Source organism: Citrobacter sp. GW821-FHT07H02 (assembly GCF_059418505.1).
This window is the reverse complement of sequence record NZ_JBWKPZ010000004.1, coordinates 57,672-115,342: the sequence shown is the minus strand read 5'-3', so window position 1 is coordinate 115,342 and position 57,671 is coordinate 57,672. Positions and strand designations below refer to the sequence as shown.

The following is a 57,671-nucleotide window of genomic DNA, read 5'->3' as shown; positions in this document are numbered from 1 at the left end:
AGGGTCGATATCAATATGTAAAACGGTCGCATTCGGACAATATTTTGCCAGGTTATTGGTTGTGCGATCGTCGAACCGTACCCCCACAGCAAAAATCACATCCGCGTTATGCATGGTCATATTCGCTTCATACGTGCCATGCATGCCCAACATCCCTAAGGACTGTTGATGCGTTGCCGGGAATGCGCCAAGCCCCATTAATGAAGAGACAACCGGGAGATTAAGCGTCTCAACCGTCTGGCGGAGTTCCTCGTGGCAGGCTGAATTTATCGCCCCGCCGCCCACGTAGACCACCGGTTTTTTCGCTGCCACCAGGGTTTGCAACGCGCGCTTAATTTGCCCTTTATGCCCTGTCGTTGTCGGATTATACGAACGCATACTGACGGCATCCGGCCAGACATAAGGCAGTTTTTTCGCCGGGCTTAGAATATCTTTGGGTAAATCCACCACTACCGGGCCGGGCCGCCCGCTCGCCGCCAGCCAAAACGCCTTTTTGAGCACCTGAGGGATATCTTCCGTCTGCTTGACCAGGAAACTGTGTTTTACCACCGGGCGGGAGATCCCCACCATGTCACATTCCTGAAACGCATCGTAGCCAATCAACGAGGTCGCCACCTGGCCGGAAAGGATCACCAGCGGAATAGAATCCATGTAGGCCGTAGCGATGCCCGTAATGGCGTTTGTCGCTCCGGGACCTGAAGTCACCAGCACCACGCCTACCTCACCGGTCGCCCGCGCTAACCCATCCGCCATATGCACGGCAGCCTGTTCATGACGTACCAGGACGTGATCGATCCCCCCCACCGTATGCAGTGCATCATAAATATCGAGAACTGCGCCCCCGGGATATCCGAAAACCTGTTTCACGCCCTGATCGATGAGCGATCGCACGACCATCTCGGCTCCAGACAACATCTCCATGGCTTGCCTCACTGTATGATGATTAACATTTGCTAAACACATTAACCGCTCGTCCTGATGCAGGCAATTCGGGTAGACGCCGGTAAACAGAGTGAGATTAGAATAAATGAGAGGAATGAAAGGATTTAATGGCGGATTACACCATGATACGTATTCGTGGTGACAATTAATCGCTTAAAAATGAGGAGTTACAGCAATTCCTCTATTTTTCAGGATGTCCAACATGAAGCTCAACAGTGAATTCAGTATAAAATTTCACACTTATTAAAAAATGCAGAATAAACCAGAAGTCGCACCCTGATTTATTCTGCCCGTTTTATCGCTTGCAGACAGAAACCAATAACTCTTCCATCCACTGATGTCCTTTATCGCGACCCGCTGCTTCATGCCAGGAGAGATAACACGTCCGGTTATTCAGTTTTAAAGGTAAAGGCAATATTTGTAATTCTAATGAGCCCGCAAATTCTTCTGCCAGCCAGCGAGGGGCAATAGAAACCAGGTGCGTTTGCGAAACAACATTAAGCACGCTAATCATCGCCATACCTTGATAGGCGACACAGGCTTGTTTATCCGCTGAGTCATACCAGGGTTGGCTAAAAGAAGCAAAACGATCCAGTGATACAACAGCGTGTTGTTCATTATACACATCGCTTTCCAGCAATGGGCCATTGATATGCGGATGTTTTTTGCTGGCAACTAATACCATTTCATCATTAAACAACGGAATGCTGGTGAACTCGGGACGACGAAATTCCTCATAACTAATAACAAATTCCGTTTCCTGATAACGTAATTGATGTTCTGTGTTCTGATTTAATGACGATTTAAAAACAACATGTATATTTGGGGCAATTTGTTCTACACGATTATAAATAAGAGACGTCAGAATATTATCCAACGGACTGCAGACACAAAGATTGAACACGCGTTCGCTGCTGGTCGGTTCAAAGCCCGAACCCGGTAACTCATTCTGCACCAGTTGCAGCGCCTGCCGAACGGAACCGAATAGCTGAAATGCACGCGCTGTCGGCTGAATACCACGCCCGTAACGCACAAATAACTCGTCATTAAACATGACTTTCAAACGCGCAACTGCGTTACTTACCGCAGGTTGTGACATCCCCAGAGAATGTGCCGCTCGCGTGATATTCTGTTCCTGCATTACCGCATCAAAAACGGTTAATAAATTGAGATCAACCATTCGAAGTTGCGGTTTCCCCATCTCTAAAAGATGCGGTTTAGTTTTTACCTCTGGCATATTTAACTCCACTGTCACACTACACTTCCTTTTCCTTGGGGGGAATGCAGAAATAAACTCAGAAAATATGATTTACCATGCATATAGAATAAGAAAAAGAAAAATAAAAAAATTAGGAAAACATAAAGGCATCGTTTAGAAAACGGTGAAAGATATGACAAACATAACGTGATAAATGTCACACCCAATAATTCATAATGTTCAAATTACGGAAGTAATATAACCATAAGCGCGACGAATACACAATCATACGTTTAGTGAATGATTATTTAAGTTTTAATTAAATATTTATATTAACAGAACCCTTACTCTTAACATTAATTTATCAATAAGGTGCTGGCGAGGATAAAAACTCATTCACTGAAAATATAAAAACAATGTAAATCATAAAGATAAACAACGCCTTTACAAGACCTTCCAAAGACCTTTCTTCACAGGCAAATGAAAAAAAGTATGCTTAAGTATTTCAAATGATGAAAAGTGTGAACGACAAACAACTAATTTGTCTTTTATTGGACTGGTTGCCCAGCACAATTAGCTAAAGTAAAAGACAGAATCCCCTGCGTAACAGCGTTATTTTACAGGAGACAGGGTTGACTTCAGACAACGTATCCAGTACCACTAAAAGCATATCGCTTTCGCCTGGAGTTTGATTAATGATTCGTAACGTTCGCTTCCTCAGCCTACTACTACTAAACGCATCCTCGTTGCGCGGTAGACTGGTGAGCGACATTCAGCATTAAGTCATCTTCCAGTAAGACAAAAAACCCGCGCCGTTGCGCGGGTTTTTTTATGCCTGATGCAAGGCGCTCTCAGAGACAAGGACCTAAACCATGAGCCAGCAAGTCATTATTTTCGATACGACCTTACGCGACGGTGAACAGGCGTTACAGGCAAGCCTGAGTGTGAAAGAAAAACTGCAGATTGCTCTGGCGCTTGAGCGTATGGGCGTTGACGTAATGGAAGTCGGTTTCCCTGTCTCTTCCCCTGGCGATTTTGAGTCCGTACAGACCATTGCGCGCCAGGTTAAAAATAGCCGTGTGTGTGCTCTGGCCCGCTGTGTAGAAAAAGATATCGATGTGGCGGCTGAGTCGCTGAAAGTCGCTGAGGCATTCCGTATCCATACGTTTATCGCTACATCGCCGATGCATATCGCCACCAAATTGCGCAGCACGCTGGACGAGGTCATTGAACGCGCGGTTTACATGGTCAAACGTGCACGCAATTACACGGATGACGTGGAATTCTCATGCGAAGATGCAGGCCGCACCCCAATTGCCGACCTGGCTCGCGTAGTAGAAGCCGCCATCAACGCAGGGGCAAGAACCATCAATATCCCTGATACCGTGGGTTACACCATGCCTTTCGAGTTTGCAGGTATCATTTCCGGGCTGTATGAGCGAGTTCCGAACATCGATAAAGCCATCATCTCTGTTCACACCCACGATGACTTAGGTTTGGGCGTGGGTAACGCACTGGCAGCAGTGCATGCGGGCGCGCGTCAGGTAGAAGGCGCGATGAACGGTATCGGCGAACGTGCCGGTAACTGCTCGCTGGAAGAGGTGATCATGGCGATTAAAGTGCGTAAAGATATCCTGAACGTACAGACCCGCATTCATCACCAGGAAATCTGGCGTACCAGCCAGTTAGTCAGCCAAATCTGTAACATGCCGATTCCGGCGAACAAAGCGATTGTTGGCAGCGGCGCCTTTGCCCACTCTTCCGGCATCCATCAGGATGGCGTGCTGAAAAATCGTGAAAACTACGAAATCATGACACCAGAATCGATCGGCCTGAATCAAGTTCAGTTGAACCTGACGTCACGCTCAGGCCGCGCGGCGGTAAAACACCGTATGGATGAGATGGGTTATAAAGAGGACGAATACAGCCTGGACAATCTGTATGACGCGTTCCTGAAACTGGCGGATAAAAAAGGTCAGGTATTCGACTACGACCTGGAAGCGCTGGCCTTCATTAACAAACAGCAGGAAGAGCCGGAGCATTTCCGTCTGGATTATTTCAACGTGCAGTCCGGCTCGAACGATATCGCCACGGCGTCCGTCAAACTGGCCTGCGGCAACGAAGTGAAGGCAGAAGCGGCCAACGGCAACGGTCCCGTCGATGCTATCTATCAGGCCATCAACCGTATCACTGATTACAACGTCGAGCTGGTGAAATACAGCTTAACGGCAAAAGGCCACGGCAAAGATGCGCTGGGCCAGGTGGATATCGTCGCCAACTATAACGGTCGCCGTTTCCACGGCGTCGGCCTGACGACGGATATCGTCGAATCCTCCGCCAAAGCGATGGTGCATGTCCTGAACAACATCTGGCGTGCGGCTGAAGTCGAAAAAGAGTTGCAACGCAAAGCTCAGAACAACGAAAACAACAAGGAAACCGTGTGATGTCGAAGAATTACCATATTGCTGTGTTGCCGGGCGACGGTATTGGCCCGGAAGTCATGGCGCAAGCCCTGAAAGTACTGGATGCCGTTCGCAACCGCTTTGCCATGCGTATTACCACCAGCCATTACGACGTAGGCGGCGCTGCCATCGACAATCACGGTCAACCGCTGCCGCAGGCCACGGTTGAAGGCTGTGAGCAAGCGGATGCCATTTTGTTTGGCTCGGTCGGCGGTCCAAAATGGGAAAAACTGCCGCCTGACCAGCAGCCCGAGCGCGGCGCCTTACTGCCGCTGCGTAAGCATTTCAAATTGTTCAGCAACCTGCGTCCAGCCAAACTGTACCAGGGGCTGGAGGCCTTCTGCCCGTTACGTGCGGATATTGCCGCCAACGGTTTCGATATCCTGTGCGTGCGCGAGTTGACCGGCGGGATCTATTTCGGTCAGCCAAAAGGCCGTGAAGGTCACGGTCAGTATGAAAAAGCCTTTGATACCGAGGTCTATCACCGTTTTGAAATCGAGCGTATCGCACGCATTGCTTTTGAGTCAGCCCGTAAACGCCGCCATAAAGTGACGTCAATTGATAAAGCGAACGTACTGCAAACGTCCATTCTGTGGCGTGAGATCGTCAATGAAATCGCGAAAGAGTATCCGGACGTTGAACTGGCGCACATGTACATCGACAACGCCACCATGCAGTTGATCAAAGATCCGTCTCAGTTCGACGTGCTGCTGTGCTCCAACCTGTTTGGCGACATCCTGTCTGACGAATGCGCCATGATTACCGGTTCCATGGGCATGTTGCCTTCCGCCAGCCTGAATGAACAAGGTTTCGGCCTGTATGAACCTGCGGGCGGCTCGGCGCCAGATATCGCCGGGAAAAATATTGCCAATCCGATTGCGCAAATCCTCTCTCTGGCGCTGCTGTTGCGCTACAGCCTGGAGGCAAACGACGCCGCAACCGCGATAGAAAGCGCCATTAATCGCGCGTTAGAAGAAGGTATCCGCACCGGTGATTTAGCCCGTGGCGCTGCCGCAGTCAGTACCGATGAGATGGGCGATATCATCGCCCGCTACGTCGCAGAAGGGGTGTAATCATGGCTAAAACATTGTATGAAAAATTGTTCGATGCGCACGTCGTCTATGAGGCGCCGAACGAAACCCCGCTGTTATATATCGACCGTCATCTGGTGCATGAAGTGACCTCTCCGCAGGCATTTGATGGTCTGCGCGCGCATGGCCGTCCGGTTCGCCAGCCGGGTAAAACCTTCGCGACGATGGATCACAACGTCTCCACGCAAACCAAAGACATCAACGCATCCGGCGAGATGGCCCGCATTCAGATGCAGGAGTTGATTAAAAACTGCAACGCGTTCGGCGTCGAGCTGTACGACCTGAATCACCCGTATCAGGGCATCGTCCACGTGATGGGCCCTGAACAGGGTATCACCTTACCGGGCATGACCATTGTCTGCGGCGACTCCCACACGGCGACCCACGGCGCATTTGGCGCACTGGCGTTCGGAATCGGAACCTCTGAAGTTGAGCACGTTCTGGCGACGCAGACCCTGAAACAGGGCCGCGCTAAAACCATGAAAATCGAAGTTAATGGCACTGCGGCGCCGGGGATTACGGCAAAAGATATCGTGCTGGCGATCATTGGGAAAACCGGCAGCGCTGGCGGTACCGGACATGTGGTTGAATTTTGCGGTGACGCGATCCAGGCCCTGAGCATGGAAGGCCGTATGACGCTGTGCAACATGGCCATCGAAATGGGCGCGAAAGCCGGTCTGGTCGCGCCGGATGACACCACCTTCAACTATGTACAGGGTCGTCTGCACGCGCCGAAGGGGAAAGATTTTACCGATGCCGTAGCATACTGGAAAACCCTGAAGACCGACGATGGCGCCAAATTTGATACCGTCGTTACCCTGCAGGCGGAAGAGATCGCGCCGCAGGTCACCTGGGGCACCAACCCAGGCCAGGTCATCTCCGTGACGGAGAATATTCCCGATCCCGCATCATTTGCCGACCCGGTCGAACGCGCCTCCGCCGAAAAAGCGCTGGCCTATATGGGACTGAAACCCGGTATTCCGTTAACGGAAGTGGCTATTGATAAAGTATTTATCGGCTCCTGCACCAACTCGCGTATTGAAGATTTGCGTGCGGCGGCAGAAATCGCCAAAGGCCGCAAAGTGGCTCCGGGTGTACAGGCGCTGGTCGTGCCAGGCTCTGGCCCGGTGAAAGCCCAGGCGGAAGCGGAAGGTCTGGACAAGATCTTCATTGAAGCCGGTTTTGAGTGGCGTTTACCCGGTTGTTCCATGTGTCTGGCAATGAACAACGATCGCCTGAATCCGGGTGAACGTTGCGCTTCCACCAGCAACCGTAACTTTGAAGGTCGTCAGGGACGCGGTGGACGCACACACTTAGTCAGCCCGGCCATGGCCGCCGCCGCCGCCGTTACCGGTTATTTTGCCGACATTCGCAGCATCAAATAAGGAAACCACCATGGCAGAGAAATTTATCCAACATACAGGCCTGGTTGTCCCGCTGGATGCCGCCAACGTCGACACCGACGCCATTATTCCTAAGCAGTTTTTGCAGAAAGTCACCCGTACCGGCTTTGGCGCACACCTGTTTAACGACTGGCGATTCCTGGATGAACAGGGCCAGCAGCCCAACCCGGAGTTCGTACTGAACTTCCCGCAATATAAAGGGGCCTCCATTCTTCTGGCGCGGGAAAACTTTGGCTGCGGTTCTTCACGCGAGCACGCGCCATGGGCGCTGACGGATTACGGGTTCAAAGTGGTCATCGCCCCCAGCTTCGCGGATATTTTCTACGGCAACAGCTTCAACAATCAGTTGTTGCCAGTAAAGTTAAGCGATGCGGAAGTGGATGAACTGTTTACCCTGGTGCAGGCGAATCCGGGCATCACATTCGACGTGGACCTGGAGGCTCAGGTGGTAAAAGCGGGAGATAAATCCTACCCCTTTGCGCTCGACGCATTTCGCCGCCACTGCATGATGAACGGTCTGGACAGCATCGGGCTGACACTGCAACACGAAGATGCCATTACGGCATATGAAGAGAAGCAACCGGTGTTTATGCGCTAACCCCAGGTGCCGCCTGGGAGAATTGCCCGGCGGCACTTCGTTTGCACGGGCCTACAAAGTCCGTGTAGGCCGGGTAAGGCGAAGCCGCCACCCGGCAAAATTAAACATCTTTTACTCGTCCGGTCATCGCCAGCGTCACCACAGAGATCGCCGCAATCACCCAATAGACGGCAAAATGCCCGTAACTTTGCGCTACCGCGCCCTGGATAACTCCGGCCAGGATCACTCCCGTTGAAATACTGTTGGTGAACAACGTTGTTGCCGACCCCGCCCGCCCCGGCATCAGATCCTGAAACCACAACATCCCGATACCCGCGATAATGCCAATAAACACCGCATTAAACAGTTGCAACACCAGCAACGCCGCATGGCTGTGAAAAAAGATAAGTCCAAGATAGAAAAGGACGCCTGCCGCGACCGCCGTGATCATCATGCGCCGCTTTCCGAAGCGCTTCACATAATAGCCCGCGAGGATCATCGCCGGAATTTCCAGCCCTGCTGCCGTCCCCATCAGGATCCCCGCCAGTTTATCCGGCAGCCCAAGATCGCTGCTAATCCAGAGCGGCATATCAATGATGTACATGGTGTTGCAGGTCCACATTAAGGTGGAGGCAATAAACAACATCCGCACATTTTTATCCTGCCAGCCGCCGGTCGGCGTTTCAGGCGCATCAACGGGTTGCTCAACGCGCGCCACCGAAGGCAGTATCAACGCAATCAGCACGAGGCTGATAGCAAAGATCCCGGCCGCAATAGCAAACATCGTGGTGAAGCCATAATTCAGCGCCAGCATAAACGCCAGCGGCGGGCCAATCACCCACGCCAGCGAGAGCTGGGCACGCATCACCGAGCTGAACATCACCACTTCCCGCGCCGAACTGTCTGCATACTCCCGCGCCAGCGCAAACAGCTGCGGCATGGCGCTATTCGCCAGCGATGCCAGCAGTACGCCACAGGTAATCAACGTGAGGTAATGGCGATTAAACGCAAACAACAGCGCGTTACCGATGGCCATCAGACAGCAAAACATGATCAGTCGACGGCGGTCGCCCCGGCTATCCGAACGTTTTGCCAGCCCCAGACTCACCGCGATCCCGGCAATGGCGTTTACCGTATAAAACAGCCCGACCCAAAACGGTTGCGCCCCCACTTCACGGCTCAAAAACAGGCTCAACGTCGGTGCCTGAAGCGCGCCTGCCACGCCCATCATAAAAGCCACCAGCATGAACGCCGCGTAAACGCCGTTAAGACGCCGCCCCATCGTCATAATCCAGAGCATACAGTTCCTTAATTGTGCTGCTGAAACGAAAAAAGCCAGCAGGTATTATCTGCTGGCGGGTGATTTTAGGCCAGAGCCTACACCAATACTCAGTCACACATGATGTCTGCAATTTGGACCTCAGAGGTCAGGCTGTCACCTCCCATTGCATCAGTTCTTCGAGCACCTTTAAGCGCTGCGGCGCGCTCAGGCAAGCCAACCAGGACAACCCTTCTGTCGCGGTAAAGTAGTGCAGAAAAAACGGACGCATAGTCGACCTCTCCATATTGCTTCATCGGAATCCATTATTGGCCTAATATGGGGATTATAAAATTGCTGAGTTTTTCGCAGGAGTTCCTCTTTTATGTCTTCAGGTCGTCTGCAACAACAGTTCATCCGTCTGTGGCAATGCTGTGATGGAAAAACGCAAGACACCACGCTGAATGAGCTGGCGGAACTGTTAAGTTGCTCCCGCCGCCATATGCGTACGCTGCTGAACACCATGCAGGCGCGCGGCTGGCTGACCTGGGAAGCCGAAGTCGGACGCGGTAAACGCTCACGCCTGACCTTCCTCTACACCGGACTTGCGCTACAGCAACAGCGGGCGGAGGACCTGCTGGAGCAGGACCGCATAGACCAGCTGGTGCAATTAGTCGGTGACAAAACGGCCGTACGGCAAATGCTGGTTTCACATCTGGGGCGCAGCTTCCGTCAGGGCCGACATATCCTGCGTGTGCTTTACTATCGACCGATGCACAACCTGCTGCCGGGCAGCGCATTACGCCGTTCTGAAACCCACATCGCCCGGCAAATCTTCAGCGCGCTAACCCGCGTAAATGAGGAAAATGGGGAACTGGAAGCCGATATTGCCCATCACTGGCAGCAAATTTCTCCTTTGCAATGGCGATTCTTTCTGCGACCGGGGATTCACTTTCACCACGGGCGAGAGCTGGAAATGGAAGATGTGGTGGCGTCTCTCACGCGCATCAACGCCCTTCCGCTCTACTCGCACATCACGCAGATTGTCTCTCCGACAACCTGGACGCTGGATGTCCATCTCTCACAACCCGATCGCTGGCTTCCGTGGTTGTTAGGCCAGGTTCCGGCGATGATCCTGCCGCGAGAATGGGAAACCCTGAACAATTTCTCCAGCCATCCAATAGGTACTGGCCCTTATGCCGTGATGCGCAATACGCGTAATCAGCTGAAGATCCACGCCTTTGACGATTACTTTGGCTATCGGGCACTCATTGATGAAGTGAATGTTTGGGTGTTGCCGGACATTAGCGAAGAACCGACGTGCGGCCTGATGCTCGAAGGCACTGTAGAAAGTGAAAAGGCCATTGAGAGTCGTCTTGAGGAAGGCTGTTACTATTTACTCTTTGATGCGCGAACCCATCGCGGTGCCAATCAGCACGTCAGAGAGTGGGTAAGCCACGTGCTTTCCCCTACCCATTTGCTTTACCACGCCGATGAGCAGTACCAGCGCCTGTGGTTCCCCGCCTATGGATTACTGCCCCGCTGGCACCATGCCCGGCCGGGGCGCGGTGAAAAACCTGCGGGTCTGGAAACCCTGACGCTGACGTACTATCGCGAACACATTGAACATCGGGTTATCGCCCAGATCATGAGCGACCTGCTGGCAGAACATCAGGTTCACCTGAATATTCAGGAGATCGACTACGATCAGTGGCACGCAGGCGAGATCGAAAGCGACATCTGGCTAAATAGCGCCAACTTTACGTTGCCGCTCGATTTCTCACTATTCGCTCACTTATGCGAAGTGCCTTTGCTACAAAACTGTATCCCACGAGACTGGAAGGAAGATGCCGCGCAATGGCACGCAGGCGAGATGAATCTGGCCGCGTGGTGCCAACAGTTGCTCGCCAGCAAAGCGATTGTGCCGCTCATTCACCACTGGCTGATCATTCAGGGACAGCGCAGTATGCGCGGCTTGCGGATGAATACGCTCGGCTGGTTCGACTTTAAATCGGCGTGGTTTGCCCCACCGGATCCTTAACCCTTTTGATCTCTTCACGTAATCATTACAATGTGCCGTTCTCAACGGGGTGCTGCGCCATGTGCGCGGGCTGAGAAAATACCCGTCGAACCTGATCCGGATAACGCCGGCGAAGGGATTTGAGGCTAATGCTCAAGTCCTTTGCCACTCTTTTACTGAGGTGCAAAGTGTTAAAAAAATGTCTTCCCTTACTGGTGCTGTGTGCTGCACCGGCCTTCGCTAAACCGGTCCTGACCGTGTACACCTACGACTCTTTCGCCGCCGACTGGGGACCCGGTCCCACCATCAAGAAAGCTTTCGAAGCCGACTGCCAGTGCGAACTGAAAATGGTGGCGCTGGAAGATGGCGTCTCGTTGCTTAATCGCCTGCGTATGGAAGGGAAGAACAGCAAAGCGGATGTGGTGCTTGGGCTGGACAACAACCTGCTCGAGGCCGCCACGCAAACCAACCTGTTTGCGAAAAGCGGCATTGCGCCTGATGCCGTCAACGTACCTGGCGGTTGGCAGAACGAGACCTTTGTCCCCTTCGACTACGGATACTTCGCGTTTGTTTATGATAAAAACAAGCTGAAAAACCCGCCTAAAAGCCTGAAGGAGCTCGTTGAAAGCGACCAGAAATGGCGCGTGATTTATCAGGATCCGCGTACCAGCACGCCGGGTCTTGGACTGATGTTGTGGATGCAGAAAGTCTATGGCGATAAGGCCCCCGAAGCCTGGCAGAAACTGGCGGCCAAAACGGTCACCGTCACCAAAGGCTGGAGCGAAGCCTATGGCCTGTTCCTGAAAGGGGAAAGCGATCTGGTGCTGAGCTACACCACCTCTCCGGCGTATCACATTATCGAAGAGAAAAAAGACCATTACGCTGCGGCAAACTTCAGCGAAGGCCACTATCTGCAGGTAGAAGTCGCCGCCCGTACCGCCGCCAGCAAACAGCCGGAACTGGCAGAGAAATTCCTCAAATTTATGGTTTCTCCGGCATTCCAGAACGCCATCCCCACCGGCAACTGGATGTACCCTGTCACCAACGTCACTCTACCCGCCGGGTTTGATCAGTTGACCAAACCGGCCACTACGCTGGAGTTCACTCCTGCTGAAGTGGCATCTCAACGTCAGGCATGGATCAGCGAATGGCAACGCGCCGTCAGCCGTTAATTCCCGGCTGGCTGATACCCGGACTTTCTGCCGCCACGCTGATAGTGGCGGTTGCTCTGGCCGCATTTCTGGCGCTCTGGCTTAACGCGCCGCAGGGAGAATGGCTCTCGCTTTGGCAGGACAGCTACCTGTGGCACGTGGTGCGTTTTTCGTTCTGGCAGGCGTTTCTCTCAGCGCTGTTATCGGTGGTCCCGGCGATTTTCCTTGCCAGGGCGCTTTACCGACGCCGTTTCCCCGGTCGTCTGGCGTTATTACGCTTGTGCGCCATGACCCTGATTCTGCCGGTACTGGTCGCCGTTTTCGGTATTCTCAGCGTCTACGGTCGCCAGGGCTGGCTCGCCACACTCTGGCAAGCGCTGGGGCTGGAGTGGCGTTTCTCGCCTTACGGGTTGCAGGGCATTCTGCTGGCGCACGTCTTTTTTAATCTGCCGATGGCCAGCCGCTTGCTACTCCAGGCGCTGGAAAACATCCCCGGCGAACAGCGACAGCTCGCGGCGCAGTTAGGCATGCGCGGCTGGAATTTTTTCCGCTTTGTGGAGTGGCCGTGGTTACGTCGGCAGATCCCTCCGGTGGCGGCGCTCATTTTTATGCTCTGCTTCGCCAGTTTTGCGACCGTACTTTCACTCGGCGGCGGCCCTCAGGCCACCACCATCGAGCTGGCGATTTATCAGGCTCTCAGTTACGACTTCGATCCTGCGCGGGCGGCAATACTGGCGTTGATCCAGATGACATGCTGCCTGGCGCTGGTGCTGCTCAGCCAGCGTTTAAGCAAGGCCATTGCGCCGGGAACGACGCTGGTGCAAGGCTGGCGCGATCCGGACGATCGCCTGCATAGCCGCCTGACCGACGCAGCGCTGATTATTCTGGCACTGTTGCTACTGCTGCCTCCGCTATTGGCGGTCATTGTTGACGGTTTCAACCGCCATTTGCTGGATGTCCTCGCACAACCTGTGCTCTGGCAGGCCCTGTGGACATCACTGCGGATCGCACTGGCCGCCGGTTTGCTGTGCGTGGTTCTGACCATGATGCTGTTGTGGAGTAGCCGAGAACTGCGGGCACGGCAACAGGTGCTGGCAGGTCAAACGCTGGAATTGAGCGGCATGTTGATTCTTGCCATGCCCGGTATTGTCCTGGCAACAGGCTTTTTTCTGCTGCTGAACAACAGTATCGGTTTGCCGGAATCCGCAGACGGAATTGTGATTTTCACCAATGCGTTAATGGCGATTCCTTACGCACTGAAAGTGCTGGAGAACCCTATGCGAGACGTGACGGCACGTTACAGTATGCTGTGCCAGTCGCTGGGGATCGAGGGATGGTCACGCCTGAACGTGGTGGAACTGCGCGCACTGAAACGGCCGCTGGCGCAGGCGCTGGCGTTTGCCTGCGTACTTTCGATTGGCGATTTTGGCGTCGTCGCCCTGTTTGGCAACGATGATTTCCGCACACTGCCATTTTATCTGTACCAGCAGATTGGCTCTTACCGCAGTCAGGACGGTGCGGTAACGGCATTATTGCTGCTGATACTCTGCTTTATGCTCTTTACCGTGATTGAAAAACTACCGGGGCGACATGCTAACTCTGACTGATATCACCTGGCTTTATCACCATTTGCCGATGCGTTTTACGCTTTCTGTGGAACGCGGCGAACAGGTGGCGGTGCTGGGGCCAAGCGGTGCCGGGAAAAGCACCTTGTTGAATCTCGTTGCGGGATTCCTCGCACCCGCCAGCGGTACTCTGCTGATTGAAAGCGAGGATCACACCACCACGCCCCCGGCCCGTCGCCCGGTCTCGATGCTGTTTCAGGAAAACAACCTGTTCAGCCATCTGACGGTGCAACAAAACATCGGTCTTGGGCTTGATCCGGGACTGAAGCTCAATGCGCTCCAGCGGGAGAAAATTCAGCATATTGCCCGCCAGATGGGCATCGATAACCTGATGGCGCGTTTACCGGGCGAGCTTTCCGGCGGTCAGCGCCAACGTGCGGCGCTGGCGCGCTGCCTGGTCCGCGAACAGCCGGTGCTGCTGCTCGACGAACCGTTTTCCGCACTCGACCCCGCCCTGCGCCAGGAAATGCTGACGTTGGTCAGCGACGTGTGCCGCGAACGGCAATTGACCTTGCTGATGGTGTCTCACAGCATAGAGGACGCGGCGCGTATTGCGACACGTTCCGTCGTGGTGGCTGACGGGCGCATTGCGTGGCAGGGAACCACGGATGAACTGTTAAGCGGTCATTCCAGCGCGTCGGCGCTATTGGGGATTAAAGCATAAATAGCATTGCCGGATGGCGGCGTGTAGGCCGGATAAGGTGAAACCGCCATCCGGCATAAACCGAACTCAGTAACCCACGACTTTTCGCAGAATATCAAGATAGACCGGCATCAGCGGGTGGCGTAGCAACGCCACCAGCGCCATCACGCCGATAGCGAGGAGCGCCGGGGTCAGCCACAACAAGCGGCCACGCGGCAAATAGGAGGTCAGACGATCGGGGGCAGCCTTACCGAAACGCCACAACCGCCAGCACAGCCAGCCCGCGACCCACAGCAGCAGCGCCGTGGCCAGTAACAGCCATTTAAAACCGCCGCTCTGCATGCCCTCGGGAATATCGATCGCCGCACCGGCCAGGATCCCCGGCAAAAAATAGAAAGGCGGCCACAGCACGCAGCCAATGATATTGGGTATGACGAACTTCGCGATCGGCAGATCCAGCATTCCTGCTACCATCGGCACCAGCGGGCGGGTGGGTCCCACAAAACGCCCCACCAGAATGGTGAACATGCTGTGCTGATGCAGCGCATGCTCGGTTTTATCCAGTAGCGCTTTGTTCTTTTTCATGAATGACCAGCGGTGCAACGGTTTTTTAAAGCGCCACCCCAGCCAGAAAGAGATCCAGTCGCCCAGTAAACATCCCACAATGCCCGCCAGCCAGGCATGCCAGAAATTCACTTCTCCGCTCCCAATGAGCGCCCCCAGCCCCGCCATCAGTACCGTGCCAGGTAAGAGCAGACCGACCAATGCCAGCGATTCCAGAAATGCCACCAGCATGACCGCAATTAACGAATAGAGGGTGGATTGGAGAATAAAGTGTTCCAGCAATGCTTGCATAGTATGCCCGTCAGTTTTACGAAGCTGGGATTCTGCAAACCCTCTCTCACTTCGTCAAGCCATCATTTATCTGAATAGTTTACGGGTTATGACACTTTTGCAGACACATCATTCACTTTTTATTCACATCCGGCACGGAATTCGCTTGGGCTGGCCCCGGTACATTTCTTGAAGACGCGGGAGAAATAGAGCTGATCGTCAAACCCCACATTACGCCCAACGGTGGCAATCGGCATTCGTGTTGTACTGAGCAACAGTTTCGCCTGACTGATACGCTGATCTTCACGCCAGCTCAACACACTGATGCCAAGTTGCTGACGGAACAGGTGTGACAAACGGGAAGGCGACAGGCAAACATGCTGCGCCACGCTGGCAATATCGAAATGGCTGTCCGCCAGGTGATCGCTGATGTACTGGCAGGCGTCTCGCACACGGTTATCCATCGGCGGGTGTAGCGATTCGTTGATCGCTTCCATGCGGCGCAACAGCAGTTGCTCCAGCAGGTTTATCGCCAGTAGCTCAGAGTAGCGCCCTTCTCCCTGCCCGGCGTTAATAATCTGACCGAACATGTCATTGAAATGGGGCTGATGGGCCTCATCCGGACGATAAAATCCCGTCTGAGCAAAAATTGTCGGCCAGGCCAGCCATTCTTGCCAGTAGGCTCGCGGGCGAAAGTAGACCCATTGGTGATACCACTCGCTGGCGTCGGGATGGCGTCCATAATGGTGAACTTCGCCTGGCGGAAACAGTAAAATATCCCCCGGGCGGCAGATAAACTGTTTCCCGTGGTTATTGATAACCCCTTCGCCGCGAACGGTCAGATTAAGAATGTAACCCTTCATCCCCAACGGCCTGTCGATAAAAAAATCCAGGTATCCGTTGGCTTCAATAGGGGTTAACCCCGCCACCAGATGTGCGTTAAACGAGTACCCCGGCAGCAGAGGATCATTTTGTATTTCAGCCATAAATTCATTACTCCGGGCGTTCTGTGAAGAAACAAATTGTCCATATTGCATGAGGCACCTTCAATTTCACCGCTTCCGGCCACCGCGATTTCAGTGACAGACCATCAATCCCGCGGGTGAAAAGCATTCTGTAAAAAAGGCACACATCAGAGGCGATGAAAACGGGTAACAAAAGTGTCTATAATTACGGCAGTAATGTCCACATTGATTATTTGCACAGCGTCACACTTTGCGATGACATAGCATTTTAATCCATAAGATTAGCGGATCCTGCCTGACGGTTTTTATCCCCACTATCTACTGTTTCTCCATACCTGTTTTTTTGGATGGAGTAAGACGATGGCGATTGCAATTGGCCTCGATTTTGGCAGTGATTCTGTACGAGCGCTGGCGGTGGAATGCGCCACCGGCGAAGAGATCGCCACCAGCGTAGAGTGGTATCCACGCTGGCAGGAAGGGCGCTATTGCGACGGTCCGAATAACCAGTTCCGCCATCATCCGCGCGACTATATTGAGTCGATGGAATCCGCACTGAAAACCGTCCTGGCTGAACTCAGCGCATCACAGCGCGCAGAGGTGGTCGGGATTGGCGTTGACAGCACCGGCTCCACACCTGCCCCCATTGATGCCGACGGTCATGTCCTGGCCCTGCGCCCGGAATTCGCCGACAACCCAAACGCGATGTTTGTGCTGTGGAAAGACCACACCTCGGTAGAAGAAGCGGAAGAGATTACCCGCCTGTGTCATACGTCGGGCAAGGTTGATTACTCCCGTTACATTGGCGGCATTTACTCCAGCGAATGGTTCTGGGCCAAAATTTTACATGTCACCCGTGAGGATAGCGCCGTCGCGCAAGCCGCCGTTTCATGGATTGAGCTGTGCGACTGGGTGCCCGCCCTGCTCTCCGGCACCACCCGCCCGCAGGATATTCGCCGTGGTCGCTGCAGCGCCGGACACAAATCACTGTGGCATGAAAGCTGGGGAGGACTCCCCCCCGCCAGTTTCTTCGACGAACTTGATCCGCTGCTTAACCACCACTTGTCTTACCCGATGTTTACCGAAACGTTTACTGCCGATATTCCCGTCGGAACGCTTTGTGCAGAGTGGGCGCAGCGCCTCGGTTTACCAGAAAGCGTGGTGATTTCCGGCGGCGCGTTTGACTGCCATATGGGCGCCGTCGGCGCTGGCGCGCAGCCAAATGCGCTGGTGAAAGTGATCGGGACGTCCACTTGCGACATCCTGATTGCCGACAAAGAGAGCGTCGGTGAGCGTGCGGTGAAAGGGATTTGTGGGCAGGTCGACGGCAGCGTGGTGCCCGGTTTTATCGGCCTGGAAGCCGGTCAATCCGCCTTTGGCGATATCTACGCCTGGTTTGGTCGCATTCTCAGTTGGCCGCTGGAACAGCTTGCCGCTCAGCATCCTGAGCTGAAAGATCAGATCAAAGCCAGCCAGAAACAGCTCTTACCCGCACTGACCGAAGCGTGGGCAAAAAATCCGTCGCTGGATCACCTGCCAGTGGTGCTCGACTGGTTTAACGGTCGCCGCACGCCAAACGCCAACCAGCGCCTGAAAGGGGTGATCACCGATCTCAACCTCGCTACCGATGCGCCAGCGCTGTTTGGCGGCCTGATCGCCTCCACGGCCTTTGGCGCGCGCGCCATCATGGAATGCTTTACCGAACAAGGCATTGCGGTCAATAACGTGATGGCGCTCGGCGGTATCGCCCGTAAAAACGTCAGCGTTATGCAGGCGTGCTGCGACGTGCTCAATCGCCCATTACAAATTGTTGCCTCCGATCAATGTTGCGCACTCGGCGCCGCGATTTTTGCCGCCGTCGCCGCGAAGGTCCACGCCGACATTCCTGCCGCGCAGGACAAAATGGCGAGCGCCGTCGAACACACGCTGCAACCTCGCCCGGAACAGGCCCAACGTTTTGAACAGCTTTATCGCCGCTACCAACAGTGGGCGATAAGCGCTGAACAACACTATCTCCCGACTGCCGCCCCGGTGCCAAAAGCCCCGGAACCCCAGGCAACCCTGACTCATTAAGGACACGACAATGACGATTTTTGATAATTACGAAGTGTGGTTTGTGATTGGTAGCCAGCATCTGTATGGTCCTGAAACCCTGCGTCAGGTGACTCAGCATGCCGAGCACGTCGTAAAGGCACTGAATACCGAAGCCAAACTGCCGTGCAAACTGGTCCTCAAACCGCTGGGCACGCGCCCGGATGAGATCACCGCTATCTGCCGCGACGCCAATTATGACGAAAAATGTGCCGGTATGGTGGTGTGGTTGCATACCTTCTCTCCGGCCAAAATGTGGATCAACGGTCTGACGATCCTCAACAAACCACTGCTGCAATTCCACACCCAGTTCAATGCCGCTCTGCCGTGGGACAGCATCGATATGGACTTTATGAACCTGAACCAGACCGCACACGGCGGCCGCGAGTTCGGTTTTATCGGCGCACGTATGCGTCAGCAGCACGCGGTTGTCACCGGTCACTGGCAGGACAAACAGGCACACGAGCGTATTGGTTCGTGGATGCGCCATGCCGTCTCCAAACAGGACACCCGTCATCTGAAAGTGTGCCGTTTTGGCGATAACATGCGTGAAGTGGCGGTGACGGACGGCGATAAAGTGGCCGCGCAGATCAAGTTTGGCTTCTCCGTTAATACTTGGGCGGTGGGCGATCTGGTGCAGGTGGTGAACGCCATCAGCGACGGCGACATTAACGCGCTCATCGACGAGTACGAAAGCAGCTACAGCCTGACCCCGGCCACGCAGATCCACGGTGATAAACGTCAGAATGTGCGTGAAGCGGCGCGCATTGAGCTGGGTATGAAGCGCTTCCTCGAGCAAGGCGGATTCCATGCCTTCACCACTACGTTTGAAGATTTACACGGCCTGAAACAGCTTCCTGGCCTCGCCGTACAACGCCTGATGCAGCAAGGCTACGGCTTTGCCGGTGAAGGCGACTGGAAAACCGCCGCCCTGCTTCGCATCATGAAGGTGATGTCAACCGGTCTGCAGGGCGGCACCTCCTTTATGGAGGATTACACTTACCACTTCGAGAAAGGCAACGATCTGGTGCTCGGCTCGCATATGCTGGAAGTGTGCCCTTCGATTGCCGTGGAGGAAAAACCGATCCTCGATGTGCAGCACCTCGGCATTGGCGGTAAAGATGACCCTGCCCGTCTGATCTTCAATACCCAAACGGGTCCGGCAGTCGTCGCCAGCCTGATTGATCTTGGTGATCGCTACCGTCTGTTGGTCAACTGCATCGACACGGTAAAAACGCCGCACGACCTCCCGAAACTGCCGGTGGCCAACGCCCTGTGGAAAGCGCAACCCGACCTGCCAACCGCGTCCGAGGCCTGGATCCTCGCCGGTGGCGCGCACCATACCGTCTTCAGTCATGCGCTGGATCTGAACGACATGCGCCAGTTCGCTGAAATGCACGACATCGAAATCAGCGTCATCGATAACGACACCCGCTTGCCTGCCTTTAAGGATGCGCTGCGCTGGAACGAGGTCTATTACGGCTTTAAACGCTAAGCGTCGTATCGGAATGCCCGGTGGCGCTGCGTTTACCGGGCCTACGCTCTTGTAGGCCGGATAAGCGCAGCGCCATCCGGCACACAGGAGCCAACATGTTAGAAGATCTCAAACGCCAGGTGTTAGAAGCCAATCTGGCGTTACCAAAACACAATCTGGTGACCCTCACCTGGGGGAACGTCAGCGCGGTCGACCGGGAACACGGCGTATTCGTGATTAAACCCTCTGGCGTCGATTACAGTGTGATGACTGCTGATGATATGGTGGTCGTGAGCATCGCCACCGGAGACGTCGTTGAAGGTACGAAGAAACCCTCTTCCGATACGCCGACCCACCGACTGCTGTATCAGGCGTTTCCGACAATCGGCGGAATCGTTCACACCCACTCACGCCACGCCACCATCTGGGCGCAGGCGGGTCAATCGATCCCGGCCACAGGAACGACCCACGCCGATTATTTCTATGGCGCCATTCCCTGCACCCGTAAAATGACCGATGCGGAAATCAACGGCGAATACGAATGGGAAACCGGCAATGTGATCGTCGAAACCTTTGAAAAACAGGGGATTGATGCAGCACAAATGCCCGGCGTGCTGGTGCACTCCCACGGCCCGTTTGCGTGGGGAAAAACGGCAGAAGACGCCGTTCATAACGCCATTGTGCTGGAAGAAGTGGCCTATATGGGCATTTTCTGTCGTCAGCTCGCACCGCAATTGCCGGATATGCAACAGACGCTGCTGGACAAGCATTACCTGCGCAAGCATGGCGCAAAAGCCTACTACGGGCAATAAACGTGTAGCCAGGGGTCGCCACGTTTCACTGGAATGATACCTGTATAAAACCACAGCAAAATCACCTAAACCAGGCTATAATAACGCCTGGTTTTTTTGATGGGTACACAGCTTGGCGCAGGCAGGTTTTATTTTAACCCGGCACTGGCGGGATACCCCGCAGGGAACGGAAGTCTCATTCTGGCTAGCGACGGACAATGGTCCATTGCAGGTCACGCTCGCGCCACAGGAGTCAGTGGCTTTTATCCCTGTCGATCAAATTCCCCGCGCCACTTCACTGTTAAGCACTGAAAATGGCTATCGTATCGCGCCGCTCAATCTGCGGGATTTTCACCGCCAACCGGTTTCAGGTTTGTATTGCCGCTCCCATCGACAGCTCATGCGTCTGGAAAAACGGCTGAAAGAAAACCGCATCACGGTCTATGAAGCCGATGTACGCCCGCCGGAACGCTATCTGATGGAACGGTTTATCACCTCTCCGGTGTGGGTCGATGGCGACCACCATCATGGCGCCATCGTAAATGCGCGCCTGAAACCCAATCCGCCCTATCGACCGCCATTAAAATGGGTGTCGCTGGATATCGAAACCAATCGCCACGGCGAGCTTTACTGCATTGGCCTGGAAGGCTGCGGCCAACGTACTGTTTATATGCTCGGCCCGGAGAATGGTGATGCCCGGGCGCTGGATTTTGAGCTCGAATATGTGGCGAGCCGCCCTCTGTTGCTGGAGAAACTCAACGCCTGGTTTGCCCAACACGATCCTGACGTGCTCATTGGCTGGAATGTGGTGCAGTTCGATTTACGCGTCCTGCAAAAACATGCTGAACGCTATCGCATTCCTCTGTGTCTGGGGCGCGAGAAGACTGAGCTGGAATGGCGCGAGCACGGCTTTAAAAACGGGGTGTTCTTCGCTCAGGCGAAAGGACGACTCATTATCGACGGCATTGAAGCGCTGAAATCCGCGTTCTGGAATTTCTCCTCATTTTCTCTGGAGACCGTTTCGCAGGAGCTGCTCGGTGAAGGGAAGTCCATCGACAATCCCTGGGATCGCATGGACGAAATTGACCGCCGTTTCGCCGAAGATAAACCCGCACTGGCCACCTATAACCTGAAAGATTGCGAGCTGGTCACGCGGATTTTTCACAAAACGGAAATCATGCCGTTCTTACTGGAACGCGCGACGGTCAACGGTCTGCCCGCCGATCGTCACGGCGGCTCGGTCGCCGCCTTCGGGCACCTCTATTTTCCGCGTATGCACCGCGCCGGTTATGTGGCGCCAAATCTGGGGGAAGTACCGCCCTTAGCCAGCCCCGGCGGTTATGTGATGGACTCTCGCCCCGGCCTGTATGACTCGGTGCTGGTACTGGATTACAAAAGCCTGTACCCCTCAATCATCCGCACTTTTCTCATTGATCCCGTCGGTCTGGTGGAAGGCATGGCGCAGCCCGATCCCACACACAGTACCGAAGGATTCCTCGACGCCTGGTTCTCGCGGGAAAAACACTGTCTGCCGGAGATCGTTACCCAGATTTGGCTCGGGCGCGACGAGGCAAAGCGCCACGGCAATAAACCGCTTTCGCAGGCGCTCAAGATCATCATGAACGCGTTTTACGGCGTGCTCGGCACCACCGCCTGCCGCTTTTTCGATCCCCGACTCGCTTCCTCGATCACCATGCGCGGCCACGCGATCATGCGCCAGACCAAAGCGCTCATTGAAGAACAAGGCTATGACGTGATCTATGGCGATACCGACTCCACATTCGTCTGGCTGAAGGGGGCGCACTCGGAAGAGGAGGCGGCGAAAATAGGTCGTTCGTTGGTACAGCATGTCAATGCGTGGTGGGCGCACTCGTTGCAACAACAGCAGTTAACCAGTGCGCTGGAACTGGAGTTTGAAACCCACTTCTGCCGCTTTCTGATGCCCACTATTCGCGGGGCGGATACCGGCAGCAAAAAGCGTTATGCCGGGATGATTCAGGAAGGCGACGCGCAGAGAATGGTGTTCAAAGGTCTGGAAACGGTACGCACCGACTGGACGCCGCTGGCGCAGCAGTTCCAGCAGGAGCTGTATCTGCGTATTTTTCGTAACGAGCCGTATCAGGATTACGTGCGGGAAACCATAGATAAACTGATGGCGGGAGAGCTGGACGAAAGGCTGGTCTATCGTAAACGTCTGCGCCGTCCATTAAGTGAATATCAACGAAATGTCCCTCCACACGTTCGCGCAGCCCGGCTCGCCGATGAGCAGAACCTGGCGCGCGGGCGACCTGCGCAGTATCAGAATCGCGGTACCATAAAATATGTGTGGACCACAAACGGCCCCGAACCTGTGGATTATCAACACTCGCCGCTGGATTACGAGCACTACCTGACGCGCCAGCTACAGCCCGTGGCAGAAGGAATTCTTCCCTTTATTGATGATAATTTTGCTACACTACTGACTGGGCAACTGGGGTTATTTTGACGCGTGACGAACGCGCCGCCATCCAGTACCATAGCGCCCTTTCCACTCCTGGACCCATATAACACTGCTGCCACTTTAGCCTGGCAGTGGGTGATTATTGCCTGCAATTAAAGATATAGAGCCAAACACATATGCCTTTTACACTTGGTCAACGCTGGATCAGCGATACAGAAAGCGAACTGGGACTTGGAACTGTTGTTGCGATGGATGCGCGAACCGTCACCTTACTTTTCCCGGCTACAGGTGAAAACCGTCTGTATGCGCGTAGTGACTCCCCCGTGACCCGCGTGATGTTTAATCCCGGTGATACGATTACGAGCCATGAAGGCTGGCAGTTGCAAATCGATGAAGTAAAAGAAGAAAACGGTCTGCTTGCCTACGTGGGTACTCGTCTTGATAGCGAAGAAGCGGGCGTCATGCTACGTGAAGTGCTGCTCGACAGTAAACTGGTCTTCAGTAAACCGCAGGATCGTCTGTTTGCCGGTCAAATCGACCGTATGGACCGATTTGCGCTGCGCTATCGCGCCCGTAAATTTCAGAGCGAACAGTATCGTATGCCGTGGAGCGGTCTGCGCGGTCAGCGTACCAGCCTGATCCCGCATCAGCTCAATATCGCTCATGACGTTGGCCGTCGCCACGCCCCGCGCGTGCTGTTAGCGGACGAAGTCGGTCTGGGAAAAACCATTGAAGCGGGGATGATCCTGCATCAGCAATTGTTGGCCGGTGCGGCAGAGCGCGTATTGATTATCGTGCCTGAAACATTACAACATCAGTGGCTGGTTGAAATGCTGCGTCGTTTTAATCTGCGTTTCGCGCTGTTTGATGATGAACGTTACGCAGAAGCCCAGCATGACGCCTATAACCCGTTTGAAACCGAACAACTGGTTATCTGCTCGCTGGACTTCGCCCGTCGCAGTAAGCAACGCCTGGAACACCTGTGCGACGCCGAATGGGATCTGATGGTTGTCGATGAAGCGCACCACCTGGTGTGGAGTGAAGATGCGCCCAGCCGTGAATATGCCGCTATCGAACAGTTGGCGGAACGCGTTCCGGGGATCCTGCTGCTTACCGCAACGCCGGAACAACTGGGGATGGAAAGCCACTTCGCGCGTCTGCGTCTGCTGGACCCAAGCCGTTTCCACGACTTCGGGCAATTTGTCGAAGAACAGAAAAATTACCGTCCGGTTGCGGATGCCGTTGCGATGCTGCTGGCAGGCAATAAGCTGAGCAATGACGAACTCAATATGCTCGGCGAGTTGATTGGCGAGCAGGATATCGAACCGCTGCTGCAAGCCGCCAACAGCGATCGTGAAGACGCACAGAGTGCCCGTCAGGAACTGGTCTCCATGCTGATGGACCGCCATGGCACCAGCCGCGTGCTGTTCCGTAACACCCGTAACGGTGTTAAAGGCTTCCCGAAACGCGAACTGCACACCATTAAACTCCCGCTGCCAACGCAGTATCAAACGGCGATTAAAGTCTCCGGGATTATGGGCGCACGTAAAAGCGCGGAAGACAGAGCCCGCGACATGCTCTACCCGGAGCAGATTTATCAGGAATTCGAAGGCGATACGGGAACCTGGTGGAACTTCGATCCCCGCGTTGAATGGCTGATGGGCTACCTGACCAGCCATCGCTCGCAGAAAGTGCTGGTGATTTGTGCGAAAGCCACCACCGCATTACAGCTGGAGCAGGTTCTGCGCGAACGCGAAGGTATTCGCGCCGCCGTATTCCACGAAGGCATGTCGATTATTGAGCGCGACCGCGCTGCCGCCTGGTTTGGGGAAGAAGACAGCGGCGCTCAGGTTCTGCTCTGTTCTGAAATCGGTTCCGAAGGCCGTAACTTCCAGTTCGCCAGCAACCTGGTAATGTTTGACCTGCCATTCAACCCGGACCTGCTGGAACAGCGTATTGGTCGTCTGGATCGTATTGGTCAGGCGCATGATATTCAGATCCACATTCCTTTCTTAGAAAAAACCGCGCAGTCGGTACTGGTTCGCTGGTATCACGAAGGTCTGGATGCGTTTGAGCACACCTGCCCGACCGGGCGCACCATCTATGACACGGTTTATAACGATCTGATCACCTTCCTGGCCGCGCCTGAAAACAGCGATGGCTTTGACGAACTGATCAAATCCTGCCGCGAACAGCATGAAGCACTGAAAGCACAACTGGAGCAGGGTCGTGACCGTCTGCTCGAAATTCACTCTAACGGCGGTGAAAAAGCGCAACAGTTGGCCGAAAGTATTGAAGAGCAGGATGACGATACCAACCTGATTGCGTTTGCCATGAACCTGTTTGATATCGTAGGTATTAATCAGGACGATCGCGGTGAGAATCTGATTGTTCTGACCCCTTCCGATCACATGCTGGTGCCGGACTTCCCGGGTTTACCTGAAGATGGCTGCACCATTACCTTCGAGCGCGACGTGGCGCTGTCGCGCGAAGATGCGCAGTTTGTGACCTGGGAACACCCGCTGATCCGTAACGGTCTGGATCTGATTTTGTCGGGCGATACCGGCAGCAGTACGATTTCCCTGTTGAAAAACAAAGCATTGCCGGTCGGTACGTTGCTGGTTGAACTGGTGTATGTGGTGGAAGCCCAGGCACCGAAACAGCTGCAACTTAACCGCTTCCTGCCGCCAACGCCGGTCCGTATGTTGCTGGACAAAAACGGCACCAATCTGGCGGCACAGGTTGAGTTCGAAACCTTCAACCGCCAGTTAAGCGCCGTGAACCGTCACACCGGCAGTAAGCTGGTCAATGCGGTTCAGCAGGATGTCCACGCGATTTTACAATTGGGTGAAGCGCAGGTAGAAAAATCCGCCCGTGCGTTGATCGATGCCGCACGTAGCGAAGCCGATGAAAAACTCTCCGCAGAGTTGTCACGTCTGGAAGCGCTGCGCGCCGTCAACCCTAACATCCGTGATGACGAACTGACGGCTATCGAGACAAATCGTCAGCAGATTCTGGAAAGCCTTGATCAGGCGAACTGGCGTCTGGATGCGTTGCGCCTTATTGTCGTCACGCATCAATAACGGAGCTGAAAATGGGAATGGAAAACTACAATCCGCCGACGGATCCCTGGCTGGTTATCCTGTATCAGGATGAACACATTATGGTGGTCAACAAGCCGAGCGGCTTGTTGTCTGTGCCGGGTCGTCAGGAAGAGCACAAAGACAGCGTGATGACGCGTATCCAACGCGATTACCCGCAGGCAGAGTCGGTGCATCGTCTTGATATGGCGACCAGCGGCGTGATTGTAGTGGCGCTCACGAAAGCGGCTGAGCGTGAACTCAAACGCCAGTTTCGCGAGCGTGAACCGAAAAAGCAGTATGTTGCGCGTGTGTGGGGGCATCCCGCGCCCAGCGAGGGAGTGGTCGATTTACCGCTGATTTGTGACTGGCCGAACCGGCCAAAACAAAAAGTGTGTTATGAGACGGGAAAAGCGGCCCAAACTGGGTATGAAGTGGTGGATTTCGCGGCGGATAATACCGCTCGGGTCGTCCTCAAACCGATTACCGGGCGTTCTCATCAACTACGCGTACACATGCTGGCACTCGGGCATCCTATTTTAGGCGACCGGTTTTATGCGCCCCCGGAAGCGCTGGCGATGGCGCCACGCTTGTTACTGCATGCCGAAATGCTCACCATTACGCATCCCGCTTACGGTAACAGCATGACCTTCAAAGCCCCGGCAGATTTTTAATGTCGGTCTGACTGCCGGATAGCGTGCAACGCATTGCTATCCGGCATCACGGATTACTTGAACCCTTTTTGTTCCTTAATCAGTTCATACGCCTTTTGAATTTCCTGCGCTTTTTGCTTCGCCATCTCCATCATCTCTGGCGGCAGACCTTTCGCCACCAGTTTGTCAGGATGATGCTCGCTCATCAGCTTACGATAGGCGCGTTTGATCGTCGTCGCATCGTCGCCAGCTTTCACGCCGAGTACATTACAGGCATCTTCCAGCGTCGGTCCTCGCTGCGCCTGTTGCCATCCGCCGCCAGATTGCTGCTGATATCCGCCGCCAAACTGTGCCCCGCCCTGCATCATGCGCAGAAACTGGTCAAACTGCGTGCGGGAAATCCCTAACTCTTCGGCGATGACATACAGCACTTCCCGCTCGTTCGGATGCAAAGTGCCATCGGCAAACGCCGCCTGAATCTGAATCTCCAGAAACATGCGGATCAGATCGAATCGCCCAAAACAGACGCTACGAAACTGGCGCATTTTTTCACGTAATGGGTAATTGTCTGATTTTCCGACGCGGAAGGCATGTTGCGCCGCTGTACGCGATTCACCGTGCAAATTCATCCGATCCATCAACTGACTGGCGATATGAATATCGGCTTCGGTGACGCGCCCCTTCGATTTGGTTAAGTGTCCCATGACTTCAAAAGTCGTGGCAAAAAACAGCGCCTGACGCTCACGTTGGTTCGCAAACCACGCCATTTTGCGACTGCGGGCTTTGTCGAACATATGCCCGACCAGCAGGCCTAAAACCACGCCCCAGAAGCCTCCGCCCATCATTAGAGCCACGGCGACACCAATTATTTTTCCCCAGTACTGCATAGACTCCCCAAATCTTTACGCGGTCAGTGAGGCTATGTCCCACAATATAAGGTGCTTTTACGGTAATCAACGCTACGGTCAATTGTGGGACATAGCCTATAATTTGCATTATCATACCTGTCATTCAATGCCGTGCCTAACACCACAGACGCTATATCCATTGGATTTCGAGTTGCAACACGGCGATAACGTACCGCCAAAAACGATGCAGCCAGGAAGATGGCGGGTATAAAACGGACAGGATTAACACTAGCGCAGTGAAGATGAGTACGTTAGTCTCTGACCGTTTGTCACGCGCAACGCTACCGATGATGGAACAATAAATACAACGTATGAAAAAACGTATTCCCACTCTTCTGGCCACCATGATTGCCAGCGCCCTTTATAGCCAGCAGGGCGCCGCAGCCGATCTCGCCTCACAGTGTTTGCTGGGTGTGCCGAGCTATAACCGTCCACTGGTGCAGGGCGAGACGAACGAGCTACCCGTTACCATTACGGCCGATCACGCCAAAGGGAACTACCCTGATGACGCGGTGTTTACCGGTAATGTGGATATCGCCCAGGGCAATAGTCGCCTTCTGGCTGATGAGGTACAACTCCATCAGAAAGAAGCGCAAGGCCTCCCCGAGCCCGTTCGTACTGTCGATGCGCTGGGTAACGTCCATTATGATGACAACCAGGTCATCCTGAAGGGACCGAAAGGTTGGTCGAACCTGAATACCAAAGACACTAACGTGTGGGAAGGCGACTATCAGATGGTCGGTCGTCAGGGGCGTGGTAAAGCGGACCTGATGAAACAGCGTGGCGAAAACCGTTATACCATCCTTGAAAACGGTAGCTTCACCTCCTGTTTACCCGGCGCTGACACCTGGAGCGTGGTGGGCAGTGAAGTTATCCACGACCGCGAAGAACAGGTGGCGGAAATCTGGAACGCCCGTTTTAAAGTCGGCCCTGTTCCGGTCTTCTATAGCCCGTATTTGCAGTTACCGGTTGGCGATAAACGCCGCTCAGGCTTCCTGATCCCGAATGCGCAGTACAGCAGTAATAACTATTTTGAGTTCTATCTGCCGTATTACTGGAACATCGCGCCCAATATGGACGCCACGATCACACCACATTATATGCACCGCCGTGGCGGCATTATGTGGGAGAACGAATTCCGCTACCTCACCCATGCGGGCGCCGGTTTGATGGAGTTTGACTACCTGAACTCCGATGATGTCTATAGTGACGAAAATCCTAACGATGACAACTCGCGCCGCTGGTTGTTCTTCTGGCAACACTCAGGTGTCATGGACCAGGTATGGCGTTTCAACGTCAACTATACCAAGGTCAGCGACTCACAATATTTCAATGACTTCGATAACAAGTACGGTTCCAGTACTGACGGCTATGCGACGCAGAAATTTAGCGTTGGCTATGCGGTGGAAAACTTTGACGCCACCGTGTCGACCAAACAATTCCAGGTCTTTAGCGATCAGAGCACCAGCAGTTACTCGGCGGAACCACAGTTAGACGTTAACCTCTATCAGAATGACGTCGGTCCTTTTGATATGCGTGTCTACGGTCAGGCAGTGCATTTTGTTAACACCAAAGACGATCAGCCGGAAGCAACTCGTCTGCACATCGAACCGACCATCAATTTGCCGTTGTCGAATCAGTGGGGCAGTATCAATACGGAAGCCAAGTTGATGGCAACCCACTACCAACAGACCAATCTGGATTCGTACAATAACAATCCCAAGAATTTGAATAAGCTGGATGAGTCCGCAGACCGTGTGATGCCGCAGTTCAAAGTCGACGGTAAGATGATTTTTGAACGCGACATGGCCACCTTCGCCCCAGGTTATACCCAGACGCTGGAGCCGCGCGCGCAGTATCTGTATGTGCCGTTCCGTGACCAGAGTGGTATCTACAACTACGATTCGTCTTTACTGCAGTCTGACTATTCTGGCCTGTTCCGCGACCGGACTTATGGCGGACTGGACCGCATCGCTTCTGCAAACCAGGTCACGACCGGCGTCACATCTCGTGTATATGATGACGCTGCCGTTGAACGTTTTAACGTTTCTCTGGGTCAAATCTACTATTTCACGGAGTCTCGCACTGGCGATGACAACATTAAATGGGAGAACGATGACGAAACGGGCTCACTGGTGTGGGCGGGCGACACCTACTGGCGTATTTCCGATCGTTGGGGTTTACGCAGTGGGGTGCAATATGACACGCGTCTGGACAGCGTGGCGACCAGCAGCAGCAGCATTGAATACCGTCGGGATGAAAATCGCCTGGTGCAACTGAACTACCGGTATGCCAGCCCGGAATATATTCAGGCAACATTGCCCAAAAATAGTGACGATACTCACTGGAATGCCCCACAGTACAAAGACGGGATTAATCAGGTCGGTATGGTGGCGAGCTGGCCGATTGCTGACCGGTGGTCCATTGTTGGCGCCTACTATTATGACACCAATGTGAATAAAGCTGCCGACCAGATGCTCGCTCTACAGTATAACTCCTGCTGCTATGCGCTGCGCTTCGGGTACGAACGTAAGCTGAACGGTTGGGATAGTGACAAACAAGAGTCTGTCTATGACAACGTGATCGGCTTTAACATCGAGCTGCGTGGCCTGAGCTCCAACTATGGCCTCGGCACGCAAGAGATGCTGCGCTCGAACATTCTGCCGTACCAGAACTCTTTGTGATCTGATTGATTTACCACGTAATCCGCATTGCGGTTAATTGAAATGGAAAAAGTATGAAGAACTGGAAAACGCTGCTTCTCGGTATCGCCATGATCGCGAATACCAGTTTCGCTGCCCCGCAGGTAGTCGATAAAGTCGCAGCCGTCGTCAATAACGGCGTCGTACTCGAAAGTGACGTCGATGGGTTAATGCAGTCAGTAAAACTCAACGCGGGTCAGGCGGGTCAACAGCTTCCGGATGACGCTACGCTGCGCCATCAGATCCTTGAACGTTTGATCATGGATCAGATTATGCTGCAGATGGGCCAGAAAATGGGCATCAAAATCTCTGACGAGCAGTTGGATCAAGCCATCGCCAACATTGCCAAGCAGAACAACATGACGCTGGATCAGATGCGTAGCCGTCTGGCTTACGACGGTCTGAACTACTCGACCTACCGTAGCCAGATCCGCAAAGAGATGATCATTACTGAAGTGCGTAACAACGAAGTACGCCGTCGTGTAACGATTCTACCGCAGGAAGTTGATGCGCTCGCCCAGCAGGTCGGTAAACAAAACGATGCCAGCACCGAGCTGAACCTGAGCCATATTCTGATTCCGCTGCCGGAAAACCCAACCTCCGACCAGGTGAACGAAGCCGAAAGCCAGGCGCGTTCTGTCGTTGAGCAAGCGCAAAGCGGCGCTGATTTCGGCAAACTGGCCATCGCCCATTCTGCTGACCAACAGGCGCTGAATGGCGGCCAGATGGGCTGGGGTCGAATTCAGGAACTGCCGGGTATCTTCGCTCAGGCACTGAGCACAGCGAAAAAAGGCGATATCGTCGGTCCGATTCGTTCAGGTGTCGGTTTCCATATTCTGAAAGTGAATGATATGCGTGGCCAGAGCCAGAGCATTTCGGTGACTGAAGTTCACGCCCGTCATATTCTTCTGAAACCGTCGCCGATCATGACCGATCAACAGGCGCGCCTGAAACTGGAAGAGATCGCTGCGAACATCAAGAGTGGTAAAACCACGTTTGCCGCCGCTGCGAAAGAGTTCTCTCAGGATCCGGGTTCTGCCAACCAGGGCGGCGATTTGGGCTGGGCTGCGGCGGACATTTTCGACCCTGCCTTCCGTGATGCGCTGACCCGACTGAACAAAGGCCAGATGAGCACCCCAGTGCACTCTTCCTTTGGCTGGCATCTGATCGAACTGTTGGATACACGTAACGTTGATAAAACCGACGCAGCCCAGAAAGACAGAGCCTATCGCATGCTGATGAACCGTAAATTCTCGGAAGAAGCAGCGACCTGGATGCAGGAACAGCGCGCCAGCGCATACGTTAAAATTCTGAGCAATTAATGAGCAGAACACAACGTGTTGTCATCACTCCCGGCGAACCCGCCGGGATTGGTCCGGACCTGGTTGTCCAGCTTGCACAGCGTGAGTGGCCGGTAGAACTCGTCGTCTGTGCCGATGCCACGCTATTAACAGACCGAGCAGCCATGCTCGGTTTACCGCTCACACTACTCCCTTATTCGCCCCACTCTCCAGCCAGGCCCCAGTCAGCAGGCACGCTGACCCTCTTGCCTGTCGCACTGCGTGCATCGGTCTCAGCAGGTCAGTTGGCGGTCGAAAATGGGCAGTATGTGGTGGATACGCTGGCTCGCGCCTGCGATGGTTGTCTGCAGGGCGAATTTGCGGCGCTGGTGACCGGCCCGGTTCACAAAGGCATCATTAATGATGCTGGCGTGCCATTTACCGGACACACGGAGTTTTTAGAAGAACGCTCACAGGCAAAGAAAGTGGTCATGATGCTGGCAACCGAAGAACTTCGCGTTGCGCTGGTCACCACGCATCTGCCGCTCAGAGCCGTTGCCGATGCGATTACGCCTGCCCTGCTGCAAGAGGTGATCGGTATTTTGCATCACGACCTGCGCCTGAAATTTGGCCTGACCGATCCGCATATTCTGGTATGTGGTTTGAATCCGCATGCCGGAGAAGGCGGTCATATGGGAACGGAAGAGATCGATACGATCATTCCGGTGCTGGATGCGCTACGTGCGCAGGGTATGCTTTTAAGCGGCCCACTGCCCGCCGATACGCTATTTCAGCCTAAATACCTCGATAGTGCCGATGCTGTTCTGGCAATGTACCACGATCAGGGTCTTCCCGTGCTAAAATACCAGGGCTTTGGGCGCGGCGTGAATATCACGTTGGGCCTACCCTTTATTCGCACATCTGTTGATCACGGCACCGCGCTTGAACTCGCGGGTCGTGGAGAAGCCGATGTCGGCAGTTTTATTACGGCGCTTAATCTCGCCATCAAAATGATTGTTAATACTCAATGAATAATAGAGTCCATCAGGGCCACTTAGCCCGTAAACGCTTCGGGCAAAACTTTCTCAACGATCAGTTTGTGATCGACAGTATCGTTTCTGCTATCAACCCGCAGAAAGGTCAGGCCATGGTCGAAATCGGTCCTGGACTGGCAGCACTGACGGAGCCGGTAGGCGAACGCCTGGATCAGCTCACGGTCATCGAACTCGACCGCGATCTGGCTGCACGTCTGCAAACACACCCGTTCCTGGGGCCGAAGCTGACGATTTATCAGCAAGATGCCATGACCATGAATTTTGGCGAGCTTTCCGAAAAAATGGGGCAGCCGCTGCGTGTGTTTGGCAACCTGCCCTACAACATCTCCACACCGTTGATGTTCCATCTCTTTAGCTATACTGATGCCATTGCTGACATGCACTTTATGCTGCAAAAAGAGGTTGTGAACCGTCTGGTTGCAGGACCAAACAGTAAAGCGTATGGTCGATTAACCGTCATGGCGCAGTATTACTGTCAGGTGATCCCGGTTCTTGAAGTGCCGCCATCGGCCTTCACACCGCCGCCTAAAGTGGATTCTGCCGTCGTACGTCTGGTACCGCATACAACGATGCCGCATCCGGTCAAAGATGTTCGCGTACTGAGCCGTATTACTACCGAAGCCTTTAACCAGCGTCGCAAAACGATTCGCAACAGCCTCGGTAATTTGTTTAGCGTTGAGCTGCTGATCGAACTGGGCGTTGACCCGGCAATGCGGGCAGAGAATATTTCTGTCGCGCAATACTGCAAGATGGCGAACTATCTGTCAGAGAACCCGCCGTCGAAGGAGAGTTAAGCATGATCAATTCGCCCCGAGTGTGTATTCAGGTACAAAGCGTCTATATTGAGGCGCAGTCCGCACCTGATGATGAACGTTACGTCTTTGCATATACCGTGACCATCCGCAATTTGGGGCGAGCGCCAGTACAGCTGTTAGGTCGCTACTGGCTGATTACCAATGGTCATGGCCGTGAAACTGAAGTACAGGGTGAAGGTGTGGTTGGCGTACAGCCACACATCGCGCCTGGTGAAGAATATCAGTATACCAGCGGTGCCGTCATTGAAACGCCGCTGGGCACCATGCAGGGTCATTACGAAATGATCGACGAAAATGGCGTCGCCTTTACGATCGATATCCCCGTATTTCGACTCGCTGTTCCTACACTCATTCATTAAAACTAGAGCGATGGCAACATACCTCATTGGCGACGTTCACGGTTGCTACGACGAACTGATCGCATTGTTAGAACAAGTAGAATTTACCCCAGGGAATGACACCTTATGGTTGACGGGCGATCTGGTCGCCCGTGGTCCCGGTTCTCTGGATGTGCTGCGCTACGTTAAATCACTGGGTGACAGCGTTCGCTTAGTGCTGGGCAATCACGACCTTCATTTGCTGGCCGTCTTTGCTGGCATCAGTCGCAATAAACCCAAAGACAGACTTACCCCGCTGCTGGAAGCGCCAGATGCAGACGAACTGCTCAATTGGTTGCGTCGTCAGCCGCTATTACAGGTTGATGAAGAGAAGAAACTGGTCATGGCCCACGCGGGCATCACACCACAGTGGGATCTACACACCGCCAAAGAGTGCGCACGCGATGTCGAAGCGGTCTTATCCAGCGACTCTTACCCTTTCTTTCTGGACTCAATGTACGGCGATATGCCAAACAACTGGACACCGGAGTTAACAGGGCTGGCGCGGCTGCGTTTTATCACCAACGCGTTTACCCGCATGCGCTACTGTTTTCCGAACGGTCAACTGGATATGTACAGCAAAGAGTCACCGGAAAACGCACCGGCGCCGCTGAAGCCCTGGTTTGCCATTCCGGGACCGGTTAGCGAAGCGTACAGCATTGCTTTCGGACACTGGGCCTCACTGGAAGGAAGAGGCACGCCAGAGGGTATTTACGGGCTGGATACAGGATGCTGCTGGGGCGGTGACTTAACCTGCCTGCGTTGGGAAGATAAAAAATATTTTGTGCAGCCATCAAACCGCCACCGAAATCCTGGCGGACATGAAGCGGTGGCGTCGTAATCGCGCAACAGGAATACAGGCCGGATAAGACGCGTCAGCGTCGTCATCCGGCACTCTGCGCCTGATTCTCTGATAACGCGTCGCTTATCAGTCTTACCGGCGTTCCAGAACTTCGAAGCAGTAGCTGTGTGAGTTCTGCTCGTCGGCGTCATGAAACTCACTGAATACCGATTCCCAGTCATCAGGCTCGTAGTCCGGGAAATGCGTATCCCCTTCAACTTCGGCATCAATGTGCGTCAGATACAGCTTTTGCGCTTTCGGCAAGAACTGCTCGTAAACACGGCCACCGCCAATCACCATAATCTCTGGCGCATCACCACAGGCTGCCACCGCGTCGTCAATAGAGGTCACCCACTGCACACGATCGTCAGTGCCTGGCTGGCTGCTGATAACGATATTCTTACGCCCTGGCAGCGGTCGACCGATGGATTCCCAGGTGTGACGTCCCATAATGACAGGCTTGTTTAACGTGTTACGTTTAAACCAGGCGAGATCGGCAGGCAGGTTCCACGGCATGGCGTTTTCCATGCCAATAACGCGATCTACCGCTAACGCCGCAATCAGACTGATCATTGAATAATTCCCGGATGCAAAAAAATTGTCGCCACTATACGGAAAGCGTAATCTTTCGTCGACTGGCGGAAAGAAGATGAGCACGAAAATTTTCCGTTCTGCTGGCGACCCCACTGATTTAAAGTGGAGTGCCAGCCTTACAGTATTTTAAAAACAGTCAATTAGCAGTAAAGTTTGCAGAACATCACATTTTTTACCTTATGCTGACGGTTTCACTTCCGGCTCATCGGCAACGTCGCCCGTATGTTTACCTTCATCCGTGCCTTGCCAGCCATGGCGTTGAATTAAAGACAAATGTTCGCGATCTTCGGTGATGATTTCACTCAGCATTGCACTGGTGCGTTTGTAGACGGCCGCGCGGGCATTTGCGTCATTTTCCCCCATTGCCATCTCTTCAACCATTTGCGTATTGAAATGGCGGAACAAGTCCGCGCGCTCACGCGCTTCATAACGGCCTAATCCTAAACTTTCCAGCGCCAGACGCCCGGTCTTTAACGCGCCTTCAAAGGTTTCACGTTCCGGCATCTCCACCCCGGCCTGTCGCAAACGAATGTAGTGATCGACATCGCGGGCGCGGGCAAGAATTTGCAGACTGGGGAAATGGGTCTTCACCATTTCAGTCAGCTCAAGACTGGTTTGCGGATCGTCAATGGCGTTAATTAACACCTCTGCTTTTGCAGCCCCCGCAGATTCCAGCAAATCCATGCGCGTCGCATCGCCGTAAAACACCTTCATACCAAATTTACGCAGCGTCTCAATATGGTCAGGGTCGTGATCGAGGACGACCATTTTCACCCCGCTCGACAACAGCAAACGACCGGTTATCTGACCATAGCGCCCGAACCCGGCGATGATCACCCGCGGTTGTTCTTCATCAATTTCATCAGCTTCACGTTCTTCTTCGGCCGCGGATTTTTCCATCCGGGTCAGCAGCACCAGCAAAATCGGCGTCGCCGCCATAGAGAGTGCCACCGCCAGCGTCAGCGCTTTGGCCCATTCAGGATCCAGCACATTCGCCATTTGCGCCGCCCCAAACACCACAAACGCAAATTCACTCCCCTGCCCTAATAATACGGCAAACCAGCGACGTTGTTTGTTCGGAACCTGCAATGGTCGGGCAATCAGCCACAGCATACCCATTTTAATGACCAGGAATCCCACCAGCAGAATGACGATACGCAGCGGGTTATCAATCAGCGTGCCAAAATCGATCGACATGCCGACGCCAATGAAAAATAGCCCCAGCAATAGCCCTTTAAACGGCTCAATATCGCTTTCCAGCGCATGTCGGTATTCTGAACTCGCCAGCAGCACGCCAGCCAGAAACGCGCCCATTGCCATTGAGAGCCCCACCTCTTCCAGCAGCAATCCGAAGCCGAAAACAAGGAACAGCGCCACGGCGCTGAAGACTTCCCGCAGGCCTGAGCGAGCCACAAAACGCAGCGCCGGACGCGTAACATAGCGCCCCAGCAACACCACCAACACCAGAGCACCTGCGACTTTTAATGCAGAAAGCGCAAACGCCCCCAGAGTCGTGGCTGCACCGCTGGCCGCCAGCAAGGGAATCATCGCCACCAGCGGAATCGCCGCGATATCCTGGAACAGCAGCACCGCAAAGGCGCTACGCCCCATTTGGGAAACCGTCAGATTACGTTCGTTCATCGCCTGCATGGCGATGGCCGTCGAGGAGAGCGCCAGCGTCATACCAATCAGCTCTGCAACCTGCCAGCGCAGACCGAGGAACATACAGAACAGCCCAATCAGGCCGCCACAAACCACCATCTGCAAAGCGCCGCCGCCAAACACAGAGGCCCGCAGTTTCCACAAACGCTGCGGATCCAGCTCAAGGCCGATAACAAACAGCATCAGCACCACGCCAATCTCAGCAAAATGCAGGATAGATTCGGCGTCTGTCACCAGGCGTAATCCCCAGGGGCCGATAATGCATCCGGCAATGAGATACCCCAGCACCGACCCTAAGCCAAGCCGCACAGCAATCGGCACAATCAGCGCCGCAGAACCCAGATAAATTAACGCCTGTATTAGCGTGTGACTATCCATTGTGCGCCTCCTGCCATTCCATCAACCGCTGCTTGTAGTGACGCGCCTGCGCCTGCAACGTTTCGTCATCGCAAATAAAGGTGCAATGCACAGCAAACGGCGGCTGCCAGGTCAATCCGCAGTAAATTGCAGTGGCCTGCAGAGGTTGAGAAAGCACGTCAAACCCCGGGTGTGAGCCAATATCAAAATGGCTTTCGCCGCCGCCCGTGGTGACGGCCCACATCAGGTGTTTATCGCGAAGCGCGGTTCCGCCGTGCCCATAGGCCCAGCCGTGAGAAAGGACTTTATCCATCCAGAGTTTAAGCAAGGGGGGAACGCCGTACCACTGCATCGGGTGTTGCCAGATGACCAGGTCAGCGCGGGATAGCGCTTCCTGTTCTGCGGCGATATCGATATTGAAGTCGGGATAGAGCTGGTAAAGAGAGCGAATTTCTACACCGTCCAGCGTCCTTGCCTGTTCGAGCATCCGCTTATTCGCATGCGAATGGTGCGGATAGGGATGCGCGTAAATGATAAGAATCATGATTAGCCTGTTATTTTGCGACACTCTTTTACCACAGAGTGTAGTCAGTTATTCACCAGGCTTATAGTCAATATTCTTGAGCGGTCAGGATGAGAATTCTGAACGAGTGGTTCCGGCCGCTTATGGCTTACCGCGAATTTTCATATTCCCTGTCTGCAACAGCGTCAGGCCACGCGTTTCCGGGGCAAACATGACGGAGACAACCAGACCTATCAGCGAAATCAGTGCCCCAATCAGCATCACGTTATTAATTCCGTAGCGGGTGATGAAAATCGGTAACGCCCAGGTGGAGACCACCGTCCCGATACGGCTGAGCGACATGATCACACCGACCGCAGAAGCGCGAATGTCAGTGGGAAACAGCTCGTTGGGGTAAAGCCATTGCAAAATACCCGGCCCACCGGAGAAAAACGCATAGACCGCAAACGCCACCACCACCAGACCGATCCCTAAATTGGGGATAAACCCAAGCAGCGCCAGGGCGAACGTCATCATCGCAAAGCTGCCGATAAGCAACGGGCGGCGACCGATGCTGTTCAGCCAGAACATGGCCGGAACACAGCCCAGCATAAAGAAGAGGCTGATCACCACGTTTCCTAATGCCGCACTCCGCCCCTGCTCCCAGCCGAGCAACCCGACTATCTGCGGACCAAAGGTGTAGATGGCAAACATCGGGATCACCTGGCAGGTCCAGATAACCGCCACGAAAAGCACAAACGGAAAATGGCGGCGGTTGAACAACTGCAGGAAGCGGGTTTCCTTAGGCGGTTCATCATCAAAAACGACGGGTTCGCCAAACAGTTTGATCATCATCTTCTGGCACTCTTCCACCCGCCCTTTGCGTAGCAGCCATCGCGGGGACTCCGGGAGGTCAAAACGGCCAATCAGGATGATAAGGCACGGAATCGCAGCGCTGCCAAGCATCCAGCGCCAGCCGCCTTCAACGTCATATAAGCAGTAACCGACCAGATTGGCGCAGGTCGCGCCCACATACCACATGGCGGCAATAAAACCGATGGAAAACGCCCGCTGGCGAGTGTTGGAAAACTCGGTGATCATCGAGGTGGCGATGGGATAATCTGCGCCTATCACAATCCCAATCAGCACGCGCATGATGAGCAGTTCAAACGGTGTAGAGACAAACATGGTCGCCACCGATATCACCCCAATGGCGACGATATCGATAAGGAACATTTTGCGACGTCCGACCTTGTCGCAAATATAGCCAAACAGCGAAGTACCGACAAACAGCCCAGCCAGCGTCGCGGCGCCGAGCATACCGATCCACTCGGCATCCAGGCCCAATGTCGGGGTCAATTGCTCCAGGGCAACGCCGATGATGACGAGTACATATCCATCCAGAAAAGGCCCACCGCTTCCCCACAGCATGATACGGCGGTGAATAGATGAGAATTTGAGGTCATCAAAATTCCTGGGCTGCTGCATGGCTATTTCCTGTTTCATCGGCAATATTGCCGGATGGCGACGAGAAACGTCTTATCCGGCCAAAAAACTGCATATTTTAGTTGGCCGGATGCGCGTAAGCGCTACCCGGCATCGGGCTCAGCCGTAACGAAACTCCACGCCAAAGGTGCCACGCGGGTATTCCCACTTTTCCAGCGCCGTCCCCAAACCGAGGATCCGGCAGGTGCCGCATTCAAGACACCCTGCATAATCAAAACGTACGCTACCGTCATCCTGTTTTTTATACAATCCCGCAGGGCAGGCCTTGATCAGAACTTCCAGCGCCTGTTTATCGGGGTCAGTTTTCAGAATGATGTGTGGGTTCTCTTCATCCACATTGAATTTATTAACGCCCAGTTTGACGTCTACATTGACGGAAGAAGTCATAATGCGGTTACTCCTTTAATGCCGTCCTTCATCAGATTGATAAAGCCGACTTTCTTGGCATGGCGCAGGATTTTTTTACGCATCGGCACTGGCGCGCTGCCATCAATGGTGAAGAGATCGCGCGCAATGCCGACCACCATTTCAGGGTATTGCGTAAACATGCGCGGGTTGTCGAGGAATGCAGGTAAACGCTGGTACATGCGCATATCACGCATCGGGCCGTTGTCCAGATGCTGATGATATTCCGCCAGTCCTTGCTTGCTGAAATCGTTGCTACGCATGGCAGAGAGCACTGTTTTCGCGGCGGCTTCACCGGCTGATACCGCCAGATCCATACCGCGAATAGTAAAGCCCAGGTTCATACACATTCCGGCGGCATCACCGGCAATCAACACGCCGTCACCTACCAGCTCAGGCTGCATGTTCATTCCGGCCTCAGGAACGACGTGCGCAGCGTATTCGACCATCTTGCCGCCTGCAATGAGCGGCGCGACTGCCGGGTGTTGTTTAAAGTCTTCCAGCATTTGTGGAACCGATTTTTTGGCGTCTTTCAGATGATGAAGGCCACACACCAGTCCCAGAGAAATGGTTGTTTCATTGGTATAGAGGAAACCGCCGCCCATCAGGCCGTCGGTTGGCGATCCCGCAAACAGACAGGCAGCCCCTTCGTTGCCCTGCAGCTGGAAGCGATCTTCAATCACCGATTTAGGTAATTCGATAAGCTCTTTTACCCCGACCGCAACGTGTTCTGCTTCAACGCGTTTTGCCATGCCCAGCTGTTCCGCCAACAGAGAATTCACCCCGTCGGCAAGGATAACGACCTTCGCTTCGAGAATATCGCCATCGGCTTCTACACCCACCACTTTCCCGTCGCGCTTAACGACGTTATCGACGCGGATGCCGGTGATCAGCTGCGCACCCGCTTCTTCCGCCTGTTCCATGAGCCAGGCATCAAATTTACTGCGCAGTACGGAATAAGAGACTTGTGAAGGTGCGGCGTCTTCACCGTTGAAATAATCCACCGTCATCGCCCCTTTATCCGTCATAAAGGCGAGTTTTTCGTGGGTAATCACACGTTCGACGGGGGCCTGTTCAGCAAACCCAGGGAGAATGCGTTCAAGACTATGGGCATAAATACGCCCACCGGTGACATTCTTCGCACCTGCGGAATTGCCGCGCTCGATAACTAACACCTGTGCCCCTTCACGGGCGAGCACCAGCGCCGCAACCGAACCGGCCAGCCCTGCTCCCACGATGATGGCATCAAAGATATCTTCGGACATAAGAACTCCAGATTAACCTGTCGATGGCAGGGCCGGGATCCGGCCCTGCCTGGTGGATCAGCGTGCTAACGCGCTCGTGAGCGCTGGCAGGATCTTCATGACATCGCCGACAATGCCGTAATCAGCGTATTGGAATATCGGGGCATTTTTATCTTTGTTAATGGCGCAAATGGTTTGTGAGCCGTTCGCCCCTACCATGTGCTGAATTTGCCCGGAAATCCCGACCGCCAGATACAGGTCTGGCTTAAGCATCAGGTTGGAGATCCCGACATAACGCTCGTGCTCCATCCATTTTTCGTTTTCCGCCACCGGACGGGAGCAAGCCAGCTCCGCGCCAATGGTTTCGCACAGTGCGACCGCAAGGGAAATATTCTCTTTGCTGCCGATACCTCGTCCAACGCTGACCACCAGGCGCGCTTTGTCGAGATCAACGCTGTTGCTTTGACGCGCCAGTGTTGCCGTGCGGGTCACCGCAATCTCAGGTGACTGCCACTGTACAACCTGCGCAGTCCCACTCAGAGAGGCATCCTGAGCCGCGGCCTCAAACGTGCCGCTGCTGAGCGTGATAACAGCAAATGGCGACGCGATCGTCTCTTCACCAATGGCCAGACCGCCATAGACCATATGTTTAACGGCCGCACGCCCCTCTTTTTGCTCTACCGCGCTCGCGTCGTTGGAGACGGCGGCTGACAAACGAAACGCCAGCTTTGCCGCCAGCAGTTTGCCGCGACGGGTATTAGGCAGCAGCACCACTCCCGCCTCGCTTTGCTGACGAATGGTTTGCACCATCACGTCGGCATAATCTTCCATCATGCGGTCATCGGGCTTACCGCTCAGTTGCCAGACATGATGTGCGCCGGACTGAAACGCCGTTACGCCATCAGTATCGTTAAGCACAAACGCATTAATCTGTTCACCTAAAGCCTGTGCGCCACCCATCAGTTCCGGCAGGCGAGAAGGGGTATCGCTGAATACCCAGACACTGGAAAACTTGCTCATAACATCCCCTTTTAACGAATAATTTTGCGCAGATGATCGGCAAACGCGGCGATCTGTTCTTCACCATCGCCTTCAATGACGATGCGCTGACGTTCGCGCTGTTTCGGCGCAGCAACCTGTTGAGCGGAATAAGCGTCAACCGCATTGAATCCGATATCCGCAGATGACCAAACCTGAACCGGTTTTTTGGCCGCGCCAAGAATGGCTTTCATGGACGGAATCTGCGGAGTGTTAATGTCGGTAGAAACGGCCACCACCGCAGGAAGGGGAATGCTCAGGGTTTCGATTTCATCTTCCAACTCACGTTCCACCATGAGGGTGTTATCCGCCAGCGAGAGGATCTTGCTGACGCCATTAATGGCGGGGATCTGCAGCGTTTCGCCTACCAGCAGGCTCACCTGCTGTGCATAAAGGTCAGAAGAACCATCGCCACAGACAATCAGATCAAAGCCGGATTTTTTCGCGGCGGCAGCCAGCGCGGCAGCCGTATGCTGCGGTAACGCCTGTTCAAACTGGTCGTCAATCACCACGATCAGTTCATCAGGACCACGGGAAAGCACATCTTTACGCCCTTTGGCGTTAGTCAGCGCTTTGCCGCCCACGCTGAGCGCAATAACCTGAGCCTCACCAACCTGCTGTTTTAACTGACAAGCAGCTTCGATCGCATTCAGATCATATTGGCTGATTTTGCCATCCGCTTTGCTGAGATCTAATGATCCATCAGCATTATTAATTACAATATCCTGTTCATCAGGTACGCACTTGTAGCAAGTAATTATCTTCATTGCATCTCCAGAAATCATGAAGGAAACGTCGTTCATATCGGCAGTGTTAAATATACAGATACCACGCTCTTTAATTCGGAAATAAAACATTAATCACCAATATTGAAAATGTCACACACTGATATTTTCAACTTTCAATAATGTTAAGTCCCTCACCAATATTGAAAGCAGACATCAAAGCCCAAAACTTTCAATATTGTTTTGTTGATCACCAATATTGAATGCCAGAGAGTTAAAAAAGTAAAAAAATCACACATAAGCATTTGATTTTAAATCAAAAACAAACAAATAATCGCCAAAAATCACCCGGTATAAAAGTGTGACGCAGGTAACAGTACACAGAGGGCTGAATACCCATTATGAAGTACTTTCCAACGCGTCCCCGAGGTTAATAAATCATTAAATTATTATTACAAAAAACAAACAATAAATAACATCCGGGAACACAAAATAAATTTTGTTTTGACACTGGAATTAACTCATGAAAAATGAAAAGAAAAAGTCTGGAATTGAACCAAAGGTTTTTTTTCCGCCCTTAATAATTGTTGGAATACTATGTTGGTTAACCGTTCGCGATCTTGATGCGGCAAATGTCGTTATTAACGCCGTATTTAGTTACGTCACGAATGTCTGGGGTTGGGCATTCGAATGGTACATGATCGTTATGCTTTTTGGTTGGTTCTGGCTGGTTTTTGGCCCCTATGCCAAAAAGAAATTAGGCGATGAAGCACCGGAATTCAGCACCACCAGCTGGATTTTTATGATGTTTGCCTCCTGTACCTCAGCCGCCGTCTTATTCTGGGGTTCGATTGAGATTTACTACTACATCTCGACACCGCCGTTTGCCCTTGCGGCGAATTCCACGGGCGCGAAAGAGCTCGGCCTTGCCTACAGCTTGTTCCACTGGGGACCGTTACCGTGGGCAACCTATAGCTTCCTCTCCGTCGCGTTCGCTTACTTTTTCTTTGTTCGCAAAATGGACGTTATTCGCCCCAGCTCAACGCTGGTGCCGCTGGTCGGAGAGAAACACGCAAAAGGCTTATTCGGGACCATCGTTGATAACTTCTATCTGGTGGCACTGATCTTCGCGATGGGTACCAGTCTGGGTCTGGCGACACCGCTGGTCACAGAGTGTATGCAGTGGTTGTTTGGCATTCCGCACACCCTGCAACTGGACGCCATCATCATCACCTGTTGGATCATCCTGAACGCGATTTGCGTCGCCTGTGGTCTGCAAAAAGGGGTGAAAATCGCCAGTGACGTACGTAGTTATTTGAGTTTCCTGATGTTGGGCTGGGTGTTTATTGTCAGCGGCGCCAGCTTCATCATGAACTACTTCACTGATTCCGTCGGCATGCTGCTGATGTATCTCCCACGCATGCTGTTTTATACCGATGCCATCGGCAAAGGCGGCTTCCCGCAAGGCTGGACGGTCTTCTACTGGGCCTGGTGGGTTATCTACGCCATCCAGATGAGTATCTTCCTCGCCCGTATTTCCCGTGGACGTACCGTTCGTGAATTGTGCTTCGGGATGGTGCTGGGTCTGACCGCATCTACCTGGATCCTGTGGACCGTTCTCGGCAGTAACACCCTGCTGCTGATGGACAAAAACATTCTCAATATTCCGCAGTTGATCGAACAGCACGGTGTGGCGCGCGCCATCATCGAAACCTGGGCCGCACTGCCGTTCAGTACCGCCACGATGTGGGGATTCTTTATCCTCTGCTTTATCGCCACGGTAACACTGATTAACGCCTGTTCTTACACCCTGGCAATGTCGACCTGCCGCGAAGTACGCGACGGCGAAGAACCGCCTCTGCTGATTCGCATCGGTTGGTCAGTGCTGGTTGGCATCATCGGTATCGTACTGCTGGCGCTTGGTGGGCTGAAACCGATTCAAACCGCCATTATCGCCGGCGGCTGTCCGTTGTTCTTCGTCAATATCATGGTGACGCTGTCCTTTATTAAAGACGCCAAAGTGCACTGGAAAGACAAGTAACTTTAACCCCAATATATCAAGAGGTTGGAAGATGGATTTTAATTTAAATGACGAGCAGGAACTGTTTGTCGCCGGTATTCGTGAACTGATGGCCAGTGAAAACTGGGAAGCGTATTTTGCCGAGTGCGATCGCGACAGCGTCTATCCAGAACGTTTTGTAAAAGCACTGGCGGATATGGGCATTGATAGCCTGCTGATCCCGGAAGAACACGGCGGACTGGAAGCCGGTTTTGTCACCGTCGCAGCGGTCTGGATGGAACTGGGACGCCTGGGCGCGCCAACGTATGTTCTGTACCAGCTTCCAGGCGGGTTTAACACCTTCCTGCGCGAAGGAACCCAGGAGCAGATCGATAAGATCATGGCTTTCCAGGGGACCGGGAAGCAAATGTGGAACTCCGCCATCACAGAACCGGGAGCGGGATCAGATGTTGGCAGTTTAAAAACTACTTATACACGCAAAAATGGTAAGGTTTATCTTAACGGCAGTAAGTGCTTTATCACCAGTAGCGCCTATACCCCTTACGTTGTGGTAATGGCACGAGACGCCGCCTCTCCGGACAAACCAGTTTATACCGAATGGTGTGTCGATATGAGCAAAGCGGGCATCAAAGTTAACAAACTTGAGAAGCTCGGTCTGCGCATGGACAGCTGCTGTGAAATCAACTTTGACGACGTCGAACTGGAAGAGAAAGACATGTTCGGTCGTGAAGGTAATGGCTTTAACCGCGTAAAAGAAGAGTTCGATCACGAACGTTTCCTGGTGGCCTTAACCAACTACGGTACCGCGATGTGCGCCTTTGAAGATGCCGCGCGCTATGCGAATCAGCGTGTGCAGTTTGGCGAAACTATCGGCCGCTTCCAGCTGATTCAGGAAAAATTCGCTCACATGGCGATTAAATTAAACTCCATGAAAAACATGCTGTTTGAAGCAGCATGGAAGAGCGATAACGGCACCATCACCTCCGGTGATGCCGCGATGTGTAAGTACTTCTGCGCCAATGCTGCGTTTGAAGTTGTGGACAGTGCTATGCAGGTGTTGGGCGGCGTGGGGATTGCGGGCAACCACCGTATCACGCGTTTCTGGCGTGACCTGCGCGTTGACCGTGTATCCGGCGGTTCTGACGAAATGCAGATCCTGACGCTGGGTCGTGCAGTACTGAAACAATATCGCTAAATGGAATGCCCGGTAGCGCTTCGCTTACCGGGCCTACGTTTTTGTTGCCCGGATAAGGCGTTTACGTCGCTGTCCGGCAACATGCAGCAGGAGCCATATCATGACCGAGCATTTACCGATGCCCACCTTTGGGCCACTTACCGGGTTGAGGGTTGTCTTCTCCGGGATTGAAATCGCTGGACCGTTCGCCGGGCAAATGTTTGCCGAGTGGGGCGCGGAAGTCATCTGGATTGAAAACGTTGCCTGGGCCGATACGATCCGCGTCCAGCCCAACTATCCACAACTTTCACGTCGTAATCTGCACGCTCTTTCCCTGAACATTTTCAAAGATGAAGGCCGGGAAGCGTTTCTTAAACTCATGGAAACCACCGATATCTTCATTGAAGCCAGTAAAGGTCCGGCATTTGCCCGTCGGGGGATCACCGATGAAGTGCTCTGGGAGCATAACCCGAAGCTGGTTATCGCCCATCTTTCCGGTTTTGGCCAGTACGGTACCGAGGAGTACACCAACCTTCCGGCGTACAACACCATCGCCCAGGCCTTCAGCGGCTACCTGATTCAAAACGGCGACGTCGATCAGCCGATGCCTGCCTTCCCTTACACGGCGGACTATTTTTCCGGCATGACCGCGACCACCGCAGCGCTGGCGGCACTGCACAAAGTGCGTGAAACCGGTAAAGGCGAAAGTATTGATATCGCCATGTACGAAGTCATGTTGCGCATGGGGCAGTACTTCATGATGGATCACTTCAACGGCGGTGAAGTTTGCCCGCGAATGACCAAAGGCAAAGACCCCTATTACGCCGGGTGCGGACTCTATAAATGCGCGGACGGCTATATCGTCATGGAGCTGGTCGGCATTACCCAAATTAACGAATGCTTTAAAGATATTGGCCTCGCGCACATCCTGGGGACGCCAGAAGTCCCGGAAGGCACGCAGCTGATTCACCGCGTCGAATGTCCGTATGGACCCTTAGTGGAAGAAAAACTGGATGCCTGGCTGGCAACGCACACCATCGCCGAGGTGCAGGAACGTTTTGCCGAGTTGAATATCGCTTGTGCAAAAGTACTGACTATCCCGGAACTGGAAGACAACCCGCAATACGTTGCCCGTGAATCCATCACCCAGTGGCAAACGATAGACGGTCGCACCTGTAAAGGGCCGAACGTGATGCCGAAATTCAAAAACAACCCTGGGAAAATCTGGCGAGGCATGCCTTCACACGGCATGGATACCGCCGCCATTCTTAAAAATATCGGTTATAGCGAAGCAGACATTAAAGAGCTGGTCGGCAAAGGTCTGGCCAAAGTTGAGAACTAAACGCGGTCGCGCTGGCTGGCTTTGCCAGTTAGCGCCATCACGGTGAAAAATGGATAGAGGTGCAATGGATATCGTTGGCGGACAAAACTTACGTCAGATGTGGGACGACCTTGCGGACGTCTATGATGATAAAATGGCGCTCATTTTCGAGTCCAGCGAGGGCATCGTACAGCAATTCAGTTATGCCTCGCTGAATGAGGAAATCAACCGTACAGCAAACCTGTTCCATTCGTTAGGTATTCGAAAGGGCGATAAGGTTGCACTGCATCTGGATAACTGTCCGGAATTTATCTTCTGCTGGTTCGGACTGGCAAAAATTGGGGCTGTCATGGTGCCAATTAATGCCCGACTACTGCGGGAAGAAAGCACCTGGATTTTGCAAAGTAGCCAGGCCCAGCTGTTAGTCACCAGCAGCCAGTTCTATCCGATGTACCAACAAATTCAGCAGGATGACGACAATCCGCTTACGCACATTTGTCTTATCGGGCAGGACATTCCAAAGGTCGATGGCGTTATCAACTTTACGCAGTTGAGAGAGCAGCAATCCACCACGCTTCGTTATGCCCCGCCGCTCAGTACAGACGATACCGCCGAAATCCTGTTCACCTCTGGCACCACGTCACGCCCTAAAGGGGTGGTCATCACCCACTATAATTTACGTTTCGCAGGCTACTACTCCTCCTGGCAGTGCGCCTTGCGCGAGGATGATATCTACCTGACGGTGATGCCTGCTTTTCATATCGACTGTCAGTGCACGGCGGCAATGGCCGCGTTCTCGGTAGGCAGTACCTTTGTATTGCTCGAGAAATACAGCGCCCGCGCGTTTTGGGAACAGGTACGAAAATACCGCGCCACCGTCACCGAATGCATCCCGATGATGATCCGAACGCTGATGGTGCAACCCGAATCGCCACAAGACCGGCAGCATCACCTGCGCGAAGTGATGTTCTACCTCAACCTGTCGGTACAGGAAAAAGATGACTTCATTGCGCGCTTTGGCGTCAGACTGCTGACCTCCTACGGAATGACGGAGACCATTGTTGGGATCATTGGCGACAGACCGGGAGACAAGCGACGCTGGCCCTCTATCGGGCGCGTCGGTTTTTGCTATGAAGCCGAAATTCGTGATGAGAACAACCGCCCTCTTCCCCCGGGGGAGACCGGTGAAATCTGTATCAAAGGCATCCCAGGGAAAACCATTTTCAAAGAATATTACGACCGCCCGGATGCGACCGCAAAAGCGCTGGAGCCAGAGGGCTGGTTACATACCGGTGACTCCGGCTACAGAGACGAAGAAGGCTTTTTCTACTTTGTCGACCGGCGCTGCAACATGATCAAGCGCGGAGGGGAAAACGTCTCCTGCGTTGAACTGGAAAATATTATTTCCGCACACCCGAAGATTCAGGACATCGTTGTCGTCGGGATTAAAGATTCTATTCGCGATGAAGCGATTAAAGCCTTTGTGGTCCTTAATGAAGGGGAAACGTTAAGCGAAGATGAATTTTTCGGTTTTTGTGAAATGAATATGGCGAAATTTAAAGTTCCCTCTTTTATGGAGATACGAACCGATTTGCCACGCAATTGTTCAGGAAAAATAATCAAAAAAAATCTGAAATAACGCACACGGTGGGGAAATAGCCCACGCAGAAAAATATCACGACGAAATGGATGCAGCGCTTTGCAGGATCCGTGCTGCCTCTGTAACGGAATAAAAATAATTAAGGAGTGAAAAAATGAGTGAATCATTACATCTGACCCGCAACGGCCACATTCTGGAAATTACCCTGGACAGGCCAAAAGCGAATGCCATCGACGCCAAAACCAGTTTCGAAATGGGCGAGGTTTTTCTCCAGTTCCGTGACGATCCAGAGCTGCGCGTGGCCATTATTACTGGCGGCGGAGAAAAATTCTTTTCTGCCGGCTGGGACCTGAAAGCCGCCGCTGAAGGTGAAGCGCCAGATGCCGATTTTGGTCCTGGCGGATTTGCTGGCTTGACCGAAATCTTTGACCTCGACAAACCGGTCATTGCCGCCGTTAACGGCTATGCGTTTGGCGGTGGTTTTGAGCTGGCACTGGCGGCTGACTTTATTGTCTGCGCAGAAAACGCCAGCTTCGCGTTGCCGGAAGCCAAACTGGGGATCGTGCCAGACAGCGGCGGCGTACTGCGTCTGCCTAAACTGCTACCACCTGCGATCGTCAATGAAATGGTGATGACCGGCAGACGCATGGATGCTGAAGAAGCACTGCGCTGGGGGATCGTGAACCGCGTCGTGAGCCAGTCTGAACTCATGGAGAGCGCCCGCGAACTGGCGCAACAACTGGTAGACAGCGCACCGCTGGCCATCGCCGCGCTCAAAGAGATTTACCGCGCCACCAGCGAAATGCCGGTTGAAGAAGGCTATCGCCACATCCGCAGCGGCGCGCTAAAACATTACCCTGCCGTACTGCATTCCGAAGATGCCATCGAAGGGCCGCTGGCGTTTGCAGAAAAACGCGACCCGGTCTGGAAAGGGCGTTAATGCCCGATGGCGCTGACGCTTATCCGGCCTACAAAGAGTGCTGTTCGTAGGCCTGATAAGGCATTTATGCCGCCATCCTGCAAAAAACATAAAGGAATATTTATGAGCTATTACGCCTTTGAAGGCCTGATTCCGGTGGTACACCCAGAGGCGTATGTCCATCCCAGCGCCGTGCTTATTGGGGATGTGATTGTTGGGGCCGGGGTGTATATCGGCCCACACGCTTCGCTGCGCGGCGACTATGGCCGCCTGATCCTTGAAGCGGGCGCCAATCTCCAGGATGGCTGCATTATGCATGGCTATTGCGACACCGACACCATAGTGCATGAGAATGGGCACATTGGACACGGCGCGATTCTGCACGGTTGCATTGTAGGGCGGGACGCGCTGGTCGGCATGAACAGCGTCATCATGGACGGCGCAGTGATTGGCGAAGAGAGCATCGTCGCTGCAATGAGTTTTGTGAAAGCAGGATTTGCCGGTGCTCCCCGCCAGCTACTGGTGGGCACACCCGCACGTTTTCTGCGCCCGGTGACGGACGAGGAGTTACGCTGGAAGCGGCTCAATACGAAGGAATATCAGGATCTTGCTGTCCGCTGTCGGACCGCGCTACATGAAACACAACCGTTAACACAGGTAGAAGAAAACCGGCCGCGGCTAAAAGGCACCACGGAAGTAAAACCAAAATCGGAAATGTAAATCATGCCGGATGGTGCCAGCGCCTGTCTGGCTGTTCAGAAAGGTGAAAGTGTTTGCCGGATAAGGCGTTTCACGACGCCCTCCGACAAACAGGCCATTACGATTAACGACGCATGCTTTTAGAGAGCATCATCTGCCATTTTTGTTCGCGATTGAGCTCCCTCGGCGGTACAGACATACAGGTTCGGCTCACCGGACTGACCACTTTTGTCTGCGCACTGATACCCAGGCGGGTATACAGTGAAGCATCAATATTATTGATACGCACCAGTCGCTGACATTGACATCCCCGCCCCTCAAGTTGGTTTGGAATTGTCTTGGTTTCGCAGGCTATTTCCCCAACCTCAGAGAGAATATAAGAAACCGTATTAATCGCTTTGCAATGGTCCATATCAAAATGCTTAGCGATCTCTTTGGCGCTAACCCAACGATTTTGCGCCATCACCCAATCAGCAATTAACAAATAAAGTGGTTTTTCAACATATTCTTCACACATAGGCACACCATTTTCACTAATTAAAATTCTTGCTCAGGCTCTGTCGGCGCAAATTAACGCAATGCCATTAGCCATATTAAAGTCGTGGATATCAGCGATAATATGCAAGTTAAAGATTAATTAGTGTGAGCTAAATCTTGCTTGTCACATTGTAAATATGATTAAAGAAATATAAACGCCCTGGAATTAACTTACCGACCAAAAAAAACGGCTCCTTTTCAGGAACCGTTAAGATTAATGGCAAATATTCCGTTTTGCCGGAAGGCGGGTAAGTCCCCGCCAGCCGAGATTATTTTTTAATCTGCGCGTGCATTTCCTGCACTGATGTCACCTTCTCGGTAGCATCCGCATTTAACGCCATCGCCGTGGCGAAACCGCCGTTCAGCGTGGTGTCATAATGCACTTTATACTGCAGCGCGCTGCGGCGAATCAGTTTGGAGTCTTCAATCGCCTGGCGACCTGCGGTGGTGTTGATGATGTAGGTGTATTCGCCATTCTTGATACGGTCCTGAATGTGCGGACGACCTTCATGCACCTTGTTCACCAGACGCGGGTTAATACCGGCTTCTCCCAGCACAATCGCCGTGCCGTGGGTGGCATCCAGTTCAAAGCCCTGCTTCAGCAGTTTTGCGGCCAGGTCCACTACTCGCTCTTTGTCGCCTTCGCGAACAGAGAGCAATGCACGACCGGATTTCTTCATAGTAGAGCTACTGCCCAACTGTGCTTTCGCGAACGCTTCTGCGAAGGTGCGACCGACGCCCATCACTTCCCCGGTAGAGCGCATTTCTGGCCCTAACAGCGGGTCAACGCCCGGGAATTTATTGAACGGCAGCACCACTTCTTTCACCGAGTAGTACGGTGGGATGATTTCTTTGGTGACGCCCTGCTGTGCCAGAGTCTGGCCTGCCATCACGCGCGCCGCCACCTTCGCCAGCGGTACACCGGTCGCTTTAGAGACGAACGGTACGGTACGTGCCGCACGTGGGTTGACTTCAATCAGGTAGACTTCGTTGTCTTTCACCGCAAACTGCACGTTCATCAGACCACGTACCTGCAGTTCAAAGGCCAGTTTCTGCACCTGCTGGCGCATTACGTCCTGGATTTCCTGGCTCAGCGTGTAGGCTGGCAGAGAACACGCGGAGTCACCGGAGTGAACGCCTGCCTGCTCGATGTGCTCCATGATGCCGCCAATCAGCACCATTTCGCCGTCGCAGATAGCGTCGACATCGACTTCAATGGCGTCGTCAAGGAAGCGGTCCAGCAGTACCGGTGCATCGTTGGAGACGCTGACGGCGGTCTGGAAGTAGCGACGCAGGTCGATTTCGTCGTAGACGATTTCCATCGCGCGGCCGCCGAGTACGTAGGACGGGCGAACCACCAGCGGGTAGCCAATCTCTTTCGCCTTCTCAACCGCCATCTCAATCGCGGTGACGGTGGCGTTGGCCGGCTGTTTCAGCTTCAGACGGTCAACCGCATGCTGGAAGCGCTCGCGGTCTTCTGCACGGTCGATAGCATCCGGGCTGGTACCGATAACCGGTACACCAGCGGCTTCCAGCGCACGCGCCAGCTTCAGCGGGGTCTGGCCGCCGTACTGCACGATAACGCCCTTCGGCTTCTCGATGCGCACGATTTCCAGCACGTCTTCCAGCGTCACCGGCTCAAAGTACAGACGGTCAGAAGTGTCGTAGTCGGTAGAAACTGTTTCTGGGTTACAGTTGACCATGATGGTCTCGTAACCGTCTTCGCGCAGCGCCAGTGAGGCGTGTACGCAGCAATAGTCGAACTCGATGCCCTGACCGATACGGTTCGGGCCGCCGCCGAGGACCATGATTTTTTCGCGGTCGGTGGACGGGTTGGCTTCGCACTCGTCTTCGTACGTGGAGTACATGTAGGCGGTGTCGGTGGCGAACTCTGCGGCGCAGGTGTCCACACGTTTGTAGACCGGGTGCAGGTTGTACTGGTCACGCAGTTTGCGAACTTCCGCTTCGCGTACGCCGGCCAGTTTAGCCAGACGCGCATCGGCAAAGCCTTTGCGCTTCAACTGGCGCAGGAAGTCAGCGTTGAGGCCGGTGATACCGACTTCAGCCACTTTCTCTTCCAGACGTACCAGCTCTTCAATCTGCACCAGGAACCAGCGGTCGATGTTGGTCAGGTTAAACACGCCGTCGACAGACAGGCCGGCACGGAAGGCATCGGCGATGTACCAGATACGCTCGGCACCCGCGTCTTTCAGTTCGCGGCGAATTTTGGTCAGGGCTTCCGGGTCGTCGAGGCTGACTTTCGGGTCAAAGCCGGTTGCACCGACTTCCAGACCGCGCAGCGCTTTCTGCAGGGATTCCTGCTGAGTGCGGCCAATCGCCATCACTTCACCGACAGATTTCATCTGGGTGGTCAGACGGTCGTTCGCACCGGCGAATTTTTCGAAGTTAAAGCGTGGAATCTTGGTAACGACGTAGTCGATGGACGGTTCGAAGGAAGCCGGAGTACGGCCGCCGGTGATGTCGTTCATCAGCTCATCGAGGGTGTAGCCCACCGCCAGTTTCGCTGCCACTTTGGCAATTGGGAAGCCGGTTGCTTTAGATGCCAGCGCCGAGGAGCGGGAGACACGTGGGTTCATTTCGATAACGATCAGACGACCGTCTTTCGGGTTCACCGAGAACTGGACGTTAGAACCGCCGGTCTCAACACCGATTTCACGCAGTACCGCCATCGAGGCGTTACGCATGATTTGGTATTCTTTGTCGGTCAGCGTCTGGGCAGGCGCTACAGTGATGGAGTCACCGGTATGGATACCCATGGCATCGAAGTTTTCGATAGAGCAGACGATGATGCAGTTGTCGTTTTTATCACGCACCACTTCCATCTCGTACTCTTTCCAGCCAATCAGCGACTCGTCAATCAGCAGCTCTTTGGTTGGGGAAAGATCCAGGCCGCGCTCGCAAATCTCTTCGAACTCTTCGCGGTTGTAAGCGATACCGCCGCCGGTGCCGCCCATGGTGAAGCTTGGACGGATGATGCACGGATAACCAACGTCAGCGGCAACCGCCAGCGCTTCTTCCATGGTGTGTGCAATACCGGAACGTGCGGTGTCGAGGCCGATTTTCTTCATCGCCACGTCGAAACGGCGGCGGTCTTCGGCTTTATCAATTGCATCAGCGGTAGCACCAATCATGGTGACGCCGAACTCTTCCAGCACGCCCTGACGTTCCAGCTCCAGCGCGCAGTTCAGCGCCGTCTGACCGCCCATGGTTGGCAGTACGGCGTCTGGACGTTCTTTCTCAATAATTTTGCGTACGACTTCCCAGTGAATCGGCTCGATGTAGGTGGCATCGGCCATTTCCGGGTCGGTCATGATGGTCGCCGGGTTAGAGTTCACCAGAATAACGCGGTAACCCTCTTCACGCAGGGCTTTACAGGCCTGTGCGCCGGAGTAGTCAAATTCGCAGGCCTGGCCGATTACAATCGGACCAGCGCCAAGGATCAGGATGCTTTTTATATCTGTACGTTTTGGCATTGTCTTCTCGGCTCCTGATTATTTAGCGGTCTTACGGTATTGCTCGATAAGTTCGATAAAGTGATCGAACAGTGGCGCGGCATCGTGCGGGCCTGGGCTGGCTTCCGGGTGTCCCTGGAAGCTAAACGCCGGTTTATCGGTGCGGTGAATTCCCTGCAGAGTGCCATCGAACAGCGATTTGTGGGTCACACGCAGGTTAGCAGGCAGCGTCGCTTCATCTACCGCAAAACCGTGGTTCTGCGCGGTAATCATCACCACGTTGTTATCAATATCTTTCACCGGGTGGTTACCACCGTGGTGACCGAATTTCATCTTGATGGTTTTCGCACCGCTGGCCAGCGCTAACAGCTGATGGCCCAGGCAGATACCGAATACCGGAATCTCGGTCTGGAGGAATTTTTCAATCGCGTCGATAGCGTAATCACACGGAGCCGGGTCGCCAGGGCCGTTTGAGAGGAAAATGCCGTCCGGATTCAGCTTCAGGACGTCTTCGGCAGAGGTTTTCGCCGGGACAACCGTCAGGCGGCAGCCGCGGTCTACCAGCATGCGCAGAATATTGCGTTTGGCGCCAAAATCGTAGGCAACGACGTGGAACGGCAGCTCATCTTCTTTTTTGGCTTCTGGCAGTTCGCCTGCCAGTGTCCAGCTACCCTGAGTCCAGCCGTAGGTTTCAGCCGTGGTCACTTCTTTCGCCAGGTCCATACCATTCAGCCCCGGGAACGCTTTGGCTTTTTCTAACGCCAGCGTCGCATCAAGATTATCACCGGCGATGATGCAGCCGTTCTGAGCGCCTTTCTCACGCAGCAGGCGTGTCAGCTTACGGGTATCGATATCGGCAATCGCCACGATGTTATGGCGTTTCAGGTAAGAAGAGAGGTCTTCAGTATTGCGGTAGTTGCTGGCAATCAGCGGCAGGTCGCGAATGACCAGGCCTTGCGCATGTACCTGAGAGGATTCTGCATCGGCTTCATTGGTGCCGACATTACCGATATGGGGATAAGTAAGAGTGACGATTTGGCGGGAATAGGAAGGATCAGTGAGGATTTCTTGATAACCGGTCATTGAAGTATTGAAAACGACTTCCCCAACCGCCGAACCCGTTGCCCCTATGGCCCGACCGTGAAACTGGGTTCCGTCTTCCAGAACCAATAGCGCTGACTTAATCAAAACACCCTCCAGAGAATATTCACTCACTTTATTTGCATATTAATTCATTTTGATTGCATGAATCAATGCAAATTTGCTTACCCATGTATTTCTGGCAAACGGCGGCATTCTAGAGACAGACCAGACAAAAGTCTACCTGAAAGGGGAATTTTTATTATTATTTTACGTCACTGAGATAAATCGTGCGATTTAACAGGCAAAAAGATCAGCTAAGTCGTATCGGAAAACGCTTGCGCGATGAAAAGAGTATGGAAATACGCGTTCAAGATGAAAAAAGTAGACCATTTGGTCAAAATTTACATAAAACCAACATAAACAAAGACAAAAACACGAAATTTATAGCCACTCATGAAAAACAGATAACCAAACCAATAAAATAAAAGGGCAATAAAATATTGCCCTATGTAATCAATAAATTATGACTACAATGACCACATCACTAAGGGTAACTCATGCTTATAAATCATTTAAATTAAGCACATCTCGCATATCAAAAAGGCCATTTGATTTGCATTTTAACCAAATTGCCGATTTTACGGCTCCGTTAGCAAATGTCATGCGGCTGGATGCCTTATGCGTAATCTCAACGCGCTCGCCAATATCGGCAAACATCGCAGTATGTTCACCCACAATGTCACCCGCACGTACGGTAGCAAAACCAATCGTGCCGGGTACTCGCTCACCGGTATAGCCTTCCCGGCTGTAGACGGCGCAGTCTTTAAGATCTTTGTCCAGCGCATGGGCAATCGCTTCCCCCATCGCCAGTGCCGTACCTGACGGCGCATCCACTTTACGACGATGGTGCGCTTCAATAATTTCAATGTCGGCGTAGTCGCCCATTACTTTTGCCGCTTTTTCGAGAAGCTTCAGCATGACGTTGACGCCCACGCTAAAGTTCGCCGCAAACACAATTCCGATCTCCTGAGCGGCGTCGCGAATAGCCTGCTTACCAGCCTCGTCGAATCCAGTCGTACCTATCACCATGCTTTTGCCGTGCTGGCGGCAAAAGGCCAGATGCGTTAGCGTCCCTTCCGGGCGGGTAAAATCGATGAAGACATCAAAATCGTCTTTGATGGTATCAAGGCTGCTTTGTACGGTAACACCACACTTTCCGGCACCCGCCAGTTCACCAGCATCACTGCCCAGCAATGAGGAACCTTCCCGCTCCAGCGCCGCGCCCAATTGGACGCCTTCCATGCTCAGTGTCGCCTGAATCAACTGGCGTCCCATGCGTCCACCGGCTCCCGCGATGGCAACGCGGATATGTGCATCATGCATAGCTATTCTCTTTTGTTAATTTTACGTAAATCGTTTTCAGATTAACCAGCGCGCTGCCGCACCGCTAGCCAAAAACGTCGATAATTAGAATTTAATGATAAACAGGGTGAGATATCAGTAAAAGGCATGATGCATCGGAATAAGTCGCACCATACCGTTTGATACACCTGAATTTACGGAGCCAATGCCAGCACGTCTGCAACCCATTGCTGAAAACCAGCGACATCGATATCGAGGGCGACCTGTGCGTTTTCCGGTCTGTTCATCCGTCCCTCAATATCCACAACGGTTGTTCCGGCGGTATATTCCCCCTGCGTTTCTACCGCGACGAAGCACGGCTTGACGGTAAACAGATCCGGGCGAACCAGCCAGGCGATGGCGCAGAGGTCGTGCATCCGCACGCCAGTGCTCATTGTTCCGCTGCGATAGTGACTGAACAGGGCATGCAACATCTTTCCGGTACGATTCAGGGTGGGTAATGCGGCCAGATACTCCGGCGTCAGCATGGCCTGATTAGTGACATCCAGCCCGCACATCACAATTTCAATTCCACTCTGGAATACACAGGCGGCAGCTTCCGGATCGACTGCAATATTAAATTCGGCATTAGGGGTGAAGTTCCCCCGCCCGGCAGAACCGCCCATGATCACCAAACGGCGGATATTGAACGTACATTCCGGAGAGTGCATTAGCAGCAGCGCAATGTTTGTTAACGGGCCAATCGCCACCAGAGTGACCGGTTCCGGGGCGCTCATC

47 protein-coding genes and 1 riboswitch (2 of these 48 cut by a window edge) are annotated in these 57,671 nt (G+C 53.5%); of the genes, 27 read left to right on the top strand and 20 right to left on the bottom strand.

The annotated features are described in order from the left end of the window. Both ilvI and leuO read right to left on the bottom strand, forming a co-directional pair. Positions 1-921, bottom strand: partial view of an acetolactate synthase 3 large subunit gene (ilvI, locus tag AC07NP_RS07500; protein WP_203358936.1) — the 5' portion only. It extends 804 nt beyond the left edge of the window; only the first 921 of its 1,725 coding nucleotides appear in the window; the start codon lies at positions 919-921; the stop codon falls past the left edge of the window. Between the two features lie 316 nt (positions 922-1,237). Beyond that, positions 1,238-2,179, bottom strand: coding sequence for a transcriptional regulator LeuO (leuO, locus tag AC07NP_RS07495; RefSeq protein WP_203361320.1), 942 nt, complete (start codon positions 2,177-2,179; stop codon positions 1,238-1,240). A 656-nt stretch (positions 2,180-2,835) separates the two neighbouring features. Between leuO and leuL the strand changes: the two genes are divergently transcribed. The 5 genes from leuL (at position 2,836) to leuD (ending at position 7,694) form a co-directional block, all read left to right on the top strand. Further along, on the top strand, positions 2,836-2,922 hold the full coding sequence (leuL, locus tag AC07NP_RS07490; protein WP_192614293.1) for a leu operon leader peptide: 87 nt from the start codon (positions 2,836-2,838) through the stop codon (positions 2,920-2,922). Between the two features lie 90 nt (positions 2,923-3,012). Then, complete coding sequence (leuA, locus tag AC07NP_RS07485; protein WP_203358937.1) at positions 3,013-4,584, top strand: 2-isopropylmalate synthase; 1,572 nt, start codon at positions 3,013-3,015, stop codon at positions 4,582-4,584. Beyond that, a complete protein-coding gene (gene leuB, locus AC07NP_RS07480) occupies positions 4,584-5,675 on the top strand; it encodes a 3-isopropylmalate dehydrogenase (protein WP_192611069.1) in 1,092 nt (363 codons plus the stop codon). The genes leuA and leuB overlap by 1 nt, the downstream gene beginning before the upstream one ends. Before the next feature lie 2 nt (positions 5,676-5,677). After that, positions 5,678-7,078, top strand: coding sequence for a 3-isopropylmalate dehydratase large subunit (gene leuC, locus AC07NP_RS07475; protein ID WP_494660042.1), 1,401 nt, complete (start codon positions 5,678-5,680; stop codon positions 7,076-7,078). A 10-nt stretch (positions 7,079-7,088) separates the two neighbouring features. Beyond that, positions 7,089-7,694, top strand: coding sequence for a 3-isopropylmalate dehydratase small subunit (gene leuD, locus AC07NP_RS07470; RefSeq protein ID WP_494660041.1), 606 nt, complete (start codon positions 7,089-7,091; stop codon positions 7,692-7,694). 100 nt (positions 7,695-7,794) lie between these two features. Here the strand turns inward: leuD and AC07NP_RS07465 are convergent, their stop codons facing one another. Then, positions 7,795-8,973 (bottom strand): sugar efflux transporter, encoded by a 1,179-nt coding sequence (locus AC07NP_RS07465; RefSeq protein WP_494660040.1) that lies wholly within the window; start codon positions 8,971-8,973, stop codon positions 7,795-7,797. A 127-nt stretch (positions 8,974-9,100) separates the two neighbouring features. Beyond that, on the bottom strand, positions 9,101-9,223 hold the full coding sequence (gene sgrT, locus AC07NP_RS07460) for a glucose uptake inhibitor SgrT (protein WP_203358942.1): 123 nt from the start codon (positions 9,221-9,223) through the stop codon (positions 9,101-9,103). Between the two features lie 93 nt (positions 9,224-9,316). Here sgrT and sgrR point away from each other — a divergent pair, with 93 nt between their 5' ends. The 4 genes from sgrR (at position 9,317) to thiQ (ending at position 14,391) form a co-directional block, all read left to right on the top strand. Beyond that, positions 9,317-10,972, top strand: a complete 1,656-nt coding sequence (sgrR, locus tag AC07NP_RS07455) for an HTH-type transcriptional regulator SgrR (RefSeq protein ID WP_494660039.1) — start codon at positions 9,317-9,319, stop codon at positions 10,970-10,972. A gap of 35 nt (positions 10,973-11,007) precedes the next feature. Next, positions 11,008-11,108: riboswitch (TPP riboswitch) on the top strand. A gap of 31 nt (positions 11,109-11,139) precedes the next feature. Next, positions 11,140-12,123, top strand: a complete 984-nt coding sequence (thiB, locus tag AC07NP_RS07450) for a thiamine ABC transporter substrate binding subunit (RefSeq protein WP_494660038.1) — start codon at positions 11,140-11,142, stop codon at positions 12,121-12,123. Next, positions 12,099-13,709, top strand: a complete 1,611-nt coding sequence (gene thiP / locus AC07NP_RS07445) for a thiamine/thiamine pyrophosphate ABC transporter permease ThiP (RefSeq protein ID WP_494660037.1) — start codon at positions 12,099-12,101, stop codon at positions 13,707-13,709. Before thiB ends, thiP begins: the two co-directional genes overlap by 25 nt. Then, positions 13,693-14,391, top strand: a complete 699-nt coding sequence (thiQ, locus tag AC07NP_RS07440; RefSeq protein ID WP_494660036.1) for a thiamine ABC transporter ATP-binding protein ThiQ — start codon at positions 13,693-13,695, stop codon at positions 14,389-14,391. Before thiP ends, thiQ begins: the two co-directional genes overlap by 17 nt. 66 nt (positions 14,392-14,457) lie before the next feature. On the opposite strand, the gene AC07NP_RS07435 is transcribed toward thiQ, so the two are convergent. Both AC07NP_RS07435 and araC read right to left on the bottom strand, forming a co-directional pair. After that, positions 14,458-15,225 (bottom strand): DedA family protein, encoded by a 768-nt coding sequence (locus AC07NP_RS07435; protein ID WP_494660035.1) that lies wholly within the window; start codon positions 15,223-15,225, stop codon positions 14,458-14,460. 119 nt (positions 15,226-15,344) lie between these two features. Further along, complete coding sequence (gene araC, locus AC07NP_RS07430) at positions 15,345-16,190, bottom strand: arabinose operon transcriptional regulator AraC (protein WP_203358948.1); 846 nt, start codon at positions 16,188-16,190, stop codon at positions 15,345-15,347. A gap of 339 nt (positions 16,191-16,529) precedes the next feature. Here araC and araB point away from each other — a divergent pair, with 339 nt between their 5' ends. The 6 genes from araB (at position 16,530) to rluA (ending at position 26,716) form a co-directional block, all read left to right on the top strand. Further along, positions 16,530-18,239 carry a ribulokinase gene (gene araB, locus AC07NP_RS07425; protein WP_494660034.1) on the top strand — a complete coding sequence of 570 codons (1,710 nt, stop codon included), beginning with the start codon at positions 16,530-16,532 and terminating at the stop codon, positions 18,237-18,239. A 10-nt stretch (positions 18,240-18,249) separates the two neighbouring features. Next, entirely contained in the window at positions 18,250-19,752 is a 1,503-nt protein-coding gene (gene araA, locus AC07NP_RS07420; protein WP_203358950.1) for an L-arabinose isomerase, read from the top strand. Positions 19,753-19,847: 95 nt separating this feature from the next. Further along, on the top strand, positions 19,848-20,543 hold the full coding sequence (gene araD, locus AC07NP_RS07415; RefSeq protein ID WP_192611056.1) for an L-ribulose-5-phosphate 4-epimerase: 696 nt from the start codon (positions 19,848-19,850) through the stop codon (positions 20,541-20,543). A gap of 112 nt (positions 20,544-20,655) precedes the next feature. Beyond that, positions 20,656-23,007 carry a DNA polymerase II gene (polB, locus tag AC07NP_RS07410; RefSeq protein WP_494660033.1) on the top strand — a complete coding sequence of 784 codons (2,352 nt, stop codon included), beginning with the start codon at positions 20,656-20,658 and terminating at the stop codon, positions 23,005-23,007. A gap of 131 nt (positions 23,008-23,138) precedes the next feature. After that, entirely contained in the window at positions 23,139-26,045 is a 2,907-nt protein-coding gene (gene rapA, locus AC07NP_RS07405) for an RNA polymerase-associated protein RapA (RefSeq protein WP_494660032.1), read from the top strand. A gap of 11 nt (positions 26,046-26,056) precedes the next feature. Continuing rightward, complete coding sequence (gene rluA, locus AC07NP_RS07400; protein WP_494660031.1) at positions 26,057-26,716, top strand: bifunctional tRNA pseudouridine(32) synthase/23S rRNA pseudouridine(746) synthase RluA; 660 nt, start codon at positions 26,057-26,059, stop codon at positions 26,714-26,716. 53 nt (positions 26,717-26,769) lie between these two features. Here the strand turns inward: rluA and djlA are convergent, their stop codons facing one another. Beyond that, the gene (djlA, locus tag AC07NP_RS07395) at positions 26,770-27,582 is read right to left on the bottom strand and encodes a co-chaperone DjlA (protein ID WP_494660030.1); all 813 of its coding nucleotides are present in this window, start codon (positions 27,580-27,582) and stop codon (positions 26,770-26,772) included. A 332-nt stretch (positions 27,583-27,914) separates the two neighbouring features. Between djlA and lptD the strand changes: the two genes are divergently transcribed. From lptD to apaH, 6 genes are read left to right on the top strand one after another with little or no spacing between them, the layout of a single operon-like run. Beyond that, entirely contained in the window at positions 27,915-30,287 is a 2,373-nt protein-coding gene (lptD, locus tag AC07NP_RS07390; protein WP_494660029.1) for an LPS assembly protein LptD, read from the top strand. A gap of 53 nt (positions 30,288-30,340) precedes the next feature. Then, positions 30,341-31,627, top strand: a complete 1,287-nt coding sequence (surA, locus tag AC07NP_RS07385) for a peptidylprolyl isomerase SurA (protein ID WP_192611050.1) — start codon at positions 30,341-30,343, stop codon at positions 31,625-31,627. After that, a complete protein-coding gene (gene pdxA, locus AC07NP_RS07380) occupies positions 31,627-32,616 on the top strand; it encodes a 4-hydroxythreonine-4-phosphate dehydrogenase PdxA (protein WP_494660028.1) in 990 nt (329 codons plus the stop codon). The genes surA and pdxA overlap by 1 nt, the downstream gene beginning before the upstream one ends. After that, positions 32,613-33,434 (top strand): 16S rRNA (adenine(1518)-N(6)/adenine(1519)-N(6))-dimethyltransferase RsmA, encoded by an 822-nt coding sequence (gene rsmA, locus AC07NP_RS07375; RefSeq protein ID WP_192611048.1) that lies wholly within the window; start codon positions 32,613-32,615, stop codon positions 33,432-33,434. Before pdxA ends, rsmA begins: the two co-directional genes overlap by 4 nt. A gap of 2 nt (positions 33,435-33,436) precedes the next feature. After that, complete coding sequence (gene apaG / locus AC07NP_RS07370) at positions 33,437-33,814, top strand: Co2+/Mg2+ efflux facilitator ApaG/CorD (protein ID WP_192611047.1); 378 nt, start codon at positions 33,437-33,439, stop codon at positions 33,812-33,814. Between the two features lie 10 nt (positions 33,815-33,824). After that, the gene (apaH, locus tag AC07NP_RS07365; protein ID WP_203358957.1) at positions 33,825-34,673 is read left to right on the top strand and encodes a bis(5'-nucleosyl)-tetraphosphatase (symmetrical) ApaH; all 849 of its coding nucleotides are present in this window, start codon (positions 33,825-33,827) and stop codon (positions 34,671-34,673) included. Between the two features lie 93 nt (positions 34,674-34,766). On the opposite strand, the gene folA is transcribed toward apaH, so the two are convergent. The 8 genes from folA to AC07NP_RS07325 form a co-directional block, all read right to left on the bottom strand. Next, positions 34,767-35,246 carry a type 3 dihydrofolate reductase gene (gene folA, locus AC07NP_RS07360; RefSeq protein WP_203358958.1) on the bottom strand — a complete coding sequence of 160 codons (480 nt, stop codon included), beginning with the start codon at positions 35,244-35,246 and terminating at the stop codon, positions 34,767-34,769. 198 nt (positions 35,247-35,444) lie between these two features. Continuing rightward, a complete protein-coding gene (gene kefC, locus AC07NP_RS07355) occupies positions 35,445-37,307 on the bottom strand; it encodes a glutathione-regulated potassium-efflux system protein KefC (RefSeq protein WP_494660027.1) in 1,863 nt (620 codons plus the stop codon). Then, positions 37,300-37,830 (bottom strand): glutathione-regulated potassium-efflux system oxidoreductase KefF, encoded by a 531-nt coding sequence (kefF, locus tag AC07NP_RS07350; RefSeq protein ID WP_494660026.1) that lies wholly within the window; start codon positions 37,828-37,830, stop codon positions 37,300-37,302. The genes kefC and kefF overlap by 8 nt, the downstream gene beginning before the upstream one ends. A 120-nt stretch (positions 37,831-37,950) precedes the next feature. Continuing rightward, complete coding sequence (locus AC07NP_RS07345) at positions 37,951-39,276, bottom strand: MFS transporter (RefSeq protein ID WP_494660025.1); 1,326 nt, start codon at positions 39,274-39,276, stop codon at positions 37,951-37,953. Positions 39,277-39,393: 117 nt separating this feature from the next. Further along, positions 39,394-39,681: a ferredoxin-like protein FixX gene (fixX, locus tag AC07NP_RS07340; protein ID WP_162380925.1), complete on the bottom strand. Its 288-nt coding sequence runs from the start codon at positions 39,679-39,681 to the stop codon at positions 39,394-39,396. Next, positions 39,678-40,964: an FAD-dependent oxidoreductase gene (locus tag AC07NP_RS07335; RefSeq protein ID WP_203358962.1), complete on the bottom strand. Its 1,287-nt coding sequence runs from the start codon at positions 40,962-40,964 to the stop codon at positions 39,678-39,680. Before AC07NP_RS07335 ends, fixX begins: the two co-directional genes overlap by 4 nt. A 57-nt stretch (positions 40,965-41,021) precedes the next feature. Next, positions 41,022-41,963: an electron transfer flavoprotein subunit alpha/FixB family protein gene (locus tag AC07NP_RS07330; protein ID WP_494660024.1), complete on the bottom strand. Its 942-nt coding sequence runs from the start codon at positions 41,961-41,963 to the stop codon at positions 41,022-41,024. 11 nt (positions 41,964-41,974) lie between these two features. After that, complete coding sequence (locus tag AC07NP_RS07325; RefSeq protein ID WP_494660023.1) at positions 41,975-42,748, bottom strand: electron transfer flavoprotein FixA; 774 nt, start codon at positions 42,746-42,748, stop codon at positions 41,975-41,977. Positions 42,749-43,229: 481 nt separating this feature from the next. Between AC07NP_RS07325 and caiT the strand changes: the two genes are divergently transcribed. The 6 genes from caiT to caiE all read left to right on the top strand — a co-directional run bounded on the left by caiT (position 43,230) and on the right by caiE (position 50,460). Continuing rightward, entirely contained in the window at positions 43,230-44,747 is a 1,518-nt protein-coding gene (gene caiT / locus AC07NP_RS07320) for an L-carnitine/gamma-butyrobetaine antiporter (RefSeq protein ID WP_494660022.1), read from the top strand. Positions 44,748-44,778: 31 nt separating this feature from the next. After that, a complete protein-coding gene (gene caiA, locus AC07NP_RS07315; RefSeq protein ID WP_192611036.1) occupies positions 44,779-45,921 on the top strand; it encodes a crotonobetainyl-CoA dehydrogenase in 1,143 nt (380 codons plus the stop codon). Positions 45,922-46,021: 100 nt separating this feature from the next. Beyond that, positions 46,022-47,242 (top strand): L-carnitine CoA-transferase, encoded by a 1,221-nt coding sequence (caiB, locus tag AC07NP_RS07310; protein WP_494660021.1) that lies wholly within the window; start codon positions 46,022-46,024, stop codon positions 47,240-47,242. Between the two features lie 64 nt (positions 47,243-47,306). Further along, the gene (gene caiC / locus AC07NP_RS07305) at positions 47,307-48,860 is read left to right on the top strand and encodes a crotonobetaine/carnitine-CoA ligase (RefSeq protein ID WP_494660093.1); all 1,554 of its coding nucleotides are present in this window, start codon (positions 47,307-47,309) and stop codon (positions 48,858-48,860) included. Between the two features lie 115 nt (positions 48,861-48,975). Further along, the gene (gene caiD, locus AC07NP_RS07300; protein WP_494660020.1) at positions 48,976-49,761 is read left to right on the top strand and encodes a crotonobetainyl-CoA hydratase; all 786 of its coding nucleotides are present in this window, start codon (positions 48,976-48,978) and stop codon (positions 49,759-49,761) included. A 102-nt stretch (positions 49,762-49,863) separates the two neighbouring features. Beyond that, entirely contained in the window at positions 49,864-50,460 is a 597-nt protein-coding gene (gene caiE / locus AC07NP_RS07295) for a carnitine operon protein CaiE (RefSeq protein ID WP_494660019.1), read from the top strand. Positions 50,461-50,563: 103 nt separating this feature from the next. Here caiE and caiF read toward each other — a convergent pair whose 3' ends face one another. The 5 genes from caiF to rihC all read right to left on the bottom strand — a co-directional run. Then, positions 50,564-50,956, bottom strand: a complete 393-nt coding sequence (gene caiF, locus AC07NP_RS07290; protein ID WP_494660018.1) for a carnitine metabolism transcriptional regulator CaiF — start codon at positions 50,954-50,956, stop codon at positions 50,564-50,566. Positions 50,957-51,245: 289 nt separating this feature from the next. Next, positions 51,246-54,470, bottom strand: coding sequence for a carbamoyl-phosphate synthase large subunit (gene carB / locus AC07NP_RS07285; protein ID WP_494660017.1), 3,225 nt, complete (start codon positions 54,468-54,470; stop codon positions 51,246-51,248). An 18-nt stretch (positions 54,471-54,488) separates the two neighbouring features. Continuing rightward, a complete protein-coding gene (gene carA / locus AC07NP_RS07280) occupies positions 54,489-55,637 on the bottom strand; it encodes a glutamine-hydrolyzing carbamoyl-phosphate synthase small subunit (protein ID WP_494660016.1) in 1,149 nt (382 codons plus the stop codon). Between the two features lie 456 nt (positions 55,638-56,093). Then, positions 56,094-56,915, bottom strand: coding sequence for a 4-hydroxy-tetrahydrodipicolinate reductase (dapB, locus tag AC07NP_RS07275; protein WP_494660015.1), 822 nt, complete (start codon positions 56,913-56,915; stop codon positions 56,094-56,096). 173 nt (positions 56,916-57,088) lie between these two features. After that, positions 57,089-57,671: the 3' portion of a ribonucleoside hydrolase RihC gene (gene rihC, locus AC07NP_RS07270; protein ID WP_494660014.1), read on the bottom strand. Its footprint extends 332 nt past the window's final position; only the last 583 of its 915 coding nucleotides appear in the window; its start codon lies beyond the right edge, outside the window; the stop codon is at positions 57,089-57,091.

Coding starts and splice junctions, on each gene's coding strand:
- leuO (WP_203361320.1), bottom strand. CDS start 2,179: ATGCCAGAGGTAAAAACTAAACCGCATCTTTTAGAGATGGGGAAACCG.
- leuL (WP_192614293.1), top strand. CDS start 2,836: ATGATTCGTAACGTTCGCTTCCTCAGCCTACTACTACTAAACGCATCC.
- leuA (WP_203358937.1), top strand. CDS start 3,013: ATGAGCCAGCAAGTCATTATTTTCGATACGACCTTACGCGACGGTGAA.
- leuB (WP_192611069.1), top strand. CDS start 4,584: ATGTCGAAGAATTACCATATTGCTGTGTTGCCGGGCGACGGTATTGGC.
- leuC (WP_494660042.1), top strand. CDS start 5,678: ATGGCTAAAACATTGTATGAAAAATTGTTCGATGCGCACGTCGTCTAT.
- leuD (WP_494660041.1), top strand. CDS start 7,089: ATGGCAGAGAAATTTATCCAACATACAGGCCTGGTTGTCCCGCTGGAT.
- AC07NP_RS07465 (WP_494660040.1), bottom strand. CDS start 8,973: ATGCTCTGGATTATGACGATGGGGCGGCGTCTTAACGGCGTTTACGCG.
- sgrT (WP_203358942.1), bottom strand. CDS start 9,223: ATGCGTCCGTTTTTTCTGCACTACTTTACCGCGACAGAAGGGTTGTCC.
- sgrR (WP_494660039.1), top strand. CDS start 9,317: ATGTCTTCAGGTCGTCTGCAACAACAGTTCATCCGTCTGTGGCAATGC.
- thiP (WP_494660037.1), top strand. CDS start 12,099: ATGGCAACGCGCCGTCAGCCGTTAATTCCCGGCTGGCTGATACCCGGA.
- thiQ (WP_494660036.1), top strand. CDS start 13,693: ATGCTAACTCTGACTGATATCACCTGGCTTTATCACCATTTGCCGATG.
- AC07NP_RS07435 (WP_494660035.1), bottom strand. CDS start 15,225: ATGCAAGCATTGCTGGAACACTTTATTCTCCAATCCACCCTCTATTCG.
- araC (WP_203358948.1), bottom strand. CDS start 16,190: ATGGCTGAAATACAAAATGATCCTCTGCTGCCGGGGTACTCGTTTAAC.
- araB (WP_494660034.1), top strand. CDS start 16,530: ATGGCGATTGCAATTGGCCTCGATTTTGGCAGTGATTCTGTACGAGCG.
- araA (WP_203358950.1), top strand. CDS start 18,250: ATGACGATTTTTGATAATTACGAAGTGTGGTTTGTGATTGGTAGCCAG.
- araD (WP_192611056.1), top strand. CDS start 19,848: ATGTTAGAAGATCTCAAACGCCAGGTGTTAGAAGCCAATCTGGCGTTA.
- rapA (WP_494660032.1), top strand. CDS start 23,139: ATGCCTTTTACACTTGGTCAACGCTGGATCAGCGATACAGAAAGCGAA.
- rluA (WP_494660031.1), top strand. CDS start 26,057: ATGGGAATGGAAAACTACAATCCGCCGACGGATCCCTGGCTGGTTATC.
- djlA (WP_494660030.1), bottom strand. CDS start 27,582: ATGCAGTACTGGGGAAAAATAATTGGTGTCGCCGTGGCTCTAATGATG.
- lptD (WP_494660029.1), top strand. CDS start 27,915: ATGAAAAAACGTATTCCCACTCTTCTGGCCACCATGATTGCCAGCGCC.
- surA (WP_192611050.1), top strand. CDS start 30,341: ATGAAGAACTGGAAAACGCTGCTTCTCGGTATCGCCATGATCGCGAAT.
- pdxA (WP_494660028.1), top strand. CDS start 31,627: ATGAGCAGAACACAACGTGTTGTCATCACTCCCGGCGAACCCGCCGGG.
- rsmA (WP_192611048.1), top strand. CDS start 32,613: ATGAATAATAGAGTCCATCAGGGCCACTTAGCCCGTAAACGCTTCGGG.
- apaG (WP_192611047.1), top strand. CDS start 33,437: ATGATCAATTCGCCCCGAGTGTGTATTCAGGTACAAAGCGTCTATATT.
- apaH (WP_203358957.1), top strand. CDS start 33,825: ATGGCAACATACCTCATTGGCGACGTTCACGGTTGCTACGACGAACTG.
- folA (WP_203358958.1), bottom strand. CDS start 35,246: ATGATCAGTCTGATTGCGGCGTTAGCGGTAGATCGCGTTATTGGCATG.
- kefC (WP_494660027.1), bottom strand. CDS start 37,307: ATGGATAGTCACACGCTAATACAGGCGTTAATTTATCTGGGTTCTGCG.
- kefF (WP_494660026.1), bottom strand. CDS start 37,830: ATGATTCTTATCATTTACGCGCATCCCTATCCGCACCATTCGCATGCG.
- AC07NP_RS07345 (WP_494660025.1), bottom strand. CDS start 39,276: ATGCAGCAGCCCAGGAATTTTGATGACCTCAAATTCTCATCTATTCAC.
- fixX (WP_162380925.1), bottom strand. CDS start 39,681: ATGACTTCTTCCGTCAATGTAGACGTCAAACTGGGCGTTAATAAATTC.
- AC07NP_RS07335 (WP_203358962.1), bottom strand. CDS start 40,964: ATGTCCGAAGATATCTTTGATGCCATCATCGTGGGAGCAGGGCTGGCC.
- AC07NP_RS07330 (WP_494660024.1), bottom strand. CDS start 41,963: ATGAGCAAGTTTTCCAGTGTCTGGGTATTCAGCGATACCCCTTCTCGC.
- AC07NP_RS07325 (WP_494660023.1), bottom strand. CDS start 42,748: ATGAAGATAATTACTTGCTACAAGTGCGTACCTGATGAACAGGATATT.
- caiT (WP_494660022.1), top strand. CDS start 43,230: ATGAAAAATGAAAAGAAAAAGTCTGGAATTGAACCAAAGGTTTTTTTT.
- caiA (WP_192611036.1), top strand. CDS start 44,779: ATGGATTTTAATTTAAATGACGAGCAGGAACTGTTTGTCGCCGGTATT.
- caiB (WP_494660021.1), top strand. CDS start 46,022: ATGACCGAGCATTTACCGATGCCCACCTTTGGGCCACTTACCGGGTTG.
- caiC (WP_494660093.1), top strand. CDS start 47,307: ATGGATATCGTTGGCGGACAAAACTTACGTCAGATGTGGGACGACCTT.
- caiD (WP_494660020.1), top strand. CDS start 48,976: ATGAGTGAATCATTACATCTGACCCGCAACGGCCACATTCTGGAAATT.
- caiE (WP_494660019.1), top strand. CDS start 49,864: ATGAGCTATTACGCCTTTGAAGGCCTGATTCCGGTGGTACACCCAGAG.
- caiF (WP_494660018.1), bottom strand. CDS start 50,956: ATGTGTGAAGAATATGTTGAAAAACCACTTTATTTGTTAATTGCTGAT.
- carB (WP_494660017.1), bottom strand. CDS start 54,470: ATGCCAAAACGTACAGATATAAAAAGCATCCTGATCCTTGGCGCTGGT.
- dapB (WP_494660015.1), bottom strand. CDS start 56,915: ATGCATGATGCACATATCCGCGTTGCCATCGCGGGAGCCGGTGGACGC.